Genomic DNA, 55159 nt, shown 5'->3' with positions numbered 1-55159 from the left:
CGCCCGTGCCGCCCTGCGGGGCGACTGCACGGCCCGATGGTCGTGTCGATGCGCCCGGTGCCCCCGGAGCACCTGGCGACGGCGATCCGGGTGACCGCGCTGCTCCCGGCGGTGCACGGCAGCCCCGTACACTGCGGCGATCCCTCAGGGCTCGGCATCGAGGACCTCGGCCGCCCGGACTTCGGTGATCCGGTGGACGCCGCTCCGGACGACATCCCGGTGTTCTGGGCCTGCGGAGTGACCCCGCAGGCCGCGGTGATGGCGTCCCGCCCGCCGTTCGCCATCACCCACGCGCCGGGCCAGATGTTCGTCACCGACGCCCGCGACGAGCAGTACCGCGTCGCCTGACCAGGAGAGATGATGATCGATCTGAACGCCGACCTCGGTGAGGGCTTCGGCCGCTGGCATCTCACCGACGACGAACAGCTGCTGTCCGTCGTCACCAGCGCCAACGTGGCCTGCGGTTTCCACGCCGGGGACCCGGTCACCATGCGGCGGGTGTGCGAGCTGGCGGCCGAGCGTGGGGTGCGGGTCGGCGCACAGGTGTCCTACCGGGATCTGGCGGGCTTCGGGCGGCGCGCGATGGACGTGCCGCCCGCCGAGCTGGCGGCCGAAGTGGCGTACCAGATCGGCGCCTTGGAGGTGTTCGCCCGGGCGGCGGGCACGCGCGTGTCCTACGTCAAGCCGCACGGCGCGCTCTACAACCGGGTCGTGCACGACCCGGAGCAGGCTGCGGCGGTGATCGAGGGCGTGCTCCTGGCCGGCGGCTCGTTGCCCGTGCTCGGGCTGCCCGGCTCGGTCGTCCTCGACCTGGCCGTCAAGGCGGGCCTGCCGGCCGTCACGGAGGCGTTCGCGGACCGCGCCTACACCGACGAAGGCACGCTCGTGCCGCGCGGCCGGGACGGTGCGGTGGTCACCGACCCCGAGGCCGTGGTGGAGCGCTCGCTGGGCCTGGCCCGCTCCGGGACGGTCGAGGCGCTCTCCGGGGCGCGCATCGAGGTGCGGGCCCGCTCCCTGTGCCTGCACGGGGACACGCCCGGCGCGGTCGAACTGGCCCGCAGGGTCCGCGCACGGCTCCTGGAGTCGGGTGTCCCGGTGGAGGCCTTCGCGTGAGGACGCTGCGCGTCGGGGACGACGCACTGCTCGTCGAGGTCGCCTCCGGGGAGGAGGCCGAGGCCGTCCACGCGGAGCTGCTGCGCCGCCGCGCGGAGGGCCTGCTCACCGTCCGCGAGATCGTCCCCGCCGCCCGCACGGTCCTCCTGGACGGCCTCGCCGACCCGGCCCGGCTGGCCTCCGAACTGTCCGCCTCCGACGTACCCCCCGCACCCCCGCGCGCAGGCGAGGTGATCGACCTCCCGGTGCGCTACGACGGCCCGGACCTCGCCGACGTCGCCGCCCTGTGGGGCGTCCCCGAGGAGGAGGTGGGCCGCATTCACGCGGCCACCGAGTTCCGCGTCGCGTTCTGCGGCTTCGCCCCCGGCTTCGGCTACCTCACCGGCCTCCCGGCCCGCTACGACGTCCCGCGCCGGGCCACCCCGCGCACGGCCGTGCCCGCCGGTGCCGTGGGCCTGGCGGGCCCGTACACCGGCGTGTATCCCCGTGCATCGCCCGGCGGTTGGCAGCTGATCGGCACGACGGACGCGGTCCTGTGGGACCACACGCGCGTGCCCGCCGCGCTGCTGTCGCCGGGCACGCGCGTCCGCTTCGTCCCGGTGGCGGACGCATGACGGACCGCGCACTCGCCGTCGTACGGGCCGGGGCCCTGACCACCGTGCAGGACCTGGGACGGCCCGGACACGCGCACCTGGGGGTGCCTCATTCCGGTGCGCTAGACGGGCCCGCGGCGGCGCTCGTCAACCGGCTGGTCGGCAATCCGCCCGAGGCGGCCGTCCTGGAGACGACCCTCAACGGGTGTGCCGTACGGCCTCGTTCAACGATCCTCGTGGCGGTCGGCGGCGCACCCTGCCCGGTCACGGTCGACGGACGGCCCGTCGCCTGGGGAGCACCCGTGCACGTGCCCGCCGGAGCCCTCCTGGACATCGGAACAGCCTTCTCCGGAGTACGCGCCTACGTCGCCTTCGCCGGCGGTGTCGCCGTGGAGCCGGTGCTCGGCAGCCGTTCGACGGACCTGCTGTCCGGGCTCGGTCCGGCGCCGCTGACGAACGGCGCCATACTGTCGCTGGGTTCCCCGACAGGCCTCCACGCGCGCGTGGACTTCGCCCCGCAGCCGCGCCCCCCGGTCGAACTCGTCCTCCGGGTGATGCTCGGCCCCCGCGACGACTGGTTCACCCCGGAGGCCGTGCGGGCGTTCACGTCACGCGTCTACCAGGTGTCGTCGGCGAGCAACCGCATCGGGCTGCGCACCGAGGGCCCCGCCCTGGAGCGGGCCCTGACCGGTGAACTCCCCAGCGAGGGCATGGTCCTGGGCGCCGTCCAGGTCCCCCCGGACGGCCGCCCCGTGGTCTTCCTCGCCGACCATCCCACCACCGGTGGTTACCCGGTGATCGCGGTCGTCCGCCCGACAGACCTCCCGGCCGCCGCACAGGCGGTGCCCGGAACCCCGGTCCGTTTCGTGGCCGTACGGCGCCGCTGAGGCCCCGTGCGCGCCCTATGCGGCGTCCGGCTGCTTCTCCCCCACCGAGAGGGCGGCCAGCGCCGCCGACACCGCGTGGGACGCGCTCAGGTCCAGCCGCGCGCTGGTGCCCCGCGCGCGGTGGCGCATCTCGTCGGCGGCCAGCCTGAGGAGCTGCGGCAGCAGGTCGGTGCAGCGGCGGGCCACCCAGCCGGTGCCCGCGGTCGCCAGCCACCACAGGCTGGCCGACCTGGTGGGGGCCGGGAACTCGGGCTCCGGCGAGGGCGCGGCTCCCGTGGCCACACCCTCCTCGGCGAGCAACGCGTGGAACCGCAGGGCCAGTTGGCGGTGGCCTCGCTCTCCGGGATGCAGCCGGTCCGCGCTCCAGATGGCACGGTCCATGATCCACTCGCCCTCCGCGGCATGCAGATGCACGGCCCCGTACCGCTCGGAGAGCGCGTGCACCACGGTGTTCACCGCTCGCTGCCGCCGGGCGAGCGGGCGGGCCAGTGCACCCGGGAGGCCGAGCATGGCGCCCGGGTCGGGCAGACAGGCCGTCAGGAGGACCGCGCCCTGTGCCGTGAAGGCCGCGTAGACCTCGTCGAGCCGGGCGGCCAGGGCCTGGATGTCGAAGGTGCAGCGCAGGGTGTCGTTGACGCCTATGACGACGGACACGACGTCCGGGTTCAGGGCGAGCCCGGCCGGGGTCTGCCGTTCCAGCACGTCCCGTGACTGTGCCCCGCTGACCGCGAGGTTCGTGAACTCCACGGTGTCTTCGGGCTGCCCGGCCAGCCCGTCGGCGAGCAGCGCGGCCCAACCGCGCCACGCCTCGCCGACGGGATCGCCCACGCCCTCGGTGAGCGAATCACCGAGGGCGACGAAACGGACCGTTCTCATGCCACCCCTCCGGGCACGAAGCGCCGTACCGGGACATCCGCGTCGTGCGCGGCGAGGAACGCGTCCACCGCCGTGTCCCAGCCGAAACACTCCGCACGCGCGCGTGCGATCTCCCGCCGCTCCGGCTCGGAGCGCTCCAGCAGCATGTCCACGGCGTCCGCGAAGGCCCGCCCGTTGTCCGCGGCCGTGGCCCCGGCGGAACCGATGACCTCGGGGAGCGCGGACGAGGCGCTGGCCACCACGGGCGTGCCGCAGGCCATCGCCTCCAGCGCGGCGAGCCCGAAGGTCTCGGCCGGCCCGGGTGCCAGGCACACGTCGGCGGAGGCCTGGAGCGCGCCGAGCAGCCGCCGGTCGGAGACGTGCCCGAGGAAGGTGACCGGCAACCCGCGCTCCCGCGCCCGCTGTTCGAGCCGGGCCCGCAGCGGCCCGTCCCCGGCGACCACGAGGACCGCCCGCCGCCCGCGCCGTACCAGCGCCTCCAGGGCGTCGAGCGCCGTGCCGGGCCTCTTCTCCACGGAGAGCCTGGTGCAGGTCACCAGCAGAACCTGGTCCACGCGCGCGTACCGCGCGCGCACCACCGGGTCCCGCAGCGCTGGGCTGCGCCCCACCAGGTCGACGCCCAGTGGAGCCCGTACGACATTGCGGGCGCCGATGCGGACGAACTCCCGCTCGGCGAACTCGGTGGTGCACACCACGCGCGCGTAGGTGTGCGCCGTACGGACGTTGAGGGCGTCGGCGGTGCGCCGGGACATGTTCTCCGACAGGCCCCAGGTACGGAGGACGCCGTCGGCGGTCTCGTGGGACACCATCACGGCGGGGATGCGGGCCCGCCTGGCCCATTTGCCGGTCCAGCGCAGGGTCGTGCGGTCGGAGACCTCCAGGCGGTCGGGGGCGAGCCGTTCCAGGAGGCCGGCCACGCGCCGCTTGTCGGTGAGGACGCGATAGCCGCCGGTGCCGGGCAGCAGCGGCCCGGGCAGGGTGATGATCCGGCCCTGCTCGGTCTCGCGGTCGGTGTGGCGCTCGCCGGGCACGATGAGGACCGGGTCGTGCCCGGCCTCCTTGAAGCCCTTGCCCAGCTCACGCAGGGCGGTGCGCAGCCCCCCGGAGGAGGGGGCCACGAAGTTGGCGAGCCGTACGATCCGCAGCGCAGCGGTGTTCACGCCGCCACCACCACCTTGCGGGCGGCGAGGACGTCGCCGTAGTGCGCGATCAGCTGGTCGCCGACGGCCGCCCAGGTGCGGCCCTCGACCATGGCCCGCGCGGCGGTGCCGTACTCGGCCCGCAGCTCGGGATCGGCGGCCAGGGTCCGTACGGCGTCCGTGACGGCGTTCTCGTCGCGCGGCGGGAAGAGGAACCCGGTGCGCCCGTGGGCGACCAGGTCGAGCGGACCGCCGGCGGCGGGCGCGACGACGGGGACGCCGCTGGCCATGGCTTCCTGGACGGTCTGACAGAAGGTCTCAAAAGGTCCGGTGTGCACGAATATGTCCAACGAGGCGAAGATACGGGCGAGCTCGTCGCCGGTACGGCGTCCGAGGAAGACCGCGCCCGGCAGCGCCTCGGTGAGGTGCGGCTGACTGGGTCCGTCGCCGACCACCACGACACGCACGCCCTCAAGACCGCAGACCCCGGCGAGGAGTTCGATCTGCTTCTCGGGGGCGAGCCGGCCGACGTAGCCGACGATCAGCTCGCCGTTCGGCGCGAGTTCGCGGCGCAGCGCCTCGTCCCGGTACTCGGGGCGGAAACGCTCGGTGTCGACCCCGCGCGGCCAGAGCCTGACCCGGGGCACGCCGTGTGCCTCCAGGTCGCCGAGGGCCGCGCTGGACGGCGCGAGGGTGCGGTCGGCGGCGGCGTGGACGGACCGTATGCGCCGCCAGGCGGTTGCTTCGCCGGCACCGACGTACGTACGGGCGTATCCGGCCAGGTCGGTCTGGTAGACGGCCACGGCGGGGATGCCGAGCCGGGCGGCGGCGGCCATGCCTCGGACGCCGAGGATGAAGGGGCTGGCCAGGTGCACGATGTCCGCGCGGTGTTCGGTGATGGCCGCGGCGACGCGTCGGCTGGGGAGGGCGACGCGGACCTGGGGGTAGCCCGGGAGCGGTAGGGAGGGGATGCGGATGACGGGGCACGGCGACTGGGCGTCGGGCCCGGAACCGGCCGCGGTGGCCGGCGCGACGACGAGCGGATGATGACCGCGATCCACGAGGTGCCGGGCGGTCTGGAGCGCGCAGTGGGCCACGCCGTTCACATCGGGGGGAAAGGATTCGGTCACGATGACGACACGCATACCCGTGTTGTCGCCGTGCTGGACGTGCCCGCGTCAACGTGGATCTATGCGAACGGTGAACGTCCCATGAGCGTTGCGCTGCACACCCGAGCAGGTCAGACGGCGTCCATGCCCGTCTGACCCGCGGGTCATCCCGTGTTCACACTGCGGGGGCGTCGGGCCCGATCCGGCTCCGGACGGCTGTCTGGACCTCCGCTTCCTCGGCCGGGTCGGCGGCGAGCCTGCGGAGCTGTTCCACGACCCGGGCGTCACCGGTCTCGGCGTGCCGGGCGGCGATCTCCCGGGTGGTCTCCTCGCAGTCCCAGAGGCACTCGACGGCGAAGCCGGTGGGGAAGGAGGGGTCGGTGGCGGCCAGGGCCCGGGCGGCCCGGCCGCGCAGATGGGACGAGGCGGTTTCCCGGTACACATGGCGCAGGACGGGTGCGGCGCAGACGATGCCGAGGCGGCCGGCGCCGTCGACGAGGGTCCACAGGGTGGGGGCGTCGGGTCCTTCGCCCATGACGGCCTCCCTGAGGGCGCCGAGGACGAGGTCGCTGTCCTGGGCTCCGCCCCGGCAGGCGAGCATCCGGCCGGCGGCGGCACCGAGCGGGTCGGGCCGTCGGGCCCAGCCGCGGGCCCGGTCGACGGCGGCGACGGAGCGCATCCGTTCGAAGGCGTCGACGGCGGCCTCCACGACGGGTGCCGAGCCGGTGGCCACGGCGCGCTCGATGAGCTGGAGGGCTTCGGGGTCGTTGCTGTCGGCGAGATACCGAAGGGCGGTGCAGCGGGCTCCCTCGCTGCCGTCCTTGGCCGCCTCGACGATCTCGGGCCGGTCCTCGGGGCCGGCCACCGCGCTGAGGCAGCGGGCGGCGGGGACGTGCAGCGCGGAGCCGCGTTCGATGCCCTGTTGGGCCCATTCGAACACCGCTTGCACGCTCCACCCCGGACGGGGCCCGGTTGGTCGCATCTGCCGTTGCCAGCGGTCGAAGCAACCGGCTTCCTGGGCGGCACGCACGCGCGTGGCGATCGATTCCCGTGAGTCCTCGGCCCACAGCCGCCAGGGCCGGGGCTCGAAGGCGTCGCGCACGGCGGTGGCCAGTTCGGCCTCGCCCTCGGGATCGGCCGGGAAACGCGCCAGCACGGGGGCGGCGAGGGCGCGCAGGCCCGCGTCGTCGTCCCTGAGCGCGAGTTCGTCGAGCGCCCAGGCCCAGTTGCTGCCGGTGGCCGCGTACCGGCGCAGCAGCACGAGCGCGTCCCGCCTGCCGTAGGAGGCGAGGTGCCCGAGGACGGCGAGGGCGAGGCCCGTGCGGGACTCCTCGGTGTCGAGGACGTCCTCGGTGTCGAAGAGGTGGGCCTCGACGGCGTCCAGATCGCCGTTCAGATCGAGGTACAGACGGGCGTAGTACAGGGAGCGGTTCTCCACCTGCCAGTCGTGGCGGGGGTCGCGCAGCACACAGTGGTTCAGCGCAGCCAGTGCCTCGGCACGGGGTGCGGTGAGCGCGTGCAGTGTGCCGTCGCCGCGGCCCCGCTGAAGCAGGCCGAGCAGCGTACCGCTGGGCGCTATGACCGGATCGAACATGGGAAACAGCCTCACATCAAGCGTCGACGCAACCGGGGGACGTGCACTACCTGGCCGCGTGACAACACGTCGGGGCGCCCGCCGTTTCCTGCTTGCTGTAGACCATTTTCCTCTGCCTCTCGTCGGTGGCCCAAGCGGACCCTCACGGCCCGCGCGGTGCGGCAACACCTGCCCGGCCATCGCGTCCGTGAATCACGACGTCATGATGACCCGGCAGTTCTCGCTGCCGCGACCGAAATTTCGGGCGGCCACGTGCTGCCTTCCCCCGTTTTCCCCCGTTTTCCTTGTCGTACCTGGTCACAAGGCCCGTCCCAGTGAATGACGGACCACACTTCAGTGCGCGCCGAACAGCTCCAGCAACTCGGCCTTGCCGAACATCCGGGCCGTGTCGAGTGCCGACGGCGTGCCCGCCGCCGGATCGGCACCGGCCTCAAGCAGGACTTCGATCACTTCCTGCTCACCCTTGAAGACGGCTCCGGCGAGCGGGGTCTGCCCCCGGTCGTTGATCCGGTCGGCCTCGGCCCCCCGCGCCAGCAGGGCCCGTACGGCGTCGGCGTGCCCGTGGTACGCGGCGAGCATCACCAGGGAGTCACCGCGGTCATTGGTGAGATTGGCCGGAACACCCGCGTCCACATACGCCACCAGCGCCTCGGTCCCGCCCTGGCGGGCCAGATCGAAGATCTTGGTCGCGAGCTCCACGACCTCGGGGTCGGGGGCTTCACTCATCGGCCTGACCGCCTCTCACTAGTACGGGTGAATCGCCAGCGTACTGGCTCCGCCGACACATGACCGGCCCTCTCCGAGGCAAAGATCACCGCAGGGCCCGACACAGGTGAAACCCCTGCTCAGACGGCCCGAATGCGCTCCGCCATCAGAGGGAAATCCGCCGAAATTCACCCACTTGCACCTTTTATCGTATGGATACATCCTGTGATCCTGGAAGAACTCATGGTGACTGTCCCCACGAACCAGGAGAGCTCAAATGATCCTGTCCATGTCAGGCGTCGTCCTTCTCGGCATCATCGTCTTCCTCTTCTTCAAGAAGGACGGACTCAAGGCCTCGCACGCCCTGGTGGCCGCACTCTTCGGCTTCTACATGGCCAGCACGGCCATCGCGCCGAGCATCAAGGCCGGCGGGGAGAGCCTGGCGAGCCTCCTCGGTGGCATCAAGTTCTGACGCAACCACCCGTACGCACCTCCAGGAGACAGCAGTGGCCCGGCGCCCCCTCCCCCGCATCCTGAGCAACGGCAGCGCACAGATCGCCCGGAGCCGGGAGCTGGCCCGGACGGCGGCCGACAGCGCCACCGACGTCCTCCATCCGCTGATCACGATCACTCGCGGTCTGCGCCGGCTGGCATCCGCCGGGCGGCGCAGATGGGCCGACACCCCCAAGGACAAGCGCGGGCCACTGCTCTTCCTGGTGGCCTCGGTGGTCCTGGTGGTGGCACTGGTGCCGTACGGCCCGCTGCTCGCCGTCATCGTCCTGATGGCGGCGGCAGCATGGCACGGCCGCGACCGCACCCCACCGGCGCCCGAAGGGCCCGACGAGTCCCAGACCCAGCGCCTGCAGTCCCTCTACGAGGCGCTGGTGCCCTACTTCTCCATCGCCGAGGACCCGGCGCCCCTGTTCGCCCACGGCGGAGACTGGGAGAAAGCCTTCCCCGCCCACGAGTTCGACGGCGCGGGCCGCATCACCCACCTGGTGGTCCGCTACCCGGCCTACTTCACCGACGGCGAGGCCGACTCCCGCGCGCGGATCGAGCAGCTGCTCACCGCGAAGTCCGGGCGCGGCCGTGAGTACCGCTTCGAATGGGACGAGGAGGGCAACCAGCTCACCATCGGCGTCCTCGCCCCGCTTCCCACCGACATCGCCGCCCAGCGCTTCGTCACCGCGCCCGGCGAGACCGTCCTCGGCTTCACCGACCCGACCCATGTCCACCGCACGCTCCCGCTGACCCACGGCACGGAACAGCGCGATGTCCCGCCGGTCGTCTGGCGCACCGGCATCCGCTCCACCGAGCCGAACCTGCTGGTCATCGGCCAGCCCGGCAGCGGCACCTCCACCCTGCTGCGCTCCATCGCCCTCCAGGCCCTCCAGTACGGCGACGTCCTGATCGTCGAGGGCGGCGGCACCGGCGAGTACGCGTGCCTCACCGGCCGGGACGGGGTCCTCGCCGTCGAGTGCGGGCTGACCGGCACCCTGGCCAGCCTGGAGTGGGCCTCCCAGGAGACGGAACGCCGGCTGATCGCGGCCAACCACGCCCGCCAGTCGGGCCACCCGGCCCCGGACGACACCAGGCGCCCCCTGTGGATCATCCTGGACCGCCCGAGCGCCTTCGCCCACCTGGCCGCGGCCGACGGCCGCCAGGACCCGCAGTCCCTGCTCCAGGTACCCCTGCGGCACGGCCGCGCGGCCCATGTGACGGTGGTGGTGGCCGACCAGTTCGACAGCGCGGACACCCTGAGCGACGCCGTACGACAGCACACACGCGCGCGTGTCGTCCTCGGCCCCGCCACCGCCGCCCAGCTGGAGGCGGTCCTCGGCGCTCCCCCGCACACCACACCGATCGCCCAGGTGCCGCCCGGCCGCGGCTACGCCCGCCTCGGCAGCGGCCCGGTGCACCGGCTCCAGGTCCCGGCGACCCCGGACCCGTACGACGACGCGACGAGCGACGCGGACCGCCAGGCGGTGCTGGCCCTGCTCCCGCCGCGTACGACACCGGCGGACGCGGCGGAGACGATGCCGACCGAGGTGCTGCCCGCGGAAGCGGCGGTGGAGGCCGCTGTGGCGGAGTCTTCGTAGAGGCCGCCGTTCGGGGCGGGCGGCCAGGAGTCGCCCGCCCCGAACCCTGGAGCTACGCCACGAACGTGCGCGGGGACTCGCTGCCGCCACCGCCGACCCCGTTCTCCACCAGCCGGGCCGCCGCGGCCAGCCGGGCCGCCGCCTCCTCGGCCACCGCGCCGCCCACGGTGAACGGCAGCCGCACATAGCCCTCGAAGGCCCCGTCGACGCCGAAGCGCGGCCCGGACGGGACGCGTACGCCCACCCGCTCCCCCATCTCGGCGAGCCGCGAACCCGACAGCCCACCCGTGCGGACCCACAGCGTGAGCCCGCCCCTGGGCACCTCGAACTCCCAGCCGGGCAGCTCCCGCCGTACCGCCGCGACCAGCGCGTCCCGGTTCTCCCGGGCCTGGCCACGCCGGATGTCGACGGCCTGTTCCCAACCGCCCGTGCTGAACAGCCAGTTGACGGCGAGCTGTTCCAGCACCGGGGTGCCGAGGTCGGCGTAGGCGCGGGCCGAGACCAGGCTGCGGATCACGTCCGGAGCCGCGCGCACCCAGCCGATGCGCATGCCGGCCCAGAAGGCCTTGCTGGCGGAGCCGACGGTGATGACGGTCGAGCCGGCCGGGTCGAACCCGCAGACAGGGCGCGGCATTTCGACGTCGTCGTCCAGCCACAGCTCGGTCATCGTCTCGTCGGCGACGAGCACGGTGCCGGCCGAGCGGGCCGCATCCACGAGCTGCCGCCGCTGGTCGTCGTCAGCGAGGGCGCCGGTCGGATTGTGGAAGTCGGCGACCACGTACGCGAGCCGGGGCGCCGCGTCCCGCAGCACCTGCCGCCAGCGGTCCATGTCCCAGCCGGTCAGCCCCTCGGCCATCGCCACGGGCACCAGCCGGGCGCCCGCCTCCCGCATCAGCTGGAGGATGTTGGCGTAGGAGGGCGACTCGACGGCGACCCGCTCGCCGCGACCCGCGAAGAGATGGCAGATGGCGTCGATGGCGCCCATCGCACCGGTGGTGACCATGATCTGCTCGGGCATGGTCGGGATCCCGCGCAGGGTGTACCGCTCGGCGATCATCGCGCGCAGCGCGGGCAGCCCGGCCGGGTAGTCGCCGTGCGTGTGGGCGTACGGCGGCAGCTCCTCCAGGGCGCCCTGCACGGCCCGGGTGAGCCACGGCTCGGGCGCGGGCAGCGAGGCGCAGCCGAGGTCGATCACCGAACCGAGGGCCTCCGGGGGCAACGGCTCCAACCCGCGCGCGGGGAGCGGGTTTCCGGCCGGTACGGCGGTCCAGCTGCCGGCACCGCGCCGGGACTCCAGGAACCCTTCGGCGCGCAGCGCCTCGTAGGCGGCGGCGACCGTGGTGCGGCTGACGGACAGCGCGAGGGCCAGCTCCCGCTCGGCGGGCAGCCGGGCGGCCACCGGGACGCGCCCCTCCAGCACGAGGAGGCGGATGCCGTCCGCGAGGGCCCGGTAGGCAGGCGGTCGGCGGGTGCCGGGTCCGGCCGGCCGGTCCTGCTGGGAGTTGAGCAGCCGGGCCAGCTGCGCGGCGCCCATCGCCGAAGTCCACTGCGCCATGGAAACCAGTCCACCTTCCCGGAATTGGCCATGGATGACGTCTGTTCTCAAGCCACAGAGTGTCATGCGTCAGGCCACTACCACCACCAGGGGGCACCCCTTGTCCACGCGGAACCGTCTCGCCCGACGGTTGGTCCAGCTCTACGTCGGACTCGCGCTCTACGGCGCCAGCTCGGCACTCCTCGTGGTCTCCGGCCTGGGCCTGGAGCCCTGGAACGTGCTGCACCAGGGCCTCGCCGAACTCACCGGCCTGACGATCGGCGTCGTCTCGATCATCGTGGGCGCGGCCGTGCTGCTCCTGTGGATCCCCCTGCGCCAGCGTCCGGGCCTCGGCACGGTCTCCAACGTGTTCGTGGTCGGCCTGGCCATGGACGGCACCCTCGCGCTGATGCCGGACGCGCGCGGCCTGGCCGTACGGATTCCGCTGCTGATCGCCGGCATCGTGCTCAACGGGGTCGCCACCGGCCTCTACATCTCCGCGAGCTTCGGACCGGGCCCGCGCGACGGCCTGATGACCGGGCTGCACAAGCTCACCGGCCGCTCCATCCGCCCGATCCGCACGGGCATCGAGGTCGCCGTCGTGGCCACCGGCTTCGCGCTCGGCGGCACGGTGGGCGTCGGCACGCTGCTCTACGCCCTGGCGATCGGCCCGCTCGCCCAGCTGTTCCTTCGCGTCTTCGCCGCCTCCTCGGCATCCGGTGGCAGCACGGTCGTAGCCACGGGGTCACCGGAACGGGCGATACTGCCCGGGTGACCACGCTCATACGTCATCCCTACCTCGACCATCCGGGACCCATCCCCTTCGCCCACCGGGGCGGCGCGGCGGACGGCCTGGAGAACACCGTGTTCCAGTTCCGCCGCGCGGTCGAGCTGGGCTACCGGTACATCGAGACCGACGTGCACGCCACCGCGGACGGGAAACTCGTCGCCTTCCACGACGAGACCCTGGACCGGGTGACCGACGGCGCGGGCCGGATCGCGGACCTCTTCTGGTCCGACGTGAGCCACGCGCGCGTGGCGGGCAAAGAACCGGTGCCCCTCTTCGAGGAGTTGCTGGAGACCTTCCCCGAGGTGCGCTGGAACGTCGACATCAAGGCGGAGCCGGCACTGCGCCCGCTCCTGGACCTGCTGGAGCGCACCGACTCCTGGAACCGCGTCTGCGTCGGCTCCTTCTCCGAGAAGCGCGTGGTCCGCGCGCAGCACCTGGCCGGGCCGCGCCTGGCCACGTCGTTCGGCACGCGCGGGGTGCTGAATCTGCGGCTGCGCTCCTGGGGAGCGCCCCTCCCGGTGCGCCGCTCCGCGGTGGCCGCACAGGTGCCCGAGGAGCAGTCGGGCGTCCCCGTGGTTGACCGGCGCTTCGTGAGCGCTGCCCACGCGCGCGGAGTGCAGGTCCACGTGTGGACCATCAACGAGGCCGATCGCATGCACCGGCTCCTGGACCTGGGAGTCGATGGCATCATGACCGATCACATCGACACACTGCGCGAGGTCATGGTGGAGCGGGGCGTCTGGGCCTGAACCCCCGGGGCGTCGCGTTCACGGGGAAGCGAGGGCATGGGTGGGTACCGACACCCTGCGGTCACCGGAGGCCGACAAGGCCGCCGAGCGGCGGCGCGAACAGCGCGGCTGGTACTTCTACGACTGGGCCTGCTCCGTCTACTCGACAAGCGTGCTCACCGTGTTCCTGGGCCCCTATCTGACCTCGGTCGCGAAGTCGGCGGCGGACCCGGACGGGTTCGTGCATCCCCTGGGGATACCGGTCCGCGCGGGCTCCTTCTTCGCCTACACCGTCTCCGCGTCCGTGATCGTGTCGATCCTCGTCATGCCCCTCGCGGGCGCGGCGGCGGACCGTACGGGCCGCAAGAAGCCCATCCTGGCGCTGGCCGCCTATGTGGGCGCGACGGCCACCACGGGCCTGTTCTTCCTGGACGGCGACCGCTATCTCCTGGGCGGTTTCCTGCTGATCGTCGCCAACTCCTCCGTGGCCGTCTCGATGGTCGTGTACAACTCCTACCTCCCGCAGATCGCCCCGCCCGAGGAACGCGACGCGGTCTCCTCCCGCGGCTGGGCCTTCGGCTACGCGGCCGGTTCCCTGGTCCTCGTCGCGAACCTGGTCCTGTTCACCGCCCACGACTCCTTCGGCCTCTCCGAGTCGATGGCCGTCCGCATCTGTCTCGCCTCGGCCGGCATCTGGTGGGGCGCCTTCACCCTCGTACCGTTGAAACGACTGCGCGACCGCGGCCGTACGCCGTCCGAGGCACCCACGGCGCAGGGCTGGCGGCAGCTCGCGGCGACGGTCCGGGACATGCGCGGCAAACCGCTCACCCTGTCCTTCCTGTTCGCCTACCTGATCTACAACGACGGCATCCAGACGGTGATCTCCCAGGCGTCCGTGTACGGCTCCGAGGAGCTGGGGCTCAGCCAGTCCACGCTCATCACGGCCGTGCTGATGGTCCAGGTGCTGGCGGTGGCGGGCGCGCTCGGGATGGGGCGACTCGCCCGGACCTACGGGGCCAAGCGGACGATTCTCGGCTCGCTGGTGGCGTGGACGGCGACGCTGGCCGCCGGGTACTTCCTGCCCGCCGGCGCGCCCGTCTGGTTCTTCGTGCTGGCCGGCGGGATCGGCCTCGTCCTGGGCGGCAGCCAGGCGCTGTCCCGGTCGCTGTTCTCGCATCTGGTGCCGCCCGGCAAAGAGGCCGAGTACTTCTCGGCGTACGAGATGAGCGATCGGGGCATGAGCTGGCTGGGCCCACTTCTGTTCGGGGTGACGTACCAGCTGACCGGAAGTTATCGGGACGCGATCATCTCCCTGGTGGCCTTCTTCATCGCGGGATTCGTGCTGCTCGCACGGGTTCCGGTGGCACGGGCGATCGGCGACGCGGGGAATCCTCTTCCCGAGAGGATTTAGCGCTGGAAGCGAAAGGGCGGTAGTGTACGCGTTTGGCCTGCCTGGCGTACCGTTACTGCGCGTCAAAGATGACGAATCGCTAGGTGACATCTGCTAGTAGATGTGACAAACCGGGCGCTGGTGGGTACAACAAGGGGCGGCTACGACGGCGACGCATGACCCCGTACGGGAATCTTTACCGCCGACCGGACGTTGACCGGATGACGACGACAGCGACACCTGTCCTGTGGGCGACAAGCCCGGGAGGCACGATTCATGAGTGAGCGAGCTCTTCGCGGCACGCGCCTCGTGGTGACCAGCTACGAGACGGACCGCGGTATCGACCTGGCACCACGCCAGGCCGTGGAGTACGCATGCGAGAAGGGACATCGCTTTGAGATGCCCTTCTCGGTCGAGGCGGAGATTCCGCCGGAGTGGGAGTGCAAGGTCTGCGGGGCCCAGGCACTCCTGGTCGACGGCGACGGCCCTGAGGAAAAGAAGGCCAAGCCCGCGCGTACCCACTGGGACATGCTGATGGAGCGGCGCACCCGCGAGGAACTCGAAGAGGTCCTTGAGGAGCGTCTTGCCGTTCTCCGTTCCGGCGCGATGAATATCGCGGTTCACCCGAGGGACAGCCGCAAGTCGGCCTAGTCCCGGAGGTGCGGAGCGGTTCTACCGCACACGCAAGTAAGCGCGGGCGCCGTACGAACATGTACGGCGCCCGCGCTTTTGCCTGCCCGGATGTCAGCCGGTGAGCGGCGGGCGGGGGCCCTGCGGGGCGTCACCGCCGGGCTCGTCCCGGACGATGACCTCGCCCTGGACGACCTTGCCGTCCGGGCGGTGGATCCGGGCCTGCTGGAAGGCGTCTCCCAGGGTGCCCGGGGCGGCCCTGCGCAGCTTCCGCTCGACCGTGCGCTCCGCGTAGCGCCCCAGAGCCCGCTGGACCGGCGGGATCAGCAGGAGCAGCCCTGCCGCGTCCGAGATCAGACCCGGGATCATCAGCAGCAGGCCGCCCAGCATCATCAGGCCACTGCCACCGCCGCTGGCCGGGGCGGTGCCCTGCTGCACGGCCTGGCTCAGGTTCTGGAAGGCCCGTCGGCCCGCCCGCTTGATCACCACGGCGCCGAGCACCAACCCGGCGAGCAGCAGGAAGAAGACCACGAGACCGCTCGACGCGCCCGCCACCACGGTCAGCAGCCAGATCTCCAGCACCAGCCACGCGGCGATGCCCAGCGGCAGGAACGTACGCAGCCGGGAACGCGGGGGTCGGGCGGCGGAGGAAGGGGTGGATGCGCCAGTCGTCATACGTCCAGTGTGCCTGGGCCCGGCTCAGTGCGGGATAAGGGGACGATCAACGAGGCCTGTGGGGTTGCGGGGCTACGGCTGTGAGGGCTTTCTCCCGGAGGTGCCCCGGCCGCGGAGCTTGCCGACCCGCTCGCCCACACCCCAGGTGGTGACCCGCCACAGGGCCTCGACGAGGATGTCGCGGCTCATCTTGGAGTCGCCGTGTTCGCGCTCCACGAAGGTGATGGGGACCTCGACGACGTGGTAGCCGGCCTTGACGGCGCGGCGGGCCAGGTCGACCTGGAAGCAGTAGCCCTGGGAGGCCACGTCGTCCAGTCCGAGGCCTTCGAGGGTCTCCTTGCGGAAGGCGCGGTAGCCACCGGTGATGTCGCGCAGCGGCAGGTCGAGCGCCACGCGCGAGTAGAGGCTGCCGCCGCGGGAGATGAACTCGCGGGACTTGGGCCAGTTCACCACCCGGCCGCCGGGCACCCAGCGGGAGCCGAGCACCAGGTCCGCGCCCTTGAGGGCGGTGAGCAGCCGGGGCAGCTCCTCGGGCCGGTGGGAGCCGTCGGCGTCCATCTCGACGAGGACGCCGTAGCCGTTGTCGATGCCCCAGCGGAAGCCCGCGAGATAGGCGGCGCCGAGGCCCTCCTTGCCCTTGCGGTGCAGCACCTGGACCTGTTCGTCCTCGGCCGCCAGCTCGTCGGCCAGCTTGCCCGTGCCGTCGGGGCTGTTGTCGTCGGCCACGAGGACATGAGCCTCGGGGACCGACTGCCGCACCCGCCCGACGATGGCCTTGATGTTCTCCGCCTCGTTGTAGGTCGGAATGATCACCAAGGCCGTGCCGAGCGGGCCGAACTTCCGCCCCTGGGCCTGTGCCGCGAGGGCTCCGTCGCCGTCGTTCACTGCTGCCCCTTCATGTCCGTACGCAGGCGTCCACCATAGTGGCCGCCGCCTGGGATGACGTGCCACGTCGTTCGTACGGTGGTGTCGATTCGACAAGAACGGGGTAAGACTGTGCCTTTTGGGCACTGGTGTGCTGCGGATGGGGGCCCGGCGCCCTTCGGGCCGACCTGGGACCCGCCGGCTGCGGGTCGACCAAAGCCGTTGTCTACTGGACGTCCGGGCCCCACCCGGGTCACACCAGCCGACCGGCCGGAACGTTCCCTCGCCGTGGCGCGGGCGCTGAGCCTGGCTCCCAGTGGCGGTGCCCCGGTGCGGCACACCGTCCCTGACCCAGCGGCGCTTCGGCGATTGTTCGGAGGTTCCCCGGTCGGGCGTCCGGTGGTGGACTCGGACGAACCTACCGGCCCCCTGCGCCCGCCTGTCAACAGCCGTCTGATCTGCGCTTTCTCCCTCAAATGGCTGGTCAGGGCGGAGGATGCGCAGGTCGCGCGACAGGGCGGCGGGCGCGGATCGGGGGCGCGCCACCCCGGGAGATCACTCGCCCGGCCGTACGAACACCGTCCGTCCGCCCACGACGGTGCGCAGGCAGACGGGAAGCTCGCCGCCCGGTGTCAGGTCGGGCAGGCCGGGTGTGCCGGAGCGCGGGTCGGTCGACCAGCGCGCGACCCGGTCGTCGGGCGCCTGCACGACCAGGGCGTCGGTCCGCCAGACGGCGTAGTCGGCGGGCGCGCCCGGCACCAGAACACCCGCGTCGTCCCGTCCTACGGCCCGCCAGCCGCCCCGCGTATGCGCGGTGAACGCGGCCCGCGCGGAGACGCGGTGTTCAGCCGTTCGGTGGAACGCGGCGGCGCGGACCGTGCCCCAGGGGTCGACCGGGGTGACCGGGCTGTCGGAGCCGAAGGCGAGCGGCACGCCAGCCCGCAGCAGGGCCGCGAAGGGGTTCAGGGCGCGGGCCCGCTCTACGCCCAGACGCTGGGCGTACATGCCCTCCTCGCCGCCCCACAGCGCGTCGAAGGCGGGCTGCACGGAGGCGGTCAGGCCCAGTTCGGCGAAGGCCGCGATGGTCTCCGGGGTGAGCAGCTCGGCGTGTTCGACGCGGTGACGGGCGGCACGGACGCGGGCCAGGCCGACCTTCTCGGCGGCCGCGCGGACGCCCTCGACCACGGCGGTCACGGCGGCGTCCCCGATGGCGTGGAAGCCCGCCTGGAGGCCCGCCTCGGTGCAGGCGACGACATGGGCGGCGACGGCGTCCGCGTCGAGGTAGGCGATACCGGTGTGCCCGGCGTCGGCGTACGGCTGGTGCAGGCAGGCGGTGTGCGAGCCGATGGAACCGTCGACGAAGAGGTCCCCGGCCGCCCCTACGGCGCCCAGCTCCCGCGCCTTCGCCACGTCCTGCTCGGCCCAGTAGCCGACGACCCGCGTCCCGGGCTCCTCGGCGGCGAGCCGCAGCAGGCCCGTGAAGTCGTCCTCGGAGGAGATGTCGGGTCCGGCGCACTCGTGGACCGAGCCGACGCCCAGGGAGGCCGCGTGGGCGAGGGCGGTGCGCTGGGCCTCGACGCGCTGCTCCGGGGTGATGGCGGCGAGCGCGGTGGCCCGTACGGCGTGATGGGCGTCGGCGGTCAGGGGGCCGTCCGGCGCCTCGAAGCCGGGGACCAGGTCGAGCAGGGCCGTGGTGACGACCGCGGAGTGGACGTCGATGCGGGAGAGGTAGAGCGGGCGTCCGCCGGTCGCCGCGTCGAGTTCGGCACGGGTCGGCGGGCGGCCCCCGGGCCAGCGGGCGGCGTCCCAGCCGTGGCCGAGCAGGACGCGGTCGGCCGGGCGGGCGGCGGCGAAGTCCCGCACGAGGGACAGGGCCGTCTCCAGGGAGGGCGCGTCGGACAGGTCGAGGCCGGTGAGCGCGAGGCCGGTGGCGGTGGTGTGCACGTGTGCGTCGGTGAACGCGGGGGTGACCAGCGCGCCGTCCAGGTCGACCACCTCGTCGACCCCGTCCGCGAACGCGTCGGCGGCGCCCTCGGAGCCGACCCAGGCGACCTGGCCGCGCTCCACGACCATCGCGGTCGCGAACGGGTCGGCGGGACTGTGGACTTCGCCGCGGCGGAGCAGGACGGTGGCCGGTTCGGGGGTGCGCTCACTCATGGGGAACAGTCTCGCGCCTCGTCGGCGCGGCCCCGCACGCAGGTCGGTCAGATGCGCGGCGGGCGGGCCTCGTACGGCGTCGAGAGGACCACCGTGGTGCGAGTGGAGACGCCGGCCAGGCCGCGCAGCCGGGCGAGCAGTTCCTCCAGTTCGTGCGGGGTGGAGACCCGCACCTTGAGGATGTAGTTCTCGTCGCCCGCGACGCTGTGGCAGGCCTCGATCTCGGGGACGCCGGAGAGGCGGTCCGCGATGTCGTCGGGGGCGCTGGGGTCGAACGGTGTCACCGAGATGAAGGCGGTCATGGGCAGACCCACCGCCTCCGGGTCGACGACCGCGGCATAACCGCGGATGACGCCACGCTGTTCCAGCCGGCGCACCCGCTGGTGCACGGCCGACGTGGACAGGCCCGTGGCCTTGCCCAGGTCTGTGTAGCTCATCCGCCCGTCCTTGACGAGCAGCTGCACGATTTGTCGGTCCAGCTCCTCCATGGCGCAAGAACTTACATGGCCGCTGATCTCCTCCGATACCTCAGCGGCGCAGGTCATACCCGGTTCGTGATGTGGCGGAGTGCGGCCTGTGAGTCAGCTGGGGACAAATCCACCGCCCCGGGCATCTGCGGGCGGCATGTGACGAACGCCACAGGCCCCGAACGGTCTCCGTGATGTTCTCGTGATTACCGCGGAGACGGGACGGGAAGTGCTTGCTGTGGTCGAGGCCGCAGCGCCTTCACGGCCCAGCCCAGTAGGGGGAGAAACCCATGCAGAGTCTTCAGCGCCCTGGACGCACCGCGCCCAAGCGGCCGCAGCTCGTCGTCGAGTCCGAGCCGGAGGGCGTCGAATCCGACGGCTTCGAGGCCGACGAACTCGACGAGTACGACACCTTCGAGATGTACCGGGTGATCTGCCCGGACTGCGTGCAGCCCATCGCGCTCCTCGCGGACGAGGAGGTCCTGCCGGAGCACGCGCTGTGCGCCTCTCCGTGGAACCCGTTCGGGCTGACGGTCTGCGCCGGCACGGGCCGTGAGGCGGCCGACGCCCGCTCCGCCGACGAGACCATGGAGCTCCAGGAGCAGGACACCGCGCTGCTGTTGACTCTCCCTCAGGGCCTCGACTGGCGGACGCAGCCCTTCTCGCACGTCGGCGGCCCCAGCTCGCGTCCGATGCGGGTGCCCGACATGCGTCGCGCCGCCTGAGTGCTCTCGTTCAATCCCAGTAACTGCCCTGCACCATGGCCCGCAGGCTGCCGTGGTGCAGGATCAGTGTGTCCGGGTCCGCCGGGACGGCGCTCTCCCCGAAGTGCACCTGTCGGTAGGCGACGCGCAGCATCACGATCGCGTGCCGCAGGGCCGCGTACAGGGTGTAGAAGTCCATGTCGCGCGGGGTGTGGCCGGTGAGTTCGGCGTACCGGGCCTCCACCCGGTCCCGGCGGAAGAACTCCGGCAGGCCCGGCTGGCCGAAGGCGGCCGTGAGGTCCTGGAAGAAGCGGTGCAGATAGACGGTCCAGCCGAGGTCCACCTCGCGCGGGGCCGGGGCCGCCATCTCCCAGTCGAGGACGGCGACGGGGTCGAACCCGTCGTAGACGACGTTCCCGATGCGTGCGTCGCCCCAGTTGAGGACCGTCTCGCCGGGGTCGGTCGGCCAGAGTTCGGTCAGCCGGTCGAAGGCGCTCTCGATGAGCGGTGAGCGGGCGAGTCCGTCGACGACCCATTCGTAGTAGGCGCGTTGGGCCGCGACGTGGCGGCCGAGCGCGTCGCCCTCGCCGGGGAGTGCGAGGAACTCGGCCTCGGACGGCGGGACTTGGTCGTGCAGGCGGGCGATCAGGCCGACCGAGGCGGCCTCCAGACGCTCCCGTTCCGCGTCGGTCGCCGCGTGCAGCCAATTGCCCTCGTACGTATAGGGCATGACGTCTGGCGGTACGCGTCCGGCCACGCGTTCCATGACGAAGAACGGGGCGCCGAGCGGGGCCGGGTCCTCCTCCAGCCAGCGGACTTCGGGTATCGGGAGGTCCGTGCGGTCGGCGACCAGGCGCATGGTGCGGAACTGGCGCGGCATGTCGTAGACGGGGAAGACGGTGTACGCCGCCGGGTCGGCCGCGAGTCTCAACGCGCAGGCGCGCAGGGGTGGTTCGGGGTGTTCGATGTCGAAGAGGAGGGTCTCGCTGGACATGCCGTTCGACGCGGGGACCGTGATGTCGACGGCCTTGGCGCCGGGCAGGCGGGTGTCGAGCCAGGCGGTGAGGCGGTGGGCGAGTTCCTCGGGGTCGCGGGTGGTCGTACGCGGGCGGGGTGCCGTGGCCATGTCTCAACTCCCTTGCGGTGCTGCCGCGCCGAAGCCGGTAAGACCGACGGGCGCGGCGCCGGACAAGCGGGAATCACACAACCCCGCCGAACCACAGGCGAGTTCCTCCGGGGCACGGCAGGTCGTACGCGGGCGGGGTGCCGTGGCCATGTCTCAACTCCCTTGCGGTGCTGCCGCGTCGAAGCCGGTAAGACCGACGGGCGCGGCACCGGACAAGCGGGAATCACACAACCCCGCCGAACCACAGGCGAGTTCCTCCGGGGCACGGCAGGTCGTGCGCGGGCGGGGTGCCGTGGCCATGTGCGTCAACTCCCCTACGGTGCAACCGAGTCGAAGCCGGTGAAGCCGCTCGGGTCGTGGCGGCCGAAGGAGCCGTGCTCGAAGATGCCGTGGCCCACCTGCCCGTCGAGGCGGAAGCGGGCCGCGTGGTCGGTGACTCCGTAGGCGGCGAGCGGGTTCGGCCGGGTGAGGTCGTAGGTGCGCCGGTCGTTCCAGTCCCGGCCGCGCCAGGTGCCGTGCTGCCAGTCGTCGGCGGGTGGGTAGCCAGCGCCGACGGCCAGGGGCGACGAGGTCAGCATCTCGACTTGGAGTTCCTGCGGTTTGCGGGTGTCTCCGAGGTGGATGAGAGCGCGCTCGGGCCGGCGGGTGCCGGAGCGGTAGGTGATCTCGGCCTGGGGCCAGCCGAGTTGGCGGTCGCGGTGGCCGGGGCGGACGACGGTCGCCTCGTTCAGGGTGCGGTGGCCGTCGGCGTCCTCCTGGACGATCACCATGAGGAAGCGGTCCTCGAAGCGGACCGGGCACCAGATCCAGTGGAAGCCCTCGGTCGGGTGGTCCGCGGCGAGCCTGCCACCCTCCTCGCCGGGGATGGGCCGCACGCCCCAACTGCGGTCGCGGGTACCGGTCCAGCCGTCGGCGGTGACCCGGAACTCCTCGTCAGCGGCGCGGATGACGCCCTCCACGCCGCCCGCCTGGACGAAGCGGCGCCCTTCGAGGGTGAGCCGATCGCCGCGGTACTGGACGTGGTGCGGTTCCCAGAGGGCCGGGAACTCGGCGGTCCAAGTGAGGTCGTACGAGAGGGAGTTGTCGTCGCAGCGCAGGCGCAGTCTGTGCAGTGGCTCCTCGACCTCGATGCGCAGGGGGCCGACCGCGAGGTGCATACGGTCGTCGCCGAGGGCGTCCGAGGCGCGGACGGCGTGCAGGGTGTCGCCGGTGCGGAGGGTGGCGTAGGCGTCGATCACGCCGACGTTGGGGTAGACGCCGAGGCCGAGGACGAGCAGGGCGCGGCCCTCGTGGTCGAGGACGTGGAAGATGCAGCGGTCGTAGGCGTTCCGGTCGCCGGTCGCGACGTGCTTCATCGACAGGGGGACCTGGTGCACGGGGTACTCGTCGAGGGGCACGGGACGGTCGTCTGCCACGGCTAACCTCCCCTGGGGACAGTGGAGGTGACGGTACGTCAGGTGGCGTGCGGTAGCCAGAGGCGAGAGCCGTACGCCGGTGAACTCACGCTCGATTTGGCGCGCCGGTGACCTGCCGCCGGGCTCTTACGTTGCCCTGGTATGACCCCCACATATGCGCCGACCGGGCGTCAGCGCCGCATCTACGTCCCGGCACCCGCAGAATCGGTTCAGCCTGCTCCGCCGCAGCCGCAGGATCCGCCCATCTACCGCGATCTCATGCGGACCTGGGCCGACCGCGGCCGCACCCTGCCGGGGCGGCACGACCCGGAGTGGGTGCGGCTGGCGGAACCGCCGGTCGGGCTCAGCCAGTTCGGTGGGCTTCAGGACCCGCCAGATGGCGGGCGATGACCATGCGCTGGATCTGGTTGGTGCCCTCGACGATCTGCAGGACCTTGGCCTCGCGCATGTAGCGCTCGACCGGGAAGTCCGCGGTGTAGCCATATCCGCCGAGCACCTGGACGGCGTCGATGGTGGCCTTCATCGCGGTGTCGGTGCAGTGCAGCTTGGCCATGGCGGCCTGTTTGGCGAACGGCCGGCCCGCGTCGCGCAGCCGGGCCGCCGCGAGGTAGAGCGCCCGGCCCGCCTCGATCTGGGTGGCCATGTCGGCGAGCATGAAGCGCAGCCCCTGGAAGTCGGAGATCGGCCGCCCGAACTGCTGCCGTCCGGTCGCGTACGCCACCGCCTCGTCGAGCGCCGCCTGCGCCAGGCCGATCGCGCAGGCCGCGATGCCGAGCCGCCCGGAGTCCAGTGCGGACAGGGCGATCGCGAAGCCCTGGCCCTCCTCGCCGAGCCGCCGCTCGTCGGAGACCCGGACGCCGTCGAAGTGAACCTGGGCGGTGGGCGAGCCCTTCATGCCCATCTTCTTCTCCGGCACCGCGCCGCTCAGTCCGGGCGCGTCACCGGGCACCAGGAAGGCGCTGATCCCGCGCGCGCCGTCCTCGCCGGTGCGGGCCATGACCGTGTAGAAGTCGGCGATGCCGCCATGGGTGATCCAGGCCTTGGTGCCGTCGATCACCCAGTCTCCCCCAGTCTCGGCTTCGCTCGACCGGGAGGGGCCCCCATCGTCCCGTACCGCCTTCGTGCGCAGGGAGGCGGCGTCGGAGCCGGAAGACGGTTCGGAGAGGCAGTAGGCGCCCAGCAGTCCGCCGCCGAGCATCGCGGGCAGGTGCTCGACCTGCTGCTGCTTGGTGCCGTAGTTGGCCAGCGCGTGGCAGGACAGGGAGTGGACGCTGACGCCGAGGCCGACGGTGAGGCGGGCCGCCGCGAGTTCTTCGAGTACCTGGAGGTAGACCTCGTACGGCTGGTCGCCGCCGCCGTACTCGGAGTCGTAGGGCAGGCCGAGCAGTCCGGACTCGGAGAGCAGGGTGAAGACCTCGCGCGGGAAGATTCCGGCGTCCTCTTCCTCGGCCGCCCTCGGGGCGATCTCACGCTGCGCGATGTCGCGGACCAGCGAGATCAGATCCCGGGCCTCGTCCGTGGGCAGTTGCCGGTCCACCGGCTGCGGGGCGCGGTCGGGCATGGCGACGCTCTCCTCCCTGTCGGGACATCGGCGGGCGTACGCCTGGGGTCGAGGCGCCTGCGCCGGATGTCGCACGGGTACGGCCACTGCTCCCGCTCCCGGGTCTCGGAAGCGGCTGACCAGCGGCTCTGCGCTGTGAGTATGCCCGATCGGAGGTCTGCCGTCACCAGTTAACGACCGCTCACTTCGAGGATAACCCGGTCGTCCGGAACTGGCCGGGAGCGCCCGTTCAGCCGTCCCGGCGGGCGGGTGCCGGCGCCGGATACGTCGGGTCCAGTTCCTCGATGGCGCGCAGGGTGCCGCCCAGGGTCTTCACGAGGAGCTCGCGCATCGTCTCGCGGGACAGGTCGGGGCCGCTGATCCACTCCAGGGTCGCGCCCTCGACGCTGCACACCCAGCCGAACAGGCCCATGCGCGCGAGGCGGGAGATGTCGCTGCGACCGTAGGCCCCGGCTGCGATGGTCTCGACGATGGCCGCGCGCACTCCGTCGCGGATGGCGTGCACCTCGGTGTCGAAGCCGACGCCGCCGCTGACGATGGTGCGGTAGGCGGCCTGGTTGTGCTCGGCCCAGCGGAGATAGCTGTCCATCGTGCGCTGTACGCGGTCGAGTTGGGGCAGTTCGAAGCCGCTCGCCGCGAAAGTCACCAGGTCGGCGACGGAGTCGTTGATGATCGCCAGGTAGTAGCCGCGCTTGGACTGGAAGTAGTAGTAGATCAGCCCCTTGGCGACATGCGCCTGCCGCGCGATGTCGTCCATGGACAGCGCGTCGTAGGACGTGTCGGCGAACAACTTCCGGCCAATGGCGATGAGTTCGGCGCGGCGCGCCAGGGAACGCTCGGTGCCGCGCGCCCGGGGACGTACGACGTCACGCTGCTGACTGATTTCCAATTTCGACTCTGGCTCTCCAACTGGGCTTGGTCAACCGCAGTATGGCAGGTCGGATATGCGTCAGGTCACAGCAGGCCGATTTGGGTCACGAGCATCGCGATCACCACGACCAGGGTCCAGCCCATGACGTGTTCGACGATCTTCGGGCCGTCGCCCTTGGGGCCGCCGGTGCGGGTGCGGGCGCGCGCGGCGCCGGCCGAATGTGCGGTCATGGTGGCTCACAGAGGTCGGATGTGCGGTGGACTCCCCCGTTCTGTCCACCTTGCCATCCATATCGCCTTCCGCACCGGAGACCTTGGTCACAGCTCCAGGGTCAGCGCACGCCCACCTCCGCGAGTGCGATGCGCTGGCGGGCGGTCGGGCGCGCCGGGAAGTAGAGGTAACAGACACCGCCGGTGCCTGAGGAGAGGTTGCCGGAGGCGTTGTACCGCTTGGTGCGCAGCCAGATGTTCTCGAACTCACGGCGCTTGTAGACGCGGCGGACGGCCGGGTCGCTGGGCGAGTTGGGGTCGTTGGCGATCACGTCACCGGCGGCGGTGAAGCCGATCACGGTCATCAGATGGCCGGAGGTGCCGTATCCCGCGCCGGTCAGCTCGCTGCTGAGGAACGACTGTGACGTTATGGCCGGGATGCCCGCCGCGATCAGCGTCTCCAGGTCGGTGAGCGAGCCGAGCCGGGTGACCACGCCCTGGAGGTCCTGGTACGTGGCCGCGTAGGCGGCGTTGAACGGCCAGTTGCCGCAGCCTTTGTACTGGTGGTCGTAGGTGAAGCGGGCCGCGTTGTCGACCTGCGGGTCGGCGTAGGACGGGTCGACCCAGGCCAGTTGCTCCGGGGTGAGCCGGCCGCCCCAGTACTCGATGATCATCTGCGAGGAGGTGGGGCTGCACCAGGCCTCGCCGCCGTTGTCGTACTCGGGGTACTGGCCGATGTGGATCTCCTGCGAGTAGCGCGGGACGATCAGCTCCTGGGCCAGTCCGGGCACGGAGGCCGGGACGGTGAAGCGGTCGGGGACGTCCGAGCCCATCGCGCCCAGCCGCCACACGACGGGGGTGAGCTTGGTGCCGGGCTTGCGGTAGAGGGTCAGGCGCAGCCGGTACGAGGCCAGGCGCAGGCCCGTGGTCGCGTCGTCGATCGCGAAGGTGTCCGTCCAGACCGCGGACCTGCCGTCCTTCTGGTCGTCGACGGAGGTCCGCTTGATGTCCTGGTCACCGGCGGCCCAGCGGCCCATCACGTACCAGGGAGTGTCCGTACCGTCGGAGTACGTGCCGCCCAGTTCGACCTGGATCCAGGTGCCGTCGGGGGTGTGCGCGTTCCAGGACGCGATGGCCTCCGTCGCGGGGACGGCAAGGCGGTGGACGGGGGAGGTCCAGGTCCCGTACTCCCAGGCGGCCGTCCTGCCGGTGTGCGGGTCCGTGTAGTCGACGCTGCCGAGGGCGGCGGCGATGGCGAGGCCGGGGCGGGAGCCCGGGACGGCCCGGGTGCCCCGGGCGGTACCACGGCACCAGTCGTCGTAGGTGGTCCACGCGTGGTAGTCGACCAGGGTCGGGGCCTGGTCCGAGTCGGCTGTGCCGGTGTCGGCGGCAGCGGGGCCGGCCCCGCTCACCACGGCGGCGACGACCGCGGCGGCCAGGACGGCTCGGCGGGACGGCTGTTCGGCTCTGCTCATGGGCGGAAGACCCCCGGATGCTCCGAGTCGGGACAGATCCAATGGACGGACGTGCGCCCACTATGGGCACACACGGCTCCCCGCTGCCAGCACTTCGAACCTCGCCACACCCACCAATATTGGTATCGACCACTGGCATGACCTGGGGCGGGAGCGACCGCTCCCTAGACTGTCCCGGTGACCTGCGGCATCACCCACGACCTCCCGGGACCAGTCATGCACGACCTCGCCCACCGGCTCCGCTCACTGCCCCCGTCCTGCGGCCCGGTCCGGCTCGTCGGTGTCGACGGGCACGCGGGGTCCGGGAAGTCCACGTTCGCCGGGCGGCTGGCCGCGGCCCTGGGCGGGGCGCCCGTGCTGCACCTGGACGACCTCGCCACGCACGACGAACTGTTCGGCTGGACCGACCGGCTGCTGAGCCAGGTGATCACCCCGCTCGGCCGCGCCGAGAGCGCCCACTACGCCCCCTACGACTGGCACACCCGACGCTTCGGACCGCCTCGCGCGCTGCCGTCCGCGCCCGTGGTTCTGATCGAGGGCGTGGGCGCCGGACGCCGGGCGGTACGGCCGTTCCTCGTGGGGCTGCTGTGGATGGAGCTGCCCCACGAGGAGTCCTGGGCACGGGGACGGCTGCGGGACGGAAGTGAACAACGGGACTTCTGGGACGGGTGGGTCGAGGCGGAACGCGAACACTTCGCCGAGGACCCTTCGCGGCCCTACGCGGACTTCCTGGTACGGCAGTTGCCGAAGGGGTACGAGGTGCTGCCGGGGCCCATCGGGACGATTGGACCGGACCACGAAATCACCCACGGTGACGGACCGCCCGCAGTGTGCTGAACTTGTGAAGACCGTCATGCGCGAACTTGCCTGAGTGCCTCAACTCGGCTTGACCCAGGGGCCGTACAGGTCTTACGTTCTGAATGTGCGGCCGTTCGGAGCCGCCCAGAGTCGCGAAGCCCCCGGTTGTTCCCCCGTGATCGGGGGCTTCGTTCTGCTCTCAGTGCCGATTCCGGCCGCTACGACCCGTGATTCGCTCACCCTGGGTCACCATCCTGAGTGCGCCCCATCTGCTCCCACCTCGCCAAACGGCCTGTGCGGCACCCTTAGAAGCGCGACTGCCCCGCAGGTACGATGCCCAGGGTGCGACCAACGGACGGCTGCTTCGCGCACCACGGCAACTCCCGTCCGCGGCACAGCGGTTCGACCCAGACTGCCGACGGGCGCCGGCCCGGCGGTGAATCAACGGGGGCACGGTTTGTGGGGGGACGTGATGGACTTCGGCACGCAGGGCCCCGAGGCCCCGGCCGACCTCGCGTGGCTGCGAGGCGTGGACGCCTACACGATGGGCGCTTATCCGCAGGCGGAGGAGGAGTTCCGCACCGCGGTACGGATGGATCCCGGAATGGCCGACGGCTGGCTCGGACTGCACGCGCTGCGCGTCGACACGACCACCGCGCTGCTGCGGATGTACCGGCACCGGGAACGCTTCGGGGAACAGCGCACCAGACACCGCCGGACGCTCAACTCCTGGTACTGGCTGGGCTGGTGGGTCCAGCCCGTGCTGGAGAGCCCGCGCGACCTGCTGCTCGCGCACGCCTCGCACTGGCTGGACGGCCGCCATGTGCCCGAACTGGACCGCGCGCTGGCCGGACTGCCGCCCGTCGACACCGACCACCAGGTCCGCTTCCTGCACGCCTGCCGCGCCTATCTGGTCAAGGACTGGGAGCAGCTGGTCCGGCACACCGATCCGCTGCTGAACGACCAACTCCTGGGCATCGAGGCCGGGTTGTTCGGCGGGATGGCCCGGGTGCGCCTTGAGATGTACGGCCAGGCCGAGCCGCTGCTGTCCTCCGCGCTGATGCGCTGTCGCAGCGAACAGCCGCAGCGCAAGGAGTTGCGGTACTGGCTGGCGCGGGCCCACGAGGGCACCGGCCGCAGCGCCGCCGCGCTCCCCCTCTACCGGGCGGTGCACCGCGTCGACCCCGCGTTCATGGACACCTCGGCGCGGCTCGCCGCGATCACCGACTCCGACGGGTACGACGGCTCCGAGGACGTGACCGACCTCGCGGCGATCACGCTCTCCGGCGGGCAGGACGCGCTGGAGGGACCCGACGGGCTCGATCCGCTGTTCGGCGCGGAGGGGCGCGATCTGAAGCTGTCGGAGCCCGGTCTTCCGGGGACCGGTCCACTGTCCTCGGCGGCCGACTCGGTGCGTGAGAAGACCTCGGTGCCCGTTCCGCCGCTGCCCACCGGGCCCACCGACCCCGTCTTATTGGAGGAGGCGCTCAACGAGCTTGAGCGCATGGTGGGGTTGGAGCCGGTCAAGCGCCAAGTCAAGGCGCTGTCCGCCCAGTTGAACATGGCCCGGCTGCGGGCCGGGCAGGGGCTGCCGGTCCAGCCGCCGAAACGGCACTTCGTCTTCTCCGGTCCCTCGGGCACCGGCAAGACCACCGTGGCCCGCATACTCGGCCGCGTCTTCTACGCCCTCGGGCTGCTCGGCGGCGACCATCTCGTCGAGGCGCAGCGGGCCGATCTGGTCGGCGAGTACCTCGGCCAAACGGCCGTGAAGGCCAACGAGTTGATCGACTCCGCGATCGGTGGCGTGCTCTTCGTCGACGAGGCCTACTCGCTCTCCAACTCCGGGTACGGCAAGGGCGACGCGTACGGCGACGAGGCGTTGCAGGTGCTGTTGAAGCGGGCCGAGGACAATCGCGACCACCTCGTGGTGATACTGGCCGGCTACCCGGAGGGCATGGACCGGTTGCTGGCCGCGAATCCCGGACTGTCGTCCCGGTTCACCACGCGCGTCGACTTCCCCTCGTACCGGCCTCTTGAACTCACCTCCATCGGGGAGGTGTTGGCCGCGGAGAACGGGGACGTGTGGGACGAGGAGGCGTTGGACGAACTGCGATCCATCGCCGGGCATGTGGTGGATCAGGGGTGGATCGACGAGCTGGGGAACGGGCGGTTCCTGCGGACGCTGTACGAGAAGAGCTGCGCGTATCGGGATCTGCGGTTGTCTGTGTATCCCGGGATGTTGACGCGGGATGATCTGTCGACTTTGCGGTTGCCGGATCTGATGCAGGCGTATGGAGAGGTGTTGTCCGGGCGGGGGCCTGCGGGGGGTTGAGCGGTACGCACTGGGGCGGGTGGATCTGTTGGATCGCGGCTGCGGACCGGTGGGGGCTGGTCGCGCAGTTCCCCCGCGCCCCTTGGATGAGCACGGGGGAACGCGCGTCAGCTGGGTACCGTTTCCTTCAGTTTCTGGGCCGGGACCTCTCGGTGGGCCGGGTCCGTGACCTCTCCCACCAACAGTTCCAGTACGTCCTCCATCGCGACCAGGCCCAGGACCTTGCCGGAGGCGTCCGCCACCTGGGCCAGGTGCGTTGCCGCGCGGCGCATGACCGTCAGGGCGTCGTCCAGGGGGAGTTCGGAGCGGAGGGTCGTCATGGGGCGCCAGATCTGTTGGGGGACCGCCCTTTCGGATTCCTCCAGGTCCAGGACGTCCTTGACGTGCAGGTAGCCCATGAAGGCGCCGGTCTCCGCCGCGATCGGGAAACGGGAGTAGCCGGTGCGGGCGGTGAGGGCGACGATCTCGCCCGGGGTGACCGAGGGGCTGACCGTGACCAGGTTCTCGCGGCGCAGCAGGACGTCGGTGACCGGGCGGGAGCCCAACTCCAGGGCGTCCTCCAGTCGTTCCTGCTCCTCGGGGTCGAGGAGGCCGGCCTGGCCTGAGTCCTCCACCAGGCGGTTGAGCTGTTCGCTGGTGAAGACGGCCTCGACCTCGTCCTTGGGCTCGACGTGGAAGAGGCGCAGGATGCCCTGGGCGACGGCGCCGAGGGCGATGGTGATCGGCTTGCAGACCCGCGCGAAGGCGACCAGGCCGGGGCTGAGCCACATCGCGGCCTTCTCCGGCGCGGCCATCGCGAGGTTCTTCGGGACCATCTCGCCGATGACGAGGTGGAAGAAGACGACCGCGGCGAGCGCGAGGACGTAGCCGAGAGGGTGGATCATGCCGTCGGGCAGGTGCATCCACTCGAAGACCGGCTCCAGGACGTGCGCGACCGTCGGCTCGGCGACCGCGCCGAGCGTCAACGAGCAGACGGTGATGCCGAATTGGGCCGCGGCCATCATCTGCGGGAGCCGCTCCAGGCCGTAGAGGACCTGGCGGGCGCGGGCCGTGCCGAGGGGTTCGATCTGGCTGCGGCGGACGGAGACGAGGGCGAACTCGGCGCCGACGAAGAAGCCGTTGGCGAGCACCAGCAGGACGGCGAAGAGGAGTTGGAGGACGGTCATCGGGCCGCCTCCATGGCGTTCACGGCGGGAGCCGTGCGGACCAGGCGGACCCGCTCGGCGCGGTAGTGGCCGACCTGGCGCACCGAGAGCCGCCAGCCGGGGAGTTCGGCCTTGTCGCCGGGGGCCGGGATGCGGCCGAGGAGGTCGGCGACGAGTCCGGCGACGGTCTCGTACGGTCCTTCGGGCACGTCGAGACCTATGCGTTGGAGGATGTCGACGCGGCAGCTGCCGTCGGCGTCCCAGGCGGGTCTGCCGTCCTCGGAGGGAGCTGCGGCGAGTTCGGGCACGTCCTGGCCGTCGTGTTCGTCGCGGACCTCGCCGACGAGTTCCTCGACGATGTCCTCCAGGGTGACCACTCCCGCCGTACCGCCGTATTCGTCGACGACGACGGCGATCGGCTGCTCGCTGCGCAGCCGGGCCAGGAGGGGCTGGACGGGCAGGGTCTCGGGGACCAGCACCGGGGACTTGGCGATGCTGGTGACGGGGGTGCGGAGTCTGGCGTGCGCGGGCACGGCCAAGGCGTCCTTGAGGTGGACCATGCCGACGATCTCGTCGATCTTCTCGCGGTAGACCGGGAAGCGGGAGAGACCGGTGGCGCGGGTCAGGTTGACCACGTCCTCGGCGGTCGCCGACGACTGGAGCGCGCTGACCTTCACACGCGGGGTCATGACGTGCTGCGCGGTCAACTCGCCCAGCGACAGGGTCCGTACGAAGAGGTCGGCCGTGTCCTGTTCCAGGGCACCGGCCTGCGCGGAGTGACGGGCCAGGGAGACGAGTTCGCCGGGGGTGCGGGCCGAGGCCAGCTCGTCGGCGGGCTCGACGCCCAGGGCGCGGACGAGCCGGTTGGCGACCGCGTTGAGCGCCGCGATCACCGGGCGGAACAGCCGGGCGAACGCGTGCTGCGGCGCGGCGACGAAGCGCGCGACCTGCAAGGGCCGCGACACCGCCCAGTTCTTGGGCACGAGTTCGCCGATCACCATCTGCACGGCGGAGGCGAGCAGCATGCCGACGACCACGGCGACACCGGAGACGGCGCCCTCGGGGATGCCGATCGCGCTGAACGGGCCGTGCAGCAGCTGGGCCAGGGCCGGTTCGGCGAGCATGCCGACGACCAGGGAGGTGATGGTGATGCCGAGCTGGGTGCCGGAGAGCTGGAAGGACAGCTCCTTGAGCGACTCGACGACCGTGGCGGCCCGTCTGTCGCCCTCGGCGGCGGCCTTCTCGGCCTCGGGGCGCTCCACGGTGACGAGCCCGAACTCGGCCGCGACGAAGAAGCCGTTGGCCAGAATCAGCAGGATCGCCGCGCCTAGGAGCAGCAAGGGGATGGTCATGCCGCCGCCTCGATATGTCGGGAGGGGGCGGCGCAGGTACTACAGGACGATCCGTCCATCGCTGGAGGGAGTCACTCCTCGGGTAGCAGGGGGCCTCGGAAGACAGGGGGGAACACCGGTGGCGGAGTCGCGAGGAAAAACGCCACCGACAACAGATTAATCAAGACATGGCCATCTACGGCAGATCCCTTGTCGAGTGGGCCTCGGTGAGCGCCCGCAGAGTGCGCGCGTCGGCGATGGCCCGCTCCTTGGCGATGCCGGGCTGGATGCCCAGCACGGGCAGGCTGGTGCCGTCGTTGAGGTTGAGGAACACCCACGGGTCGCCGGGGCGCAGGTTCACCTGGAGGATCTCGGCCCACTCCAGATGGCGCCTGCTGGCGATGTTGACGACGGTGACACCGGTCTCGTCGGCGACGACCTTCACCCGCGCGAGCACGGCCAGCACTCCGAAGAGGAGGGCACCGGTGAGGACGAAGCTGAGCTTCTCCCCCGGGCCGAGCTGCTCCAGGAGCAGTGCGACGGTCGTGATGACGACGAAGATCGCGGCGCCCGCGGTGAGCAGTACGGCACGGGTGCGGCCCGGCCGGAACGTGACCGGCAGGGCGGGGAGTTGAGACATGGCTGGCGTGTTCCTCAGAGACGGCAGGCGTGGATGGCCGTCGTCAGGATGGCCCGGGCGCCGATGTCGTACAGGTCGTCCATGATCCGCTGCGCCTCCTTGGCGGGGACCATCGCGCGGACGGCGACCCAGCCCTCGTTGTGCAGCGGGGAGACGGTCGGGGACTCCAGGCCGGGGGTGAGCGCGACGGCCTTCTCCAGCTGCTCGACCCGGCAGTCGTAGTCCATCATCACGTAGGTCCGGGCGACCAGGACGCCCTGGAGGCGGCGCAGGAACTGCTGGACCTTGGGCTCCTCGACCTCGGCGCCCTTGCGGCGGATGACGATGGCCTCGGACTTCATGATGGGCTCGCCGAAGACCTCAAGTCCCGCGTTGCGCAGGCTGGTGCCGGTCTCGACGACGTCCGCGATGACCTCGGCCACACCGAGTTCGATGGCCGTTTCCACGGCGCCGTCCAAGTGGACCACGGAGGCGTCGATGCCGTTGTCGGCGAGGTGGCCGGCGACGATGCCCTCGTACGAGGTGGCGACCGTCTTGCCCTTGAGGTCCTCCACGCTGCTCGCCTCGCCCGGCTTGGAGGCGAAGCGGAACGTGGAGCGGGCGAAGCCGAGCGGGAGGATCTCCTCGGCGGAGGCGGCGGAGTCGATGAGCAGGTCGCGGCCGGTGATGCCGATGTCGAGGCGGCCGGAGGAAACGTAGATCGCGATGTCGCGGGGGCGGAGGTAGAAGAACTCGACCTCGTTGACCGGGTCGACGATCCGCAGTTCCTTGGACTCCCGGCGCTGCTGGTAGCCGGCCTCATGCAGCATGTCCGCCGCAGGTCCTGACAGGGAACCCTTGTTGGGGACGGCGATGCGCAGCATGAGGTCGGCTTCCTTCGCGTGAAATGGGGTGAAGTGTCGGAACTGGTTCTACAGGTGGGCGTAGACGTCGTCCAGCGAGATTCCGCGGGCGACCATCATCACCTGGACGTGGTAGAGCAGCTGCGAGATCTCCTCGGCGGCCGCCTCCTTGCCCTCGTACTCGGCGGCCATCCAGACCTCGGCGGCCTCTTCGACGACCTTCTTGCCGATGGCATGGACGCCCTTGCCGACCAGCTCTGCGGTGCGGGAAGTGGCGGGGTCGCCGGTGGCGGCCTTCTGCTGGAGCTCGGTGAACAGCTCCTCGAACGTCTTATTGGACATGGTGCTGCCCACCCTATTGCAAACAATCGTGGGCTTAACGCCACGGTTCAGATACTGAGCGGAGGGTGGCCGCCGTCGCCACGGCCGCCGTCACCGCCTCGTGCCCCTTGTCCTCGTTCGAGCCCGCAAGGCCGGCCCGGTCCAGGGCCTGCTCCTCGGTGTCGCAGGTCAGGACGCCCATGCCGACGGGGACGCCGGTCTCGACGGAGACCTGGGTGAGGCCCTGGACCACGCCCTGGCACACGTACTCGAAGTGCGGGGTGCCGCCGCGGATGACGACACCGAGGGCGACGATCGCGTCGTAGCCCCGGCCCGCCAACACCTTTGCCACGACCGGGAGTTCCCAGCTGCCGGGGACCCGGAGCAGGGTCGGCTCGTCGATCCCCAGGTCGTGCAGGGCGCGCAGGGCGCCGTCCACCAGACCGTCCATCACCTTTTCGTGCCACTGCGCCGCGATGACGGCGACCCGCAGGTCTCCGACGTTGCGTACGGACAGTTCCGGTGCGCCCTTGCCGCTCACGTTCTCTTGTCTCCTAGAGGTCTGGTTACTGGTTGCCGCAGGTGGACACGGGGGCCGTGTCCAGCCAGGGCAGGTCGTGGCCCATCCGGTCCCGCTTGGTGCGCAGGTAGCGGAGGTTGTGCTCGCCCGCCTGTATCGGCATCGGCTCCCGGCCGGTGACCTTGAGGCCGTGCCGGACGAGCGCGTCGGTCTTGTCGGGGTTGTTCGTCATCAGGCGCAGGCTGCGGACCCCGAGGTCCTCCAGGATCTGCGCCCCTGCGCCGTAGTCCCGGGCGTCGGCGGGCAGGCCGAGTTCGAGGTTGGCGTCGAGGGTGTCCCGGCCGCGCTCCTGGAGTTCGTACGCCCGGAGCTTGGAGAGCAGGCCGATGCCGCGCCCCTCGTGGCCGCGCAGGTAGACGACCACTCCCCTGCCCTCCTCCTGGATGCGCTCCAGGGAGGCCTCCAGCTGGGGGCCGCAGTCGCAGCGCAGGGAGTGGAAGACATCGCCGGTGAGGCACTCGGAGTGGACGCGGACCAGGACGTCCTCGCCGTCGCCGATCTCGCCGTGGACGAGGGCGACATGCTCGACGCCGTCGACGGTGGAGCGGTAGCCGTAGGCGGTGAACTGGCCGTGGCGGGTGGGGAGTTGGACCTCGGCCTCGCGGCGGACGGTGGGTTCGGCGGTCTGCCGGTAGGCGATCAGGTCCTCGATGGAGATGATCGTCAGGCCGTGCTTGCGGGCGAACGGGATCAGTTCGGGGAGGCGGAGCATACGGCCGTCCTCGCCCGCGATCTCGACGATCGCGCCGGCCGGGCGCAGTCCCGCGAGGCGGGCGAGGTCTACGGCGGCCTCGGTGTGGCCGTTGCGGGTCAGGACCCCGCCGGACCGGGCGCGGAGCGGGAAGATGTGGCCGGGGCGGACGAAGTCGTCGGCCTCGGTGGTGCCGCTCGCGAGAAGCCGGAGCGTGGTCGCGCGGTCGGCGGCCGAGATGCCGGTGGTCACACCGTGGGCGGCGGACGCGTCCACGGACACGGTGAACGCGGTCTTCATCGACTCGGTGTTGTCCTCGACCATCTGCGGGAGCCGGAGCCGGTCCAGCTCGTCGCCCTCCATGGGGGCGCAGATGAGGCCTCGGCACTCGCTCATCATGAAGGCGACGATCTCGGGGGTGGCCTTCTCGGCGGCGATGACGAGGTCGCCCTCGTTCTCGCGGTCCTCGTCGTCGACGACCACGACCGGGCGGCCGGCCGCGATGTCGGCGATGGCCTGTTCGACCGGGTCGAGCGAGAAGTCCTCGAAACCGTCGGTACTGTACAGGATCGGTGCCGCTGTCATGCCGTCGCTCCTTCCAGGACGGGCTGCGGGGCCTTGCGGGAGCGCAGCCACCAGTCGCGCATGCCCCACAGGACGAGTGCGCCGTAGATGACGTAGACGAAGCCGGAGAAGGCGAAGCCGTTGGCGAAGTTGAGGGGGACGCCGACGAGGTCGACGAGGAGCCAGGCGAACCAGAACTCGACCATGCCGCGGGCCTGGGCGTACATCGCGACGATCGTGCCGACGAAGATGTAGGCGTCGGGCCACGGGTCCCAGGAGAGGGACGGGTACGCCTTGAAGAGGGCGGCTACCGCGACCGTTCCCACGGCTGCTGCGCCGACCAGGATCGCGCGCTCGCGCCAGGTGGCGAAGCGGGGGGTGATGTGGCCGTCGGCGGAGCCGTCCTTGCCGCGGTTCCACTGCCACCAGCCGTAGACCGCGACGACCATGACGACGATCTGCTTGCCGGCGCTGCCGGAGAGGTGGGCGGTGGCGAAGGCGGCGAACAGGATCACGCCGGAGACGAACTGGGTGGGCCAGCTCCAGATCGAGCGCCGCCAGCCGAAGGCCAGGGCGATCAGGCCGACGACGTTGCCGATCATGTCCGACCACTTGATGTGCTGGCCGAACAGGACGAAGGCCTCGGAGTTGAGCCAGTTCACGGAGTCACCTCGCGGTCGCCCATGAGCCGCTCGACGTACTTGGCGATGACGTCCACTTCGAGGTTGACCGGGTCGCCGGGCTGCTTGAGGCCGAGCGTGGTCAGGTCGAGGGTGGTGGGGATGAGGCTGACCGTGAAGTAGTCCGGGCCCGCGTCGACGACGGTGAGGCTGATGCCGTCGACCGTGATGGAGCCCTTCTCCACGACATAGCGCGTGAGGTCGGCGGGGAGCGAGATCTTGACGAGCTCCCAGTTCTCGGACGGCTTGCGCTCCAACACCGCGCCGGTGCCGTCGACATGGCCCTGCACGATGTGTCCGCCGAGGCGGGCGCCGAGGGCCATGGGACGTTCGAGGTTGACGCGGGAGCCGACGGCGAGGGCGCCGAGGCTGGAGCGGTTCAGGGTCTCGGCCATGACGTCGGCGGTGAACTCGTCACCCTCGTGCTCGACGACGGTGAGACAGACGCCGTTCACGGCGATGGAGTCGCCGTGCTTCGCGCCCTCGGTGACGATCGGGCCGCGCAGACGAAAGCGGGAGGCGTCGTCGAGACTCTCGACGGCGGTGACCTCACCCAGCTCTTCGACGATTCCGGTGAACACTTCCCGGGTCCTCCTGCCACATCGGGGCACGGACTCCGGGGCCTGTCGAAGACGACAGAAAGAAACGAACGGAAGCACCGAGGACGACGCCGGACAGAACCCGTCCACACAGGACGAGCCGATACGGCGGCGCGCACGAATGCCCGCCCGCCGCGCACTGCCTCCCATCCGGACTTTAACCGTCGGTCCAGGAATTCCACCTGGTCAACCGGCCGCTGAACTACACGGACGGGTCGCGGACTATAACCGCCGGTTCGGACTTTCACCGACCCCGGAGTGCGCTGCTTCTGGTACAGGGCAAGTGTGCCACGCCTGGCAAGGGTCCATCCAGGTGAAGTGTGTGGGGTGGCTCACAGAGGGTGTCGATGGACTTCTCAAGCGGCCCTCACCTGCTGGATCATCTGGTCTAGTCCTTTTCCGGATCTCGGACTCCGGGCAGGACCCCCATGATCCGGTCCGGCGGTGGTGACGACGGCCCTTGCCCACCGCCGGGCCTCTCAGCCGAACGGGCCCGGGCCCCTCAGCCGAACAGTTCGTCCTGCGCGCCGTCCTGCGCGGTCAGCAGCGCGCCGCGCAGAACGGCGCCATCGCCGAGCACACTCGGGCGCACCTCCGCGGGCAGGGGTGACATGAGGGCGATCCGTTCGGCCACGCGTACGGCGAGTTCGTCGCCGCCGGCCTGTCCGACCCCGCCGCCGAGGACCACGCACCCGGGGTCCAGCAGCGCGACGACGGACGCGACACCGAGGGCGAGGCGCTCGGCGAGGGCGTCCAGGAAGCGGGCGGCGCGGACATCGGTCACCGTGGCGACCGCCCACCGCACGACCTCCGCCGCGGTCGCCTCCTCCCCCGCGCCCTCGGCACCCAACACCCCGCATTCCCGGGCCAGTTCGAGCACCGCCGCAGCCCCCGCCAGTGAATGGAAGCCCCCTTCGCAGTCCGTCGCCGACGGGAGTCCCCTCGTGCCCGGCACCGGCAGGAAGCCCAGCTCGCCCGCGCCGCCGGACGCCCCTCTGCGCAGTGCGCCGTCCAGCATCACCGCGGCGCCGATGCCCATGTCCAGCCAGAGGAGGACGAAGGTGTCCCGGTCGCGGACCGCGCCGTCGCGCATCTCCGCCAGGGCCGCGAGATTGGTCTCGTTCTCGACGACGACACGGGCGTCGGGCAGCCGTTCCTGTAGGGCGCACACCAGGCTGCGGTGCCACGCGGGCAGGCCGGTGGTATTGCGGAGTTCGCCCGTGGCCGGGTCGATCAGACCGGGGGCGCCGATGCCGACGGTATGCAGACTGCCCCACTCGCGCACGGACCCGGGTCCCCGAACTCCCGTCGCCTCAGGCCTGGTTGCCCCGGTCCCCGCCTCCTTCACCGCCCGCTCCACCAGCGCGACGGCCTGCTCCACCGCCGGTCCCGTCCCCGCGTCGGCGTCGATCGGCACGGACGCCTCGGCGAGGACCCGGCCGACGAGGTCGGAGACGAGGACGGAGACGCTCTCCAGGCGGACGTCCAGCGCGGCCAGATGGGCGCGGTCGCCGACGATGCCGTACAACCGGGCGTTCGGGCCTCGCCGTTGGGCCCCCGACTCGCCGACCATCTCGATCAGCCCGGAGGCCGTGAGGCGTTCGACGAGGTCGGCGACGGTGGGCCTGGACAGTCCGGTGAGCTGCTTCAACTGCCCTGCCGTCAGCGGGCCTTCGCGCTGCAGGAGACGCAGGGCGAGCCGGTCGTTGATGGCCCGGGCGGTGCTCGGGGATGCGGGCATGCCGGGAATCCTCCCAGATCGGGGGCGCGCGACGGGCGGCCGGTAATTCTCTATCTATCAGGCAGGGTTCCTGATAGTTTACGCGACGCAGCTGAGGGCGGGGACGGGAATCGGAACAGCAGGAGGGGCCGGACAATGAGCGAAGTGGTCTACGACCGACGTGAGGTGAAGCGCGCCCGGTACGCCGTGGCGGCCGTCTTCACCGTGCACGGCGCGGTCACCGGCTCGTTCGCGACCCGGGTGCCGTGGATCCAGGACCATGCCCATGTCGCCGCCGGCTGGCTCGGATTCGCGCTCGCCTTCGGCGCGTTCGGCGCGTCCTGTTCGATGCCGCTGGCCGGTTGGATCACCCACCGCTTCGGCAGCCGTACGGCGCTGCGCGGACTGATCTCGCTGTGGACGATGTCCCTGGTGCTGCCGTCCCTCGCGCCGAACCTGGTGACCCTGTGCCTGGCGATGTTCACGTACGGGGCGAGCGCGGGCATGGCCGACGTCGCGATGAACGCGCTCGGGGTCGAGATCGAGCGCCTCATGGACAAGTCGATCATGTCGAGTCTGCACGGCATGTGGAGCGCGGGCGCGCTGATCGGTTCGGCGGGCGGCACGCTGGCCGCGCACCTCGGCTCGGACGCGCGCGTGCACCATCTCATCGCGGCCGTGATCCTCACGCTCCTCGGCGTGACCGCCTGCCGCTGGGTGCTCGACATCCAGCCGGGGGTGGAGGAGGAGGCGCCACCGCGGTTCACGCTGCCGCCCCGGTCGGCGCTGCTCATCGGCGCGGTGGGCTTCTGCGCGGTGTTCGCGGAGGGGGCCAGTCTGGACTGGTCGGCGGTGTACCTGCACGACCAGTTGGGCACGTCGGCCGGGCTCGCGGCGGCCTCGACGACCGGTTTCATGCTGACGATGGCGGTGGCCCGACTGGTGGGCGACGCGGTGGTGAACCGCTTCGGCTCGGTGCGTACGGTCCGCGCGGGCGGGCTCCTGGCCGTGTGCGGTGGGCTGTTGATCGTCGTCGCGGACGGCCCGGCGCTGGCGATGGGCGGGTTCGCGCTGCTCGGTCTGGGCATCGCGGTGGTCGTCCCGCTGTGCTTCGCGGCGGCGGGCCACAGCGGGCCCAACCCGAGCCAGGCCATCGCGGGCGTGGCGACGATCACCTACACCTCGGGGCTGATCGCGCCGAGTCTGATCGGCGGGGTCGCGCAGGCGACGAGCCTCGTGGTGTCGTTCTGCCTGGTCACGGTGTTGGCGGGCGGGCTCGCGGTCTTCGCGGGGGTGCTGCGCGCCGGGGACCGGGACCGCCCGAAGGTCAGCGTTCCGAGCGCAGCAGTGCCCGACCGGCAGCTCTGAAGTCCTCGCTCCAGGGCGCCGGGCGCAGCGTCCCGGCATCCAGCCGCACCAGCACACGGGTGCCGGTCGCGTACGTCACCGAGCCGTCGGCGGAGCAGAGCCGGAACCCGTACGTCAGGCCGGTGGTGCCGAGCCGGTCCAGCCACAGGTGGACGGCGTAGCCGCCGGGCTTGGTGACCGGTGCCTCGTAGCTGATGACCAGTTCCTTCACCACGTTGCAGGCGTCACCGGCACTCGCCCAGTCGCCGTCGAAGCGGACGCCGTGCTCCTGCCACAACTCGGTCCAGGCCCGTTCGACGAGGAGCGGGTAGCGGGCGTTGTGCAGCATGCCGAGCGCGTCGAGGTCGTCGAAGTGGACGGCCACGGGGATGAGCCTGCCGTGGGCGAGGGCGGTAACGGACGGACTTTCGACGGTCACGGCGGGGCTCCCGAGCGGTGCTGAGTGGGGCGGCGGAGACTGTGGGGACACCCCATTCTAAGCGACCGCTCAGGAACCCCTGTTCGAGCGGGCCAGGTCGAGCGGGCCTGTGCGGGCCGGTCGGACAAGGACGGGCGGGCTTGCGTGGGCCGGTCGGCCGACGACAGGCAGGTCTGTGCGGGCCCGTCGGCCAGCAACAGGCAGGTGCGCGCGGGCCGGTCGGCCGACAACAGGCAGGTCCGCGCGGGCCGGTCGAACCAGGACAGGCACGCTCACGCAGCCCCGTCGGCCGGCGACAGCCGGGCTTCCGTGGGGCGGCCGGCCCACGGCCGGTAGGCCTGCGCGAGGCGGTAGGCCTACGGGAGGCGGTCCGCCGACGGGAGGCCGGACTTCGCCGTATGGGCGGCCTGCGATGGGCGAGTCCTCGTGGATCGGCCGGCCGACGGCGGGGGGCCGCGCGCCGGTCAGCCGGTGATCGAGTCCAGCTGTTCCGCCGCCGGGCGCAGTGCCCACAGGTCGCCGCCGGGCGGTGTCTCCAGTTTCGGTAGGGCGGCCTTGGCCTGCGCGTCGCCCGCGTCGGCCGCCGCGTGGACGATGTCGCTCGCCGCGTAGCGGTGGAACTCCAGCTCCGGGTGCGGCCACGTGGCGGTTCCGGTCGCGGCGGGGAGTAGATAGTCCACGGCCTTCAACAGGCCCTGTCCGTCCGGGCCTTGGTAGGTCCACAGGTTCACGCCGACATGGCGGCCGATGGCCGCGAGCCGGGTGTACGCGACCAGGTCGAAGGTCGAGTAGTGCCAACTCCGGGTCCGCGCCAGCTCCTGCGGCTGGCTGCCGTCGCCCGCGATCTGGGGGTCGATGCGTTTGGCGCGCGCGTCCAGCACGGTCTGCCTGGCCAGCGCCTTGTCGCCGGTCGCGTAGGCGAGGGCGGCCAACTCCATGTCGTAGAAGGTGCCGTGGTTGTTGGCGGCGGCGCCCTCCTCCTTGCCGAAGGCGCTGTTCTTCAGCCAGTCGAGGAAGTCGGAGTTCCATTCGGTCATCGCGGTGCGGTCGCTCTTCGTCCAGCCGGGGGCGCCGGTGCCGAGGATCGCGATGGCGTCGACGACGCTGGTGTACGACTGGGAGAAGTCGATGATGCCGATGGCGCGGCCGTCGTACTTGCAGGGGATGAACTGGGCGTGGTTCAGGTTGGGGTTCATCCTCGTGGCCGGGTCGAGGAACCAGGTGCGCAGGACCTGGTCGGCCTTCTGCGCATAGCGCTTGTCGCCGGTGTAGTACCAGGCGAGCGCGAGGTCGTAGGTCGAGTCGAAGACCTTCTCGACGTCCTGGCGGTCGGTTCCCGTATCGACCTCGGGGTTGCGCTGTCCGTCGCGCTGGACGTACGGGCAGCCCCAGGGGTTGGCGGCGGTCGGGGTGGTCGTGGGCCACCAGTACGGGGCCTGGCTCAGGTAGTCGTGAACATCGCCGCCGGGGGCGGGTTTCGGTTTGTCGACGACCGTCCAGGGGCCCTGGTGCAGCCAGTTGTCGGCGCGGGTCGTCAAGTTCCTGAGGGCGCGCCGGAGTTCGGGGTCGCCGTGGTCCAGTCGGAGCTTGGCCTGTTGGAGGCGGGCGCCGTCGAGGACGGCGGTCTTCGGGACCGCGGGCGCCGCGTGCGCGGAGACGGAGGCAGAGGGGACGAACACTGCTGTCAGTACAGCCACGGCCGCGAGCAGGACACCGAGGCGGGGTCTGGCACTCATACGCCGACTCCAATCATGTATATGAACTATGTTCATGAATGGAACCGTGCGAGCGTAAGACCACGCACCGGTCGTGACAATGGTCCGGACCGGATTCACGTACAGAGATGAGATTCAGCGCGCCAAGTCGTAGGCGTACGACGCCGTGAACGTGCCGGCCGCGCCCTTGCAACCGTCCGACTCCCCCGGCAACTTGACCCACAGATAGCCGTCGATCCGCGCCTCCCCGGTGTCCAGGGTCGGCGCCCGGCCGATCTTCCGGCCCGCCGGGTCGCACCACTGGCCGTCGGCCGGGGCGCCGTTGCCGTTGCGGCTGGTGTCGATGACGGCGCCGAGATCCGCGGGGCCGCCGAGGGCGGCGAGGACCTGGCGGTCGTAGGCGATCTCGGCCGAAGTGGCGTGGAAATTCGAGACGTTGCTGAAGATCCCGTCGGAGGAGGCGGCGGAGGCCGCGCCCGCCTGCTTGAGCAGGGACGCCTGCTGCCCGGCCGGGTTCCAGTCAGAGTGGCCCGCGTCGTAGTACACGCGGGCCTTCGGGTCGGCGGCCTTCAGGACGCGGCCCGCGCGGGCCAACGCCGTGAAACGGTCGGCGCGTTGGCCGTCGGAGAGGCAGTCGGACTGGGCTATGGAGTCGGGTTCCAGGATCACGACGACCTCCCCGGAGCCGAGCCCCGCCGCGAAGTCGTCGATCCACTCGTCGTACGCGTCGAAGTCGTCCGCCCCGCCCTCGGAGGCCCCGCCGCAGTCCCGGTCCGGGATCGCGTACGGCACGACGACCGGCACCCGGCCCTGGGCGGCGGCGCCCGAAGTGACCGCGCGGACCCGGGAGGTGATCGTCGCCGGCGTGAAGTCGGCGAACCACACGGCCGCGGGCTGGTCGGCGATCCGGTCGGCTATGACCTCGGTGCGGGGGTCGTCGGGGTGGGCGCGGACCCAGTCGAGGACCTGGGACTCGGGGTGGCGGTAGAGACGGGGAGAGACGACCGTGGTTCGCCGGGGCTTCCGCACGGTGGCGGTCGGGGCGGTCTTCTTCGGGCGGGCGGACGAACTCGCCTTCGCGGACGTGGAGTTAGACACCGACGGCACATCGGGCAGCGGCACCAGCAGCGTCGCACCGCTCGCGTCGGGCCGCGCCGTGTTCGTGTCGCGCCCGTCGTCCAGCGCGCTGATCATCCCGGTCACCGTGCCGACCGCGACCACCACGGACGCGGCCACGACCAGCACGCTCCGCCGGGCGGCCCGGCTCCGCCGTCGGCCCCGCGAACCTGACACGCTGCCCCCTCGCGCCGCGCCCGTTCCCCCGTTCTGGGGAAGTGTCGGGCCCGGCGGCATCTCGGCCAGCCTAGGACTGGGACGCTGCCCCCATGGGGCAATTGGCACACTTCACCACACCCGTGGACAAGGTCGTCTCCCGGCTGCGCGCGCTCGACGAGGAGCTGCCCGCCCGGGACGGGATCGCGGTGTTCAACCGCGTCTACCTCGCCGTCACGGAGGCCATCGACCGGAGCGTCGACGCCGGGCGGTTCACGGACGCGCGGGCCGCGATCACGCTGGACGTACGGTTCGCGGAGCGCTATCTGGCGGCCGTCGACGCGGTCGCCAACGGGCGCCGCGCGCCCGCCTGTTGGCGCCCGCTGTTCCAGCTGCGCCGCCATCCCGGCGTACGCCCGCTGCAGTTCGCCCTGTCGGGCATCAACGCGCACATCGGCCACGATCTGGCGCTCGCCGTGGTGGACGCCTGTCGTACGCTCGACTGCGAACCGGCCGATCTGGAGGACGAGTTCGACCGCGTGGGCGATCTCCTCGTCTCGCTGGAGGAGCGCATCCGCGAGGAGCTGATGCCGGGTCCCGATCTGTTCCAGATCGCCGATCCGCTGACCCATCTGCTCGGCTCGTGGAGTCTGGAGCGCGCCCGGGACGCCACCTGGACGGCGGCCCGGGCCCTGTGGGCGCTGCGCGGACTGCCCGATGTCGCCGAGGAGTTCACCGAACGGCTGGACGCGGCGGTGGGGCTCGCGGGCCGGATGATGCTCACGCCGCTGCCCGACTGAGGTGGCCTGATCCGACCGGCGTGCGAGCCGCTTCGGAATCTCCCGGTGATCGCCCTGCGTTGAGCGCCCTGCGTTGACGGCACGCACCCGACTGCGAAGGAGCACCGGTATGACGACTCGGCTCGGCCTCAGCCTTCCCCAGATGCGGCAGTACAGCATCGGCGCGGACGTTCCCGACGTGGCCCGCACCGCCGAGCAGATCGGCTACGACAGCCTGTGGGTCTTCGAGCGGGCCCTCTTCCCGGAGCCCGCCACCCAGGGCCTGTACGGCGTCCCGGGTCTGCCCTGGCCGGACGCGTACCGGAACGTGGCCGAGCCCCTGGTCACCCTCACCCTGGCCGCCGCGGTCACCGAGCGGGCGCGGCTGGGCAGCAGCGTGCTGGTGGCGCCGCTGCACTCTCCCTTCCAACTGGCCAAGTCCCTGGCCACGTTGGACGCGGCGAGCGGCGGCCGGGTGATCGCGGGCCTGGGCACCGGCTGGTCGCTCGACGAGTACGCGGCCTCCGGAATCCGGCCGTTCGAGGACCGCGGCACGGTACTCGACGAGCTGATCGAGGTGTGCCGGGCGATATGGGGCCCCGACCCGGTGAAGTACGACGGGCAGCTGACGAAGATCGCCTCCGCCGTGGTCGGCCCCAAACCCGCCCGGCCGATCCCGGTCATGCTGGCCGCGACCAACAAGAAGGCCCAGCGGCGGCTGGTCGACCACGCCGACGGCTGGCTGCCCGTGGGCATGGGCGCCGAACAACTGGCCGCCCAGTGGCGGGAGTTGCAGGACCTGGCGGCCGAACGCGGGCGCACCGAACCGATCCGGACAGTGTTGCGGGTCAACACCGTGTACACGGCCAAGCCCTACGACGGACCCGACCGCCAGCCCTTCCAGGGCAGCGCCGACCAGATCGTCGAGGACCTGGTGGCACACGCGGCGGTCGGCCTGGAGGAGATCCTGATCGACCTCCAGACCACCCCGCGCGACGGCCAGGAACTCAAGGCCGTCGCCGCCGAGGTGTACGAGAAGGCGCGGGCGGCCGGGATCTGAACTCCCGTCAGTCCTCCGGCAGTTCGACCGGCGCGATCGCGTCGTAGACGTCCCCGGGACCCGGGTTGGTCGGGTCGGTCGTGCCGCCGAACTGGTGCATGACGCCCCAGACCGCGTTCAGCGCGGTCTGGACGGCGCCCTCCGCCCAGCCGGCCGTCCAGGAGATGTCGTCGCCCGCGAGGAACACGCCCCGCTTGTCCGCGGGCAGCCGGTCCTGCATGAAGTGGGTGAACAGGCGCCGCTGGTAGCGGTAGTGGCCGGGCAGGTTGGCCTTGAACGCGCCCATGAAGTACGGCTCGTTCTCCCAGGAGACGGTCACCGGGTTGCCGATGACGTGCTTCCTGATGTCGACCTTCGGATAGATCTCGCCCAGCGACTTCAGCATGACCTCCATCCGCTCGTTGGCCGACAGCGGCAGCCACTTGAGGCTGTCGTCGCACCAGGTGTACGAGAGGCAGATGACGGCGGGTTTGTCCGGGCCGTCGTCGAGGAGGTAAGTCCCGCGCGTCATACGGTCGGTGAGGGTCATCGACATGACGTCCCGGCCGGTCTCCTCGTCCTTGTCGAGCCAGAACGGCCGGTCGACGGGCACGAAGAGCTTGGAGCTCTCCATGTAATGGGTGCGCTCGATCGCCGTCCAGTGGTCGATCGGGAAGAGCGAGTCGTCGCAGGCGATCTTGGAGAGCAGCATCCAGGACTGGGCGGTGAAGATCGCCGCCCGGTAGGTGCGGATGTCGCCGTTCGCGTCCGTCACGGTGATCCGGTTCCCGGCCGTGCGGTGCAGCCGGGTCACCGCGGGGCGGGGTTCGCCGTTCACATGCAGGGACGCGAGCGAGGTGCCGTAGGGCCAGTGGACGATCTTCTGCGGCTCGCGGTCCCAGAGGCGGAGCGGGAGTTGCTGGGAGCCGCCGACGATGCCGCGGTGGTGGTCGTCGGCCTCGGTGTAGACGACGCGCAGGATTTCGAGGATCGAGTTCGGGAAGTCGGTGTCCCAGCCGCCGGTGCCGAAGCCGACCTGGCCGAAGATCTCGCGGTGCCGGAAGGACTTGAAGGACTCGGAGTCGCAGAGGAAGCCGTAGAAGGTCTGGTTGTCGAGTTTCTCGACGAGCCTCGACCAGATCTCGCGGATGCGCGGGACGTCGCGTTCGCGCATGGCGCGGTTCATGTCGGAGAAGTCGGCGCCCTCTTCGAGACAGGCGTTCCAGGCGTGCATCACATCGCGGTAGACCTGCGGGAGGTCGTCGACGGTGGTCGCGTAGTGGGACTCGCCCTTGAGGTCGACGACCGTCGAAGGGGTCGCCTCCGCAAGGGGGTTGGGGAACGGGCGGGTCTCCAGTCCGACCAGGTCGATGTAGTGCTGGAGGGCGGTGGAGGAGGGCGGGAAGCGCATCGCGCCCATCTCGGCGGTCAGTTCCTCGGTGCCGGGGCCCTCGAAGCCGACGGTGCGCAGCCGGCCGCCGATCTGATCGGCCTCGTAGACGACGGGCTTGAGGCCCATCTTCATCAGCTCGTAGGCGGCCACGATGCCGGACAACCCGCCCCCGATGACCGCGACTTCGGTGCCGTGCTCGGTCGCGGGTATCTGGCCGAGGCCCGCCGGGTGGGCGAGGAAGTCGTCGTAGGCGTAGGGGAAGTCCGGCCCGAACATGGTGATCGGCGGCTGTCGCTCGTCGGCGTGCTGGACGGCGTTGGGCACCGTGGACGTCATGGGGTACGGACTCCTAGCGGAACAAGAAAAAGTACAAGTACAAGTGCGGGAAGAGCAGGGGGGATTCAGGCCAGGGACCCGTAGAGGCCGGGGCGGCGGTCCGTCAGATACGGGTTCGCGGCACGGGAGTCGGCGAGGAACGCGGGGTCCACGTCGCCGAGGAGCAGCTCCTCGCCGGGGCCCGCCTTGGTGCGGGCGACTCCGTCCGGACCGGCGAGCGTGGAGAGGCCGAAGAAGTCGAACTCCCCTTCCTGGCCGATGCGGTTGATGTACGCCACGTACATCTGGTTCTCCCAGGCCCGCACCGGGACCACGGACTCGGCGACCAGCTGGAACGGGACCATGTTCGCCGTCGGGACGAGCAGCAGATCGGTGCCGGCGAGGGCGTGCGCGCGGACGGGCTCCGGGAACTCGACGTCGTAGCAGATCATCAGGCCGATGGTCAGGCCGTTCAACTCGGCCTGGACGACGGGCTGTTCGCCGGGTGTGAAGTGGGCGCGCTCGAAGTCGCCGAAGAGGTGGGTCTTGCGGTAGTTCGCGAGGCGGTCGCCGTCGGCGGAGATCAGCTGGGCGGAGTTGTGGACGGCGTCGCCGTCGCGCTCCGGGTAGCCGTAGGCGATGGCGAGCCCGTGGCGGCCGGCGATCTCGGCGATCGTGTCGGCGGAGTCGCCGTCGGCGGGTTCGGCGAGGCGGCCGATGTCGTCGCCGATCGCGTATCCGGTGAGGAACATCTCCGGCGCGGCGAGCAGCGCGGCACCGCCGGCCGCGGCCCGGCCGGCGGCCTCGTCGAGGACCTTGAGGTTCTCGACGACGGAGCCGGGCCGGCCGGAGCTCTGGAGGAGGGCGGTGCGCATGTGTGGTCCTCACCGGTACGAAAAGACTGAAGAGTCCCCTTATTGGGGCCCCCTAGACGGTACGGCCGGGGGGCTGGGCCGGACAAGAAGGAGCTGTTGCGCGCCGGTGAGCGTTTTGTTGCGTGCGGGTGCGGTGGGGCGGCGATTCGTTGCGCGCCCGATGGGTGACGGTCGTTCCCGTGCGGCGGAGGGGCTGCGGCCGGCGCCCGATGTCTCCATGGCGTCCCCCTTCCTGATCTGGTCCGGGGAGCGCGGCGGGGAGGCCGTCACGCTCCCCGGCCATCCCCGTGCCGGAGAGCCGGCCGAGACCTGGGAGCAGACGTACGGCGACATCGTCGTCGACGGGCCGCTGCACATCGGCGAACTGCCCGCCCCCGAGGAGTGGGTGCTGCTCACCCAGTGGGACATCGGTCTCGACGGCCGGCAGGGTTCCACCCTGCACTGGGTGGTCCCGCGGCAGGATCTGGCCGGGCGCCGCTTCGACCGGGTCCACGTGTCGTTCTACTGGAACCCGTGACGACAGCGCCCCAAAGGGGCGCGGGGCTGAGTCGATATGCGGCTCCGCCGCGCGGGCGCGACCAGCCACGACGGACCCGCAGCGGACCCACGGGCCTTCCGGCGGAGCACTTAACCGCGGGGCACCTCGAACACCGTGAGAACGGCCGCGTGGTCCGAGGGCCAGCAGTTGGACGACACATCCGGCCAGGGGCTCGGCGTGCCGGTGACGAAGGCGCGGGAGTCGAGCACGGTCAGGCCCCGGTGCAGGACGTAGTCGATGCGGTCCTGGGGTTCGGGGCGCCCGCTGCCGTCCTCGTGGACGGGGTGGATCGGCGACCAGGTGTGGCCGGGGTCGGCGACCGGGTCCGGGTGGGCCTCGCGGTAGCTGTCGCGCAGGCCCGCGTCCGCCGCCGCCTTGGTGACCGGCCACTCGACGTCCGGCCAGTCGAGGTGCGAGGGGCTGTTGAAGTCGCCGACCAGGACGACGGGTACGGCATCCTCGGCGACGTCCGCGATCCGGTCCAGGGTGTCCCGCATCTGGGCGAGCCGTACCTTCTCGTGGGCGATCAGGTCGGCGGCCGGGACCCCGTCGAAGGCGGATTCGTAGGGGCCGTAGGGCGTGTAGTCGAGGTGGCAGGTCCACAGGTCGATCTGACGGCCCTCCGCTACGGCGATCCGGACCCCGGCGGCTCCGTAGAAGCCGACGTCCGGGTCGCCGAAGCGGGCGGTGATCGGGTGGCGGCTGATGACGCCGAGGTTCTCGCCGGCCCGGTGGTGGTGCCAGCCGAGCGCCTCGGCCAGTTCCTCGGCCGCGGTGCCGCCGGTCTCCTGGAGGCCGACCACGTCCGCGCCGGTCTCCGCGATGACCTTCAGCTGCTTGGCGCGGTGGTCGTCGACCTTGCTGCCGCCGAGCCAGAGGTTCCAGGTCAACACGCGTAGCTCGTGGGCCGTACCCGGTGTCACCATCGCGCGCAGGTCCGCCGGGGTGATACCGACGAGGCTCTCCCGTACCGTCCGGCCGGGGGCCGTGTCGATCGGGGCCAGCGACGGTACGGCGAGGACCGCGCAGCCGGCCGCCTCGGCGGAGCTGACGCCGGTCTGGGTGTCCTCGACGGCCACGCAGGCCGCCGGGTCGACGCCGAGGGCCCGGCAGGCGGCGAGGTAGGGGTCGGGGGCGGGCTTGGTGGCCCCGGTGTCGTCGGCGGTGACGGAGACGGCGAAGCGGCTCGCGCCGAGGGCGTCGAGGACGGTGTCGGCGACCGCGCGGGGGGACGCGGTGACCAGTGCCGTGGGGACACCGTCGCGGGCGAGGGCGTCGAGGAGGTCGAGCGCGCCGGGGCGGGGCACGATGCCGGTGCGGACGCGGGCGGCGAACTCCCGGTGCAGTTCGGCCGCGAGGTCCGTGGCCGACGCGCCCGTGGCGGTGGCGGTGGCGAGCCAGTCGGCGGTGTGCTCGACCGGACGGCCGAGCACCTCCGACTGGTCCGCGTCGGTGAGGGTTCTGCCCGCGACCTGCTCCACCGCCTCCCACCACAGCCGCTCGGTGTCGACGAGCGTTCCGTCCATGTCGAACAGGACGGCCTGGAGCGGGAGTTGGGCGTGGGGGGTCACGTTTCTCTCTTTCACTGCGGGTTCACTGCGGGCCGGTGGGCCCTACGGGTTGACGCGTTCTGCCACGAGCACCGGCCGCTCCGGCAGTGACACCGTCACGGCGACTCCGGCGCCCAGCGTGGTGGCTTCGTGGGTGGGCAGGTCGGCCTTGACCTCGGTGCCGTCGCCGAGCCGAACGCTGACACGGACGACCGCGCCGAGGAAGGCGGTGCCGATGACACGCGAATCTCCGGCGTCGTCGGCGTTCACGTGGATCGCCTCGGGCCTTACGAGCACGTCGACTTCGGGTCCTGCCGGTGCCTCGCCGTCGACCGGCAGCCGCTGGCCGAGCACCTCCACAGTGCCGTCCGTGAGGTGCCCCGGGAGCCGGCTCATCGTGCCGACGAACTCGGCGACGAACGCGGTCGTGGGCCGGCCGTACAACTCGGCCGGTGCGGCGCACTGTTCGAGCTTTCCGGCGCGCATCACGGCGACCCGGTCGGCGATGGACAGGGCCTCTTCCTGATCGTGCGTCACGAAGAGGGTGGTGATGCCGAGTTCCTGCTGGAGGCGGCGGATCTCCTCGCGCAGGGACAGCCGCACCTTGGCGTCGAGCGCCGACAGCGGCTCGTCCAGGAGCAGCACGCGCGGACGCAGGGCGAGCGCGCGGGCCAGCGCGACGCGCTGCTGCTGGCCGCCGGAGAGTTGGTGCGGGAAGCGCTCGCCCTTGTCGCCGAGCCCGACGAGGTCGAGCAACTCGCCCGCACGGGACCGCCGTTCGGCCGTACGGACCTTGCGCATGCGCAGTCCGAAGGCGACGTTGTCGAGCGCGTTGAGATGCGGGAAGAGGCTGTACGACTGGAAGACCATCCCGGCGTCACGGCGGTGCGCCGGCACGTCGGTGACATCCTTGCCGTCCACCAACACCTCGCCGGAGGTGGGGTGTTCGAAGCCGGCGAGCATGCGCAGGGCGGTGGTCTTGCCGCAGCCGGAGGGGCCGAGCAGGGCCAGGAACTCGCCGGGCTCGACGGTCAGGTCGAGTCCGTCGAGGGCGACCGTGGGGCCGAACTCCCGGCGCAGGCCCCGGAATTCGACGGTGGCGGCGCTGTCCGTCGTGGTTTTCTCAAGCGTGGTGGCGGTCATGGTTCATCCCCGGGACTCGGCGGTTTTGTCGCGCCCGCCGACACCGGCGAGCGTGAGGAGGAGTGCCCAGGTGACGACCAGGCTGAGCACGGAGACGGCGACGGAGAGCTGGGCGTTGGACCCGCCGACGCTGTAGATCCACACGGCGAAGGGCTGGAAGCCGAGCAGTTGGGCCACGGTGAACTCGCCGAGCACCAGCGCCAGCGTGAGGAAGGACGCGTTGAGCAACGCCCCGCGCAGATTGGGCAGTACGGCCTGCACGAGGGCCTGCGGCCAGCCCGCGCCGCAGCTGCGGGCGGCCTCGACGAGGGTCTTCACGTCGATGGCCCGCAGCCCGGAGTCCAGCGCCCGGTACACGAACGGCAGCGCCATCACGACGTAGGCGAGGACGAGGATGAAGGGGAAGCTCGGGTTCTGGATGGCGACGAAGGTCTCGAACAGCGGGGTGCGGGACAGGTAGTCGGGGCCCCACTTGAGGACGGTGGCGATACCGGCGACGAACGCGATCGGCGGCACCACCAGCGGCAGCGAGCAGATCACCTCGACGACCGGGCGCAGCCGGGGCGCGCCGAGCCGTAGCGCGACCATGGCCGGCACCATCAGGAGCAGGACGACGGCGATGGTGGCGGCGGCGAGTTCCAGCGAGAGCACCAGGCTGGAGGTGAAGCCGTCGGCGGAGACGATCTGGGTGTAGGCGTCGAAGGTGACGCCCTCCCCCGGCACGTCGACCGTGAAGATCACCGACGCGGCGAGCGGCACCAGGAAGTACAGGGCGGCGAGGCCGAGGACGACCCACCGCCAGATGTTCAGGCGTCCAGCCATCGCGCGCTCCGTCGTTGCAGGGGCAGGTACACGGCCATGACCAGGCCCGCGACCAGGACCATGTCGAGGCTGAGGGCGAGAGCCACGTTCTCCTGGCCGACCAGCACATTGCCGGAGATGGCGTCGGCGATCTGCAGGGTGACCAGCGGGATCGAACTGCCCACCATGGCCGCGGCGGTGGCGTACGCGGCGAAGGCGCTGCCGAAGAGGAGGACGAACCCGCCGAGCAGCGAGGGCAGCAGCACCGGCAGGGCCACGTGCCGCCAGTACTGCACGCCGGTGGCGCCGTTGTTCGCGGCGGCCTCGCGCCACTGGGTGCGCAGGCCCTCCAGGGCGGGGGTGATGGTGAGGACCATCAGCGGGATGAGGAAGTACAGGTAGACGAGGACGAGACCCGAGAAGCTGTAGAGGTCCCAGCCCTTGTCCTTGAGGCCCAAGTGGGTCGTCAGCACACCGGCGTTGCCCAGCGTCGCGACGAACGCGAAGGCGAGGGGGACACCACCGAAGTTGGCGAGGACGCCGGAGGCGGTGAGGACGGCCTCGCGCAGCGCGCGGAAGCGGGAGGTGACGACGACCTGCGCGAGCGGGAGACCGAGCAGGGTGCCGAGGGCGGCCGAGAGGGCGGACAGTTTGACGCTGCCGACCAGCGCGGTGAAGTAGGCGCCCTGGAGCGAGTCGGTCAGGTTGGCGGTGCTGTACGAAGTGGCGCCCGTCGTCTGGTTCTTGACGGTGAAGGCGCCGTTCAGCATCGCGATGGCGGGCACCCCGAAGGCGACCGCGACGAACACGAGCAGCGGGACCACGGCTATCCAGCCGGGGACGCGACGCCGCCGCTTCTCGGAAGCGGCGGCGCCGACGTCGGCCCGCGTGAGCGTGGCCGTCATCCGGAGACGGCCTTCGCCCAGCCGGACGCGATGACCGTCTTGGCCTTGGCCTGCTGAGCCTCGGTCGGGAAGGCAGGCGTGCCGCTGACCTGCGGGAGCTTGGCGGCGGCGGTCTTGTCGAGCGTGCCGGCCGACTCCATGGAGGTCATCAGCGCCGGACGCGCGTATCCCTTGAGCCACAGGTTCTGGCCCTCGGCGCTGTACAGGTACTCCTGCCACAGGCGGGCGGCCGCCGGGTGCGGGGCGTCCTTGTTGATGGCCTGCGAGTAGTACTGCGCGTACTGGCCGTCGCTCGGGATGGAGACCTTCCAGTCGACGCCCTTGGACTTGAACTCGTCGGCGTAACCGGCGTTGAGGTAGTCCCAGTCGATGGAGATGGGCGTCTCGCCCTTCTCGACGGTGGCCGGGGTCGACTCGACGGGCGTGTAGTTTCCGTTCTTCTTCAGCTTGGCGAAGAAGTCCAGGCCGGGCTGGATGTCGTCGAAGGAACCCTTGTTGGCGAGCGCCGCCGCGTAGACGCCGCCGAAGGCCGAACCCGACTTGGTGGGGTTGCCGTTGAGCGCGACCTGGCCCTTGTACTGCGGCTTCAGCAGGTCCGCGAAGGTGGTCGGACAGGTCTTCACACGCTTGGCGTCGCAGCCGATGGAGATGTAGCCGCCGTAGTCGTTGAACCACTGCCCCTTCGGGTCCTTCTGGCCCTCGGGGATCTGGTCGAAGGAGGCGACCTTGTACGGCGCGAGCAGTCCCTGCTGGGCGGCGCTGAGCGCGAAGGAGGAACCGAGGTCGAGGACGTCGGGCGCACGGTCCTGGCCCTTGCGGGAGGTCACGGCGTTGATCTCGTCCTGGCTGGAGCCGTCCGGGTTCTCGTCCGTGATCTTGATGCCGTACTTCTTGGTGAAGCCGTCGATGAGGGCACCGTAGTTGGCCCAGTCGCGGGGCAGCGCGATGGCATGCAGCGTGCCCTCCTTCTTGGCCGCCTTCACCAGGGCGTCCATGCCGCCGAAGTCGGCGGCGGAGGTGGCGGTGGCGGCGTTCTTGCCGTCGGCGGTGGTCGACGAGTTGGTGGGAGCGGCGCCGCAGGCGCTCAGGGCGAGCGCGGCGACGACGGCGAGGGAACCACCCAGGACGGCGTTTCTCGGCGGGGACACGGTCACGGTCTCTCCAGGGGTGCGCACGAGGGTCAGAGCAGAGCGGAGAACTTGTCTGAACAAGTTGGCCTCAGTACGCCCGCCAATGGTGTCTTGTTCGTAAACATTGGCGAAACCGTGACCCCTTATTCACTGCACACTCCTGGCTGACACGGATCACCAAGGGAACTCGACTACGCTGCTCACGCTGTGCACAGTGGCCGATTCGGAGGGGAAGCATGACGGCGCGACACGAGGAGATCGCCGACGAGCTGCGAAAAGCCATCGACCGCGAGGAGTACACAGTCGGCAGCCGACTGCCCGCGGAGACGGACCTCGCGGCGCAGTACGGAGTCTCGCGCGGCACGGTCCGCCAGGCCGTCGCCGCCCTCACCGCCGAGGGGCTGATCGGCTCCCGCCAGGGCGCCCGCCGGATGGTGCTGGCCAGCCGCCGCAGCCAGAGCTTCGCGGAGCTGCGCAGCTTCGCCGAGTGGGCGCGCGCGATGGAGCGCGAGGCGACCGGGCTCGTGGTCGAGCAGGAGTACCGCCCGGCCACCGCCGAGGACGTCGTACGCCTCCAACTCACCGAGAAGGCCCGGGTGTTGCACGTCCTGCGGGTACGCGGCCTGGACGGCGAGCCGGTCCTGCTGGAGCGGACCGTATACGCCGACTGGATCTCCCCGGCCGTCGAGGCGATCGAGCCCGACTGCCCGTCGGTGACTCAACGCCTGTACGACGACACGGGGTTGGTCTTCGCCTACGGCGAGCACGTGATCGACGCGGTGGCGGCGGGCGCGCAGGACGCGGAACTCCTGGGCATCCGCCGGACCAGCCCGCTGCTGCGGGTCCGCCGGGTGACAACCACCCGCGAGGGACGGCCCGTTGAGTGGTCGGACGACCGCTACCGCTCGGACGCGGTGAGCTTCAGCGTGCACAACTCGATAGGCAACAACGCGCTGGCCCGCAA

General features: G+C 71.3%; 54 protein-coding genes and 1 riboswitch (2 of these 55 only partly in view). Of the genes, 18 read left to right on the top strand and 36 right to left on the bottom strand.

Annotated elements, in window-relative coordinates:
- The 4 genes in view from ACIBJH_RS42730 to ACIBJH_RS42715 are tightly spaced (at most 12 nt apart) and all read left to right on the top strand, a layout consistent with a single transcriptional unit that may run on beyond the window.
- Nucleotides 1–348 carry the 3' end of a putative hydro-lyase gene (locus tag ACIBJH_RS42730; RefSeq protein ID WP_399122348.1) on the top strand. The gene continues 474 nt to the left of window position 1, outside the view, so 348 of the gene's 822 nt are visible here — the last part of the coding sequence; its start codon lies off the left edge, out of view; its stop codon occupies nt 346–348.
- A gap of 12 nt (nt 349–360) precedes the next feature.
- Nucleotides 361–1113: a LamB/YcsF family protein gene (locus ACIBJH_RS42725; RefSeq protein ID WP_399122375.1), complete on the top strand. Its 753-nt coding sequence runs from the start codon at nt 361–363 to the stop codon at nt 1111–1113.
- Nucleotides 1110–1727, top strand: a complete 618-nt coding sequence (locus ACIBJH_RS42720) for an allophanate hydrolase subunit 1 (protein ID WP_399122347.1) — start codon at nt 1110–1112, stop codon at nt 1725–1727. Before ACIBJH_RS42725 ends, ACIBJH_RS42720 begins: the two co-directional genes overlap by 4 nt.
- Nucleotides 1724–2593, top strand: coding sequence for a biotin-dependent carboxyltransferase family protein (locus tag ACIBJH_RS42715; RefSeq protein ID WP_399122346.1), 870 nt, complete (start codon nt 1724–1726; stop codon nt 2591–2593). The genes ACIBJH_RS42720 and ACIBJH_RS42715 overlap by 4 nt, the downstream gene beginning before the upstream one ends.
- A gap of 15 nt (nt 2594–2608) precedes the next feature.
- On the opposite strand, the gene ACIBJH_RS42710 is transcribed toward ACIBJH_RS42715, so the two are convergent.
- The 5 genes from ACIBJH_RS42710 to ACIBJH_RS42690 form a co-directional block, all read right to left on the bottom strand.
- Nucleotides 2609–3469, bottom strand: coding sequence for an SGNH/GDSL hydrolase family protein (locus ACIBJH_RS42710; protein WP_399122344.1), 861 nt, complete (start codon nt 3467–3469; stop codon nt 2609–2611).
- Complete coding sequence (locus tag ACIBJH_RS42705; RefSeq protein ID WP_399122343.1) at nt 3466–4629, bottom strand: glycosyltransferase; 1164 nt, start codon at nt 4627–4629, stop codon at nt 3466–3468. Before ACIBJH_RS42705 ends, ACIBJH_RS42710 begins: the two co-directional genes overlap by 4 nt.
- Complete coding sequence (locus tag ACIBJH_RS42700; RefSeq protein ID WP_399122341.1) at nt 4626–5753, bottom strand: glycosyltransferase family 4 protein; 1128 nt, start codon at nt 5751–5753, stop codon at nt 4626–4628. Before ACIBJH_RS42700 ends, ACIBJH_RS42705 begins: the two co-directional genes overlap by 4 nt.
- A 139-nt stretch (nt 5754–5892) precedes the next feature.
- Nucleotides 5893–7311: a HEAT repeat domain-containing protein gene (locus ACIBJH_RS42695; protein ID WP_399122340.1), complete on the bottom strand. Its 1419-nt coding sequence runs from the start codon at nt 7309–7311 to the stop codon at nt 5893–5895.
- 333 nt (nt 7312–7644) lie between these two features.
- Nucleotides 7645–8037, bottom strand: coding sequence for an ankyrin repeat domain-containing protein (locus ACIBJH_RS42690; protein ID WP_019066472.1), 393 nt, complete (start codon nt 8035–8037; stop codon nt 7645–7647).
- Between the two features lie 256 nt (nt 8038–8293).
- On the opposite strand from ACIBJH_RS42690, the gene ACIBJH_RS42685 reads away from it, so the two are divergent.
- Both ACIBJH_RS42685 and ACIBJH_RS42680 read left to right on the top strand, forming a co-directional pair.
- Nucleotides 8294–8488: a hypothetical protein gene (locus ACIBJH_RS42685; RefSeq protein ID WP_019059657.1), complete on the top strand. Its 195-nt coding sequence runs from the start codon at nt 8294–8296 to the stop codon at nt 8486–8488.
- 34 nt (nt 8489–8522) lie between these two features.
- On the top strand, nt 8523–10115 hold the full coding sequence (locus ACIBJH_RS42680) for a hypothetical protein (protein ID WP_399122339.1): 1593 nt from the start codon (nt 8523–8525) through the stop codon (nt 10113–10115).
- A gap of 52 nt (nt 10116–10167) precedes the next feature.
- Here the strand turns inward: ACIBJH_RS42680 and ACIBJH_RS42675 are convergent, their stop codons facing one another.
- A complete protein-coding gene (locus tag ACIBJH_RS42675) occupies nt 10168–11670 on the bottom strand; it encodes a PLP-dependent aminotransferase family protein (protein ID WP_399122338.1) in 1503 nt (500 codons plus the stop codon).
- 64 nt (nt 11671–11734) lie between these two features.
- Between ACIBJH_RS42675 and ACIBJH_RS42670 the strand changes: the two genes are divergently transcribed.
- From ACIBJH_RS42670 to ACIBJH_RS42655, 4 genes are all read left to right on the top strand, one after another.
- On the top strand, nt 11735–12424 hold the full coding sequence (locus ACIBJH_RS42670; RefSeq protein ID WP_399122337.1) for a YitT family protein: 690 nt from the start codon (nt 11735–11737) through the stop codon (nt 12422–12424).
- Nucleotides 12421–13188 (top strand): glycerophosphodiester phosphodiesterase, encoded by a 768-nt coding sequence (locus ACIBJH_RS42665; protein WP_399122336.1) that lies wholly within the window; start codon nt 12421–12423, stop codon nt 13186–13188. Before ACIBJH_RS42670 ends, ACIBJH_RS42665 begins: the two co-directional genes overlap by 4 nt.
- A gap of 40 nt (nt 13189–13228) precedes the next feature.
- On the top strand, nt 13229–14578 hold the full coding sequence (locus ACIBJH_RS42660) for an MFS transporter (protein WP_399122335.1): 1350 nt from the start codon (nt 13229–13231) through the stop codon (nt 14576–14578).
- A gap of 255 nt (nt 14579–14833) precedes the next feature.
- Nucleotides 14834–15208: an RNA polymerase-binding protein RbpA gene (locus tag ACIBJH_RS42655; protein ID WP_003977404.1), complete on the top strand. Its 375-nt coding sequence runs from the start codon at nt 14834–14836 to the stop codon at nt 15206–15208.
- 93 nt (nt 15209–15301) lie between these two features.
- On the opposite strand, the gene fxsA is transcribed toward ACIBJH_RS42655, so the two are convergent.
- The 4 genes from fxsA to ACIBJH_RS42635 all read right to left on the bottom strand — a co-directional run bounded on the left by fxsA (nt 15302) and on the right by ACIBJH_RS42635 (nt 19371).
- Nucleotides 15302–15862, bottom strand: coding sequence for an FxsA family membrane protein (fxsA, locus tag ACIBJH_RS42650; protein WP_399122334.1), 561 nt, complete (start codon nt 15860–15862; stop codon nt 15302–15304).
- 72 nt (nt 15863–15934) lie between these two features.
- The gene (locus ACIBJH_RS42645; protein ID WP_200708859.1) at nt 15935–16747 is read right to left on the bottom strand and encodes a polyprenol monophosphomannose synthase; all 813 of its coding nucleotides are present in this window, start codon (nt 16745–16747) and stop codon (nt 15935–15937) included.
- 534 nt (nt 16748–17281) lie between these two features.
- Nucleotides 17282–18883, bottom strand: a complete 1602-nt coding sequence (locus ACIBJH_RS42640) for an amidohydrolase (protein WP_399122333.1) — start codon at nt 18881–18883, stop codon at nt 17282–17284.
- Between the two features lie 47 nt (nt 18884–18930).
- A complete protein-coding gene (locus ACIBJH_RS42635) occupies nt 18931–19371 on the bottom strand; it encodes an Lrp/AsnC family transcriptional regulator (RefSeq protein ID WP_200708861.1) in 441 nt (146 codons plus the stop codon).
- Nucleotides 19372–19640: 269 nt separating this feature from the next.
- Here ACIBJH_RS42635 and ACIBJH_RS42630 point away from each other — a divergent pair, with 269 nt between their 5' ends.
- The gene (locus ACIBJH_RS42630) at nt 19641–20075 is read left to right on the top strand and encodes a hypothetical protein (RefSeq protein ID WP_200708862.1); all 435 of its coding nucleotides are present in this window, start codon (nt 19641–19643) and stop codon (nt 20073–20075) included.
- A gap of 10 nt (nt 20076–20085) precedes the next feature.
- Here the strand turns inward: ACIBJH_RS42630 and ACIBJH_RS42625 are convergent, their stop codons facing one another.
- The 6 genes from ACIBJH_RS42625 to ACIBJH_RS42600 all read right to left on the bottom strand — a co-directional run bounded on the left by ACIBJH_RS42625 (nt 20086) and on the right by ACIBJH_RS42600 (nt 26711).
- Nucleotides 20086–21180, bottom strand: coding sequence for a phosphotransferase family protein (locus tag ACIBJH_RS42625; RefSeq protein ID WP_399122332.1), 1095 nt, complete (start codon nt 21178–21180; stop codon nt 20086–20088).
- A 314-nt stretch (nt 21181–21494) separates the two neighbouring features.
- Nucleotides 21495–22595 carry a hypothetical protein gene (locus ACIBJH_RS42620; RefSeq protein WP_399122330.1) on the bottom strand — a complete coding sequence of 367 codons (1101 nt, stop codon included), beginning with the start codon at nt 22593–22595 and terminating at the stop codon, nt 21495–21497.
- A gap of 343 nt (nt 22596–22938) precedes the next feature.
- A complete protein-coding gene (locus ACIBJH_RS42615; protein ID WP_399122329.1) occupies nt 22939–24156 on the bottom strand; it encodes an acyl-CoA dehydrogenase family protein in 1218 nt (405 codons plus the stop codon).
- 229 nt (nt 24157–24385) lie between these two features.
- On the bottom strand, nt 24386–25045 hold the full coding sequence (locus ACIBJH_RS42610; RefSeq protein ID WP_200708867.1) for a TetR/AcrR family transcriptional regulator: 660 nt from the start codon (nt 25043–25045) through the stop codon (nt 24386–24388).
- A 65-nt stretch (nt 25046–25110) separates the two neighbouring features.
- On the bottom strand, nt 25111–25257 hold the full coding sequence (locus ACIBJH_RS42605) for an SCO1431 family membrane protein (protein WP_200708868.1): 147 nt from the start codon (nt 25255–25257) through the stop codon (nt 25111–25113).
- Between the two features lie 101 nt (nt 25258–25358).
- Entirely contained in the window at nt 25359–26711 is a 1353-nt protein-coding gene (locus ACIBJH_RS42600; RefSeq protein WP_399122328.1) for a peptidase C39 family protein, read from the bottom strand.
- Nucleotides 26712–26927: 216 nt separating this feature from the next.
- Here ACIBJH_RS42600 and ACIBJH_RS42595 point away from each other — a divergent pair, with 216 nt between their 5' ends.
- Nucleotides 26928–27548, top strand: a complete 621-nt coding sequence (locus ACIBJH_RS42595) for a uridine kinase (protein ID WP_399122374.1) — start codon at nt 26928–26930, stop codon at nt 27546–27548.
- 433 nt (nt 27549–27981) lie between these two features.
- Nucleotides 27982–29841 (top strand): AAA family ATPase, encoded by a 1860-nt coding sequence (locus ACIBJH_RS42590; RefSeq protein WP_200708870.1) that lies wholly within the window; start codon nt 27982–27984, stop codon nt 29839–29841.
- A gap of 107 nt (nt 29842–29948) precedes the next feature.
- Here ACIBJH_RS42590 and ACIBJH_RS42585 read toward each other — a convergent pair whose 3' ends face one another.
- The 10 genes from ACIBJH_RS42585 to ACIBJH_RS42540 all read right to left on the bottom strand — a co-directional run bounded on the left by ACIBJH_RS42585 (nt 29949) and on the right by ACIBJH_RS42540 (nt 38975).
- Nucleotides 29949–31007 carry a hemolysin family protein gene (locus tag ACIBJH_RS42585; RefSeq protein ID WP_399122327.1) on the bottom strand — a complete coding sequence of 353 codons (1059 nt, stop codon included), beginning with the start codon at nt 31005–31007 and terminating at the stop codon, nt 29949–29951.
- Entirely contained in the window at nt 31004–32338 is a 1335-nt protein-coding gene (locus tag ACIBJH_RS42580) for a hemolysin family protein (RefSeq protein WP_399122326.1), read from the bottom strand. The genes ACIBJH_RS42585 and ACIBJH_RS42580 overlap by 4 nt, the downstream gene beginning before the upstream one ends.
- A gap of 175 nt (nt 32339–32513) precedes the next feature.
- Nucleotides 32514–32957 carry a PH domain-containing protein gene (locus ACIBJH_RS42575; protein WP_399122324.1) on the bottom strand — a complete coding sequence of 148 codons (444 nt, stop codon included), beginning with the start codon at nt 32955–32957 and terminating at the stop codon, nt 32514–32516.
- A gap of 14 nt (nt 32958–32971) precedes the next feature.
- Nucleotides 32972–33820 (bottom strand): ATP phosphoribosyltransferase, encoded by an 849-nt coding sequence (gene hisG, locus ACIBJH_RS42570; protein WP_399122322.1) that lies wholly within the window; start codon nt 33818–33820, stop codon nt 32972–32974.
- 48 nt (nt 33821–33868) lie between these two features.
- Entirely contained in the window at nt 33869–34141 is a 273-nt protein-coding gene (locus tag ACIBJH_RS42565) for a phosphoribosyl-ATP diphosphatase (RefSeq protein ID WP_018534786.1), read from the bottom strand.
- 34 nt (nt 34142–34175) lie between these two features.
- A complete protein-coding gene (gene ribH, locus ACIBJH_RS42560; protein WP_399122321.1) occupies nt 34176–34661 on the bottom strand; it encodes a 6,7-dimethyl-8-ribityllumazine synthase in 486 nt (161 codons plus the stop codon).
- Nucleotides 34662–34686: 25 nt separating this feature from the next.
- Complete coding sequence (locus ACIBJH_RS42555; RefSeq protein WP_399122320.1) at nt 34687–35976, bottom strand: bifunctional 3,4-dihydroxy-2-butanone-4-phosphate synthase/GTP cyclohydrolase II; 1290 nt, start codon at nt 35974–35976, stop codon at nt 34687–34689.
- Nucleotides 35973–36617 carry a nicotinamide riboside transporter PnuC gene (gene pnuC / locus ACIBJH_RS42550; protein ID WP_399122319.1) on the bottom strand — a complete coding sequence of 215 codons (645 nt, stop codon included), beginning with the start codon at nt 36615–36617 and terminating at the stop codon, nt 35973–35975. Before pnuC ends, ACIBJH_RS42555 begins: the two co-directional genes overlap by 4 nt.
- The gene (locus ACIBJH_RS42545) at nt 36614–37216 is read right to left on the bottom strand and encodes a riboflavin synthase (RefSeq protein ID WP_399122318.1); all 603 of its coding nucleotides are present in this window, start codon (nt 37214–37216) and stop codon (nt 36614–36616) included. Before ACIBJH_RS42545 ends, pnuC begins: the two co-directional genes overlap by 4 nt.
- Before the next feature lie 150 nt (nt 37217–37366).
- Nucleotides 37367–37500: riboswitch (FMN riboswitch) on the bottom strand.
- 236 nt (nt 37501–37736) lie between these two features.
- On the bottom strand, nt 37737–38975 hold the full coding sequence (locus ACIBJH_RS42540; protein ID WP_399122317.1) for an ROK family transcriptional regulator: 1239 nt from the start codon (nt 38973–38975) through the stop codon (nt 37737–37739).
- Between the two features lie 135 nt (nt 38976–39110).
- On the opposite strand from ACIBJH_RS42540, the gene ACIBJH_RS42535 reads away from it, so the two are divergent.
- Nucleotides 39111–40322 carry an MFS transporter gene (locus ACIBJH_RS42535; RefSeq protein ID WP_399122316.1) on the top strand — a complete coding sequence of 404 codons (1212 nt, stop codon included), beginning with the start codon at nt 39111–39113 and terminating at the stop codon, nt 40320–40322.
- On the opposite strand, the gene ACIBJH_RS42530 is transcribed toward ACIBJH_RS42535, so the two are convergent.
- From ACIBJH_RS42530 to ACIBJH_RS42520, 3 genes are all read right to left on the bottom strand, one after another.
- Nucleotides 40282–40740: an acyl-CoA thioesterase gene (locus tag ACIBJH_RS42530; protein ID WP_399122315.1), complete on the bottom strand. Its 459-nt coding sequence runs from the start codon at nt 40738–40740 to the stop codon at nt 40282–40284. The two genes, ACIBJH_RS42535 and ACIBJH_RS42530, sit on opposite strands and share 41 nt — an antisense overlap.
- A gap of 464 nt (nt 40741–41204) precedes the next feature.
- Nucleotides 41205–42476 carry an alginate lyase family protein gene (locus ACIBJH_RS42525; RefSeq protein WP_399122314.1) on the bottom strand — a complete coding sequence of 424 codons (1272 nt, stop codon included), beginning with the start codon at nt 42474–42476 and terminating at the stop codon, nt 41205–41207.
- Between the two features lie 114 nt (nt 42477–42590).
- On the bottom strand, nt 42591–43697 hold the full coding sequence (locus ACIBJH_RS42520) for a glycoside hydrolase family 6 protein (RefSeq protein ID WP_399122373.1): 1107 nt from the start codon (nt 43695–43697) through the stop codon (nt 42591–42593).
- 143 nt (nt 43698–43840) lie between these two features.
- Between ACIBJH_RS42520 and ACIBJH_RS42515 the strand changes: the two genes are divergently transcribed.
- Together ACIBJH_RS42515 and ACIBJH_RS42510 are read left to right on the top strand one after the other, a co-directional pair.
- Nucleotides 43841–44527, top strand: a complete 687-nt coding sequence (locus tag ACIBJH_RS42515) for a DUF5995 family protein (RefSeq protein WP_399122313.1) — start codon at nt 43841–43843, stop codon at nt 44525–44527.
- Nucleotides 44528–44636: 109 nt separating this feature from the next.
- A complete protein-coding gene (locus ACIBJH_RS42510) occupies nt 44637–45566 on the top strand; it encodes an LLM class F420-dependent oxidoreductase (protein WP_399122312.1) in 930 nt (309 codons plus the stop codon).
- Nucleotides 45567–45573: 7 nt separating this feature from the next.
- Here the strand turns inward: ACIBJH_RS42510 and ACIBJH_RS42505 are convergent, their stop codons facing one another.
- Nucleotides 45574–47274, bottom strand: coding sequence for a flavin monoamine oxidase family protein (locus ACIBJH_RS42505; RefSeq protein ID WP_399122311.1), 1701 nt, complete (start codon nt 47272–47274; stop codon nt 45574–45576).
- 65 nt (nt 47275–47339) lie between these two features.
- Nucleotides 47340–48128 carry a carbon-nitrogen hydrolase family protein gene (locus ACIBJH_RS42500; protein WP_399122310.1) on the bottom strand — a complete coding sequence of 263 codons (789 nt, stop codon included), beginning with the start codon at nt 48126–48128 and terminating at the stop codon, nt 47340–47342.
- A gap of 217 nt (nt 48129–48345) precedes the next feature.
- Here ACIBJH_RS42500 and ACIBJH_RS42495 point away from each other — a divergent pair, with 217 nt between their 5' ends.
- Nucleotides 48346–48645, top strand: a complete 300-nt coding sequence (locus ACIBJH_RS42495) for a hypothetical protein (protein WP_399122309.1) — start codon at nt 48346–48348, stop codon at nt 48643–48645.
- 110 nt (nt 48646–48755) lie between these two features.
- Here ACIBJH_RS42495 and ACIBJH_RS42490 read toward each other — a convergent pair whose 3' ends face one another.
- The 5 genes from ACIBJH_RS42490 to ACIBJH_RS42470 are packed head-to-tail and all read right to left on the bottom strand — an operon-like array spanning nt 48756 to nt 54219.
- A complete protein-coding gene (locus ACIBJH_RS42490; RefSeq protein ID WP_399122308.1) occupies nt 48756–50237 on the bottom strand; it encodes an HAD-IA family hydrolase in 1482 nt (493 codons plus the stop codon).
- 42 nt (nt 50238–50279) lie between these two features.
- A complete protein-coding gene (locus ACIBJH_RS42485; protein WP_399122307.1) occupies nt 50280–51359 on the bottom strand; it encodes an ABC transporter ATP-binding protein in 1080 nt (359 codons plus the stop codon).
- 3 nt (nt 51360–51362) lie between these two features.
- Entirely contained in the window at nt 51363–52181 is an 819-nt protein-coding gene (locus ACIBJH_RS42480) for an ABC transporter permease (protein ID WP_399122306.1), read from the bottom strand.
- Nucleotides 52166–53065, bottom strand: coding sequence for an ABC transporter permease (locus ACIBJH_RS42475; protein WP_399122305.1), 900 nt, complete (start codon nt 53063–53065; stop codon nt 52166–52168). Before ACIBJH_RS42475 ends, ACIBJH_RS42480 begins: the two co-directional genes overlap by 16 nt.
- Nucleotides 53062–54219, bottom strand: coding sequence for an ABC transporter substrate-binding protein (locus tag ACIBJH_RS42470; RefSeq protein ID WP_399122304.1), 1158 nt, complete (start codon nt 54217–54219; stop codon nt 53062–53064). Before ACIBJH_RS42470 ends, ACIBJH_RS42475 begins: the two co-directional genes overlap by 4 nt.
- Nucleotides 54220–54431: 212 nt before the next feature.
- Here ACIBJH_RS42470 and ACIBJH_RS42465 point away from each other — a divergent pair, with 212 nt between their 5' ends.
- Nucleotides 54432–55159, top strand: partial view of a GntR family transcriptional regulator gene (locus ACIBJH_RS42465; protein ID WP_200708890.1) — the 5' portion only. The gene runs 13 nt beyond the window's last position; the window shows 728 of its 741 coding nt (coding positions 1–728); the start codon lies at nt 54432–54434; its stop codon lies off the right edge, out of view.

The sequence above is a fragment of the Streptomyces sp. NPDC050548 genome (genome assembly GCF_044457385.1).
GTDB lineage: Bacteria > Actinomycetota > Actinomycetes > Streptomycetales > Streptomycetaceae > Streptomyces.
The sequence above is the reverse complement of the archived record's forward strand: the minus strand, read 5'-3'. Positions and strand labels throughout refer to the sequence as shown.

Excerpts from the sequence above, each read along its gene's own strand:
- ACIBJH_RS42475 (WP_399122305.1), bottom strand. The coding sequence starts at position 53,065 with ATGACGGCCACGCTCACGCGGGCCGACGTCGGCGCCGCCGCTTCCGAG.
- ACIBJH_RS42510 (WP_399122312.1), top strand. The coding sequence starts at position 44,637 with ATGACGACTCGGCTCGGCCTCAGCCTTCCCCAGATGCGGCAGTACAGC.
- ACIBJH_RS42595 (WP_399122374.1), top strand. The coding sequence starts at position 26,928 with ATGCACGACCTCGCCCACCGGCTCCGCTCACTGCCCCCGTCCTGCGGC.
- ACIBJH_RS42625 (WP_399122332.1), bottom strand. The coding sequence starts at position 21,180 with ATGGCCACGGCACCCCGCCCGCGTACGACCACCCGCGACCCCGAGGAA.
- ACIBJH_RS42535 (WP_399122316.1), top strand. The coding sequence starts at position 39,111 with ATGAGCGAAGTGGTCTACGACCGACGTGAGGTGAAGCGCGCCCGGTAC.
- ACIBJH_RS42555 (WP_399122320.1), bottom strand. The coding sequence starts at position 35,976 with ATGACAGCGGCACCGATCCTGTACAGTACCGACGGTTTCGAGGACTTC.
- ACIBJH_RS42515 (WP_399122313.1), top strand. The coding sequence starts at position 43,841 with ATGGGGCAATTGGCACACTTCACCACACCCGTGGACAAGGTCGTCTCC.
- ACIBJH_RS42540 (WP_399122317.1), bottom strand. The coding sequence starts at position 38,975 with ATGCCCGCATCCCCGAGCACCGCCCGGGCCATCAACGACCGGCTCGCC.
- ACIBJH_RS42715 (WP_399122346.1), top strand. The coding sequence starts at position 1,724 with ATGACGGACCGCGCACTCGCCGTCGTACGGGCCGGGGCCCTGACCACC.
- ACIBJH_RS42525 (WP_399122314.1), bottom strand. The coding sequence starts at position 42,476 with ATGAGTGCCAGACCCCGCCTCGGTGTCCTGCTCGCGGCCGTGGCTGTA.
- ACIBJH_RS42630 (WP_200708862.1), top strand. The coding sequence starts at position 19,641 with ATGCAGAGTCTTCAGCGCCCTGGACGCACCGCGCCCAAGCGGCCGCAG.
- ACIBJH_RS42500 (WP_399122310.1), bottom strand. The coding sequence starts at position 48,128 with ATGCGCACCGCCCTCCTCCAGAGCTCCGGCCGGCCCGGCTCCGTCGTC.
- ACIBJH_RS42480 (WP_399122306.1), bottom strand. The coding sequence starts at position 52,181 with ATGGCTGGACGCCTGAACATCTGGCGGTGGGTCGTCCTCGGCCTCGCC.
- ACIBJH_RS42590 (WP_200708870.1), top strand. The coding sequence starts at position 27,982 with ATGGACTTCGGCACGCAGGGCCCCGAGGCCCCGGCCGACCTCGCGTGG.
- hisG (WP_399122322.1), bottom strand. The coding sequence starts at position 33,820 with ATGCTGCGCATCGCCGTCCCCAACAAGGGTTCCCTGTCAGGACCTGCG.
- ACIBJH_RS42600 (WP_399122328.1), bottom strand. The coding sequence starts at position 26,711 with ATGAGCAGAGCCGAACAGCCGTCCCGCCGAGCCGTCCTGGCCGCCGCG.
- ACIBJH_RS42485 (WP_399122307.1), bottom strand. The coding sequence starts at position 51,359 with ATGACCGCCACCACGCTTGAGAAAACCACGACGGACAGCGCCGCCACC.
- ACIBJH_RS42565 (WP_018534786.1), bottom strand. The coding sequence starts at position 34,141 with ATGTCCAATAAGACGTTCGAGGAGCTGTTCACCGAGCTCCAGCAGAAG.
- ACIBJH_RS42605 (WP_200708868.1), bottom strand. The coding sequence starts at position 25,257 with ATGACCGCACATTCGGCCGGCGCCGCGCGCGCCCGCACCCGCACCGGC.
- ACIBJH_RS42575 (WP_399122324.1), bottom strand. The coding sequence starts at position 32,957 with ATGTCTCAACTCCCCGCCCTGCCGGTCACGTTCCGGCCGGGCCGCACC.
- ACIBJH_RS42675 (WP_399122338.1), bottom strand. The coding sequence starts at position 11,670 with ATGGCGCAGTGGACTTCGGCGATGGGCGCCGCGCAGCTGGCCCGGCTG.
- ACIBJH_RS42580 (WP_399122326.1), bottom strand. The coding sequence starts at position 32,338 with ATGACCATCCCCTTGCTGCTCCTAGGCGCGGCGATCCTGCTGATTCTG.
- ACIBJH_RS42670 (WP_399122337.1), top strand. The coding sequence starts at position 11,735 with ATGCGTCAGGCCACTACCACCACCAGGGGGCACCCCTTGTCCACGCGG.
- ACIBJH_RS42710 (WP_399122344.1), bottom strand. The coding sequence starts at position 3,469 with ATGAGAACGGTCCGTTTCGTCGCCCTCGGTGATTCGCTCACCGAGGGC.
- ACIBJH_RS42615 (WP_399122329.1), bottom strand. The coding sequence starts at position 24,156 with ATGCCCGACCGCGCCCCGCAGCCGGTGGACCGGCAACTGCCCACGGAC.
- ACIBJH_RS42685 (WP_019059657.1), top strand. The coding sequence starts at position 8,294 with ATGATCCTGTCCATGTCAGGCGTCGTCCTTCTCGGCATCATCGTCTTC.
- ACIBJH_RS42635 (WP_200708861.1), bottom strand. The coding sequence starts at position 19,371 with ATGGAGGAGCTGGACCGACAAATCGTGCAGCTGCTCGTCAAGGACGGG.
- ACIBJH_RS42655 (WP_003977404.1), top strand. The coding sequence starts at position 14,834 with ATGAGTGAGCGAGCTCTTCGCGGCACGCGCCTCGTGGTGACCAGCTAC.
- ACIBJH_RS42695 (WP_399122340.1), bottom strand. The coding sequence starts at position 7,311 with ATGTTCGATCCGGTCATAGCGCCCAGCGGTACGCTGCTCGGCCTGCTT.
- ACIBJH_RS42725 (WP_399122375.1), top strand. The coding sequence starts at position 361 with ATGATCGATCTGAACGCCGACCTCGGTGAGGGCTTCGGCCGCTGGCAT.
- ACIBJH_RS42495 (WP_399122309.1), top strand. The coding sequence starts at position 48,346 with ATGGCGTCCCCCTTCCTGATCTGGTCCGGGGAGCGCGGCGGGGAGGCC.
- ACIBJH_RS42640 (WP_399122333.1), bottom strand. The coding sequence starts at position 18,883 with ATGAGTGAGCGCACCCCCGAACCGGCCACCGTCCTGCTCCGCCGCGGC.
- ACIBJH_RS42700 (WP_399122341.1), bottom strand. The coding sequence starts at position 5,753 with ATGCGTGTCGTCATCGTGACCGAATCCTTTCCCCCCGATGTGAACGGC.
- fxsA (WP_399122334.1), bottom strand. The coding sequence starts at position 15,862 with ATGACGACTGGCGCATCCACCCCTTCCTCCGCCGCCCGACCCCCGCGT.
- ACIBJH_RS42585 (WP_399122327.1), bottom strand. The coding sequence starts at position 31,007 with ATGACCGTCCTCCAACTCCTCTTCGCCGTCCTGCTGGTGCTCGCCAAC.
- ACIBJH_RS42505 (WP_399122311.1), bottom strand. The coding sequence starts at position 47,274 with ATGACGTCCACGGTGCCCAACGCCGTCCAGCACGCCGACGAGCGACAG.
- ACIBJH_RS42690 (WP_019066472.1), bottom strand. The coding sequence starts at position 8,037 with ATGAGTGAAGCCCCCGACCCCGAGGTCGTGGAGCTCGCGACCAAGATC.